50 protein-coding genes and 1 tRNA gene (2 of these 51 cut by a window edge) are annotated in these 57671 nt (G+C 44.3%); 17 read left to right on the top strand and 34 right to left on the bottom strand.

What is annotated here, in order from left to right; all coding sequences use genetic code 11:
- Positions 1-123: the 3' end of a hypothetical protein gene (locus tag KIH41_RS07875; RefSeq protein WP_213943559.1), read on the top strand. It extends 291 nt beyond the left edge of the window; 123 of the gene's 414 nt are visible here — the last part of the coding sequence; the start codon falls outside the window, past its left edge; the stop codon is at positions 121-123.
- 175 nt (positions 124-298) lie between these two features.
- Here KIH41_RS07875 and KIH41_RS07870 read toward each other — a convergent pair whose 3' ends face one another.
- A complete protein-coding gene (locus KIH41_RS07870; RefSeq protein ID WP_214162074.1) occupies positions 299-784 on the bottom strand; it encodes a hypothetical protein in 486 nt (161 codons plus the stop codon).
- A 12-nt stretch (positions 785-796) separates the two neighbouring features.
- On the bottom strand, positions 797-1951 hold the full coding sequence (locus KIH41_RS07865) for a zinc-dependent alcohol dehydrogenase (protein ID WP_213943557.1): 1155 nt from the start codon (positions 1949-1951) through the stop codon (positions 797-799).
- A gap of 292 nt (positions 1952-2243) precedes the next feature.
- Between KIH41_RS07865 and KIH41_RS07860 the strand changes: the two genes are divergently transcribed.
- The 5 genes from KIH41_RS07860 to leuS all read left to right on the top strand — a co-directional run bounded on the left by KIH41_RS07860 (position 2244) and on the right by leuS (position 9320).
- Entirely contained in the window at positions 2244-3737 is a 1494-nt protein-coding gene (locus KIH41_RS07860) for an amidase (RefSeq protein ID WP_214162073.1), read from the top strand.
- Between the two features lie 24 nt (positions 3738-3761).
- Entirely contained in the window at positions 3762-4616 is an 855-nt protein-coding gene (locus tag KIH41_RS07855) for an alpha/beta hydrolase family protein (RefSeq protein WP_214162072.1), read from the top strand.
- 60 nt (positions 4617-4676) lie between these two features.
- Entirely contained in the window at positions 4677-5249 is a 573-nt protein-coding gene (locus tag KIH41_RS07850; RefSeq protein ID WP_214162071.1) for a TlpA family protein disulfide reductase, read from the top strand.
- Positions 5250-5317: 68 nt separating this feature from the next.
- Positions 5318-6496 carry a hypothetical protein gene (locus tag KIH41_RS07845; RefSeq protein WP_214162070.1) on the top strand — a complete coding sequence of 393 codons (1179 nt, stop codon included), beginning with the start codon at positions 5318-5320 and terminating at the stop codon, positions 6494-6496.
- A 49-nt stretch (positions 6497-6545) separates the two neighbouring features.
- On the top strand, positions 6546-9320 hold the full coding sequence (gene leuS / locus KIH41_RS07840) for a leucine--tRNA ligase (protein WP_214162069.1): 2775 nt from the start codon (positions 6546-6548) through the stop codon (positions 9318-9320).
- A gap of 58 nt (positions 9321-9378) precedes the next feature.
- Here the strand turns inward: leuS and KIH41_RS07835 are convergent, their stop codons facing one another.
- Positions 9379-9573, bottom strand: coding sequence for a hypothetical protein (locus KIH41_RS07835; RefSeq protein WP_143962245.1), 195 nt, complete (start codon positions 9571-9573; stop codon positions 9379-9381).
- A gap of 198 nt (positions 9574-9771) precedes the next feature.
- Here KIH41_RS07835 and KIH41_RS07830 point away from each other — a divergent pair, with 198 nt between their 5' ends.
- Entirely contained in the window at positions 9772-10290 is a 519-nt protein-coding gene (locus KIH41_RS07830) for an FKBP-type peptidyl-prolyl cis-trans isomerase (RefSeq protein WP_214162068.1), read from the top strand.
- Positions 10291-10539: 249 nt separating this feature from the next.
- Positions 10540-11148, top strand: a complete 609-nt coding sequence (locus KIH41_RS07825; protein ID WP_213943550.1) for a Uma2 family endonuclease — start codon at positions 10540-10542, stop codon at positions 11146-11148.
- Positions 11149-11156: 8 nt separating this feature from the next.
- On the opposite strand, the gene KIH41_RS07820 is transcribed toward KIH41_RS07825, so the two are convergent.
- The 23 genes from KIH41_RS07820 to KIH41_RS07710 all read right to left on the bottom strand — a co-directional run bounded on the left by KIH41_RS07820 (position 11157) and on the right by KIH41_RS07710 (position 39372).
- Positions 11157-12125: an ABC transporter ATP-binding protein gene (locus KIH41_RS07820; RefSeq protein WP_214162067.1), complete on the bottom strand. Its 969-nt coding sequence runs from the start codon at positions 12123-12125 to the stop codon at positions 11157-11159.
- The gene (locus KIH41_RS07815) at positions 12122-12472 is read right to left on the bottom strand and encodes an MmcQ/YjbR family DNA-binding protein (RefSeq protein WP_214162066.1); all 351 of its coding nucleotides are present in this window, start codon (positions 12470-12472) and stop codon (positions 12122-12124) included. Before KIH41_RS07815 ends, KIH41_RS07820 begins: the two co-directional genes overlap by 4 nt.
- Before the next feature lie 50 nt (positions 12473-12522).
- A complete protein-coding gene (locus KIH41_RS07810) occupies positions 12523-12714 on the bottom strand; it encodes a DUF6728 family protein (RefSeq protein ID WP_213943547.1) in 192 nt (63 codons plus the stop codon).
- 26 nt (positions 12715-12740) lie between these two features.
- Positions 12741-14726, bottom strand: coding sequence for a (E)-4-hydroxy-3-methylbut-2-enyl-diphosphate synthase (ispG, locus tag KIH41_RS07805; protein WP_214162065.1), 1986 nt, complete (start codon positions 14724-14726; stop codon positions 12741-12743).
- A gap of 6 nt (positions 14727-14732) precedes the next feature.
- The gene (locus KIH41_RS07800) at positions 14733-15437 is read right to left on the bottom strand and encodes an SDR family oxidoreductase (RefSeq protein WP_214162064.1); all 705 of its coding nucleotides are present in this window, start codon (positions 15435-15437) and stop codon (positions 14733-14735) included.
- Between the two features lie 125 nt (positions 15438-15562).
- The gene (locus KIH41_RS07795) at positions 15563-19021 is read right to left on the bottom strand and encodes a hypothetical protein (RefSeq protein ID WP_214162063.1); all 3459 of its coding nucleotides are present in this window, start codon (positions 19019-19021) and stop codon (positions 15563-15565) included.
- A 20-nt stretch (positions 19022-19041) separates the two neighbouring features.
- Positions 19042-22758, bottom strand: coding sequence for a sensor histidine kinase (locus KIH41_RS07790; RefSeq protein ID WP_214162062.1), 3717 nt, complete (start codon positions 22756-22758; stop codon positions 19042-19044).
- Between the two features lie 67 nt (positions 22759-22825).
- Positions 22826-23092, bottom strand: a complete 267-nt coding sequence (locus KIH41_RS07785) for a hypothetical protein (RefSeq protein WP_246535248.1) — start codon at positions 23090-23092, stop codon at positions 22826-22828.
- Positions 23093-23141: 49 nt separating this feature from the next.
- Complete coding sequence (locus tag KIH41_RS07780) at positions 23142-23696, bottom strand: DUF420 domain-containing protein (RefSeq protein WP_214162061.1); 555 nt, start codon at positions 23694-23696, stop codon at positions 23142-23144.
- Positions 23683-24348 (bottom strand): SCO family protein, encoded by a 666-nt coding sequence (locus KIH41_RS07775; RefSeq protein WP_213943541.1) that lies wholly within the window; start codon positions 24346-24348, stop codon positions 23683-23685. Before KIH41_RS07775 ends, KIH41_RS07780 begins: the two co-directional genes overlap by 14 nt.
- A gap of 98 nt (positions 24349-24446) precedes the next feature.
- Positions 24447-24776, bottom strand: coding sequence for a cytochrome C oxidase subunit IV family protein (locus tag KIH41_RS07770; RefSeq protein ID WP_213943540.1), 330 nt, complete (start codon positions 24774-24776; stop codon positions 24447-24449).
- A gap of 20 nt (positions 24777-24796) precedes the next feature.
- The gene (locus tag KIH41_RS07765) at positions 24797-25573 is read right to left on the bottom strand and encodes a cytochrome c oxidase subunit 3 (RefSeq protein ID WP_213943539.1); all 777 of its coding nucleotides are present in this window, start codon (positions 25571-25573) and stop codon (positions 24797-24799) included.
- Positions 25574-25601: 28 nt separating this feature from the next.
- Positions 25602-26183 (bottom strand): cytochrome c oxidase subunit 3, encoded by a 582-nt coding sequence (locus KIH41_RS07760; RefSeq protein WP_213943538.1) that lies wholly within the window; start codon positions 26181-26183, stop codon positions 25602-25604.
- Positions 26183-27088, bottom strand: coding sequence for a heme o synthase (cyoE, locus tag KIH41_RS07755; RefSeq protein WP_213943537.1), 906 nt, complete (start codon positions 27086-27088; stop codon positions 26183-26185). The genes KIH41_RS07760 and cyoE overlap by 1 nt, the downstream gene beginning before the upstream one ends.
- Positions 27085-28161: a COX15/CtaA family protein gene (locus KIH41_RS07750; protein ID WP_213943536.1), complete on the bottom strand. Its 1077-nt coding sequence runs from the start codon at positions 28159-28161 to the stop codon at positions 27085-27087. Before KIH41_RS07750 ends, cyoE begins: the two co-directional genes overlap by 4 nt.
- Positions 28145-30028, bottom strand: a complete 1884-nt coding sequence (locus KIH41_RS07745) for a cytochrome c oxidase subunit I (RefSeq protein WP_213943535.1) — start codon at positions 30026-30028, stop codon at positions 28145-28147. The genes KIH41_RS07750 and KIH41_RS07745 overlap by 17 nt, the downstream gene beginning before the upstream one ends.
- 21 nt (positions 30029-30049) lie before the next feature.
- Positions 30050-31084: a cytochrome c oxidase subunit II gene (locus KIH41_RS07740; protein WP_213943534.1), complete on the bottom strand. Its 1035-nt coding sequence runs from the start codon at positions 31082-31084 to the stop codon at positions 30050-30052.
- Positions 31085-31108: 24 nt separating this feature from the next.
- Positions 31109-32395, bottom strand: a complete 1287-nt coding sequence (locus KIH41_RS07735; RefSeq protein ID WP_214162060.1) for a quinol:cytochrome C oxidoreductase — start codon at positions 32393-32395, stop codon at positions 31109-31111.
- 5 nt (positions 32396-32400) lie between these two features.
- Positions 32401-33024: a c-type cytochrome gene (locus tag KIH41_RS07730; RefSeq protein WP_214162059.1), complete on the bottom strand. Its 624-nt coding sequence runs from the start codon at positions 33022-33024 to the stop codon at positions 32401-32403.
- 15 nt (positions 33025-33039) lie between these two features.
- Positions 33040-33570 (bottom strand): DUF3341 domain-containing protein, encoded by a 531-nt coding sequence (locus KIH41_RS07725; protein ID WP_213943531.1) that lies wholly within the window; start codon positions 33568-33570, stop codon positions 33040-33042.
- A gap of 1 nt (position 33571) precedes the next feature.
- Entirely contained in the window at positions 33572-34936 is a 1365-nt protein-coding gene (gene nrfD / locus KIH41_RS07720) for an NrfD/PsrC family molybdoenzyme membrane anchor subunit (RefSeq protein WP_213943530.1), read from the bottom strand.
- A 19-nt stretch (positions 34937-34955) separates the two neighbouring features.
- Positions 34956-38021: a TAT-variant-translocated molybdopterin oxidoreductase gene (locus KIH41_RS07715; RefSeq protein WP_214162058.1), complete on the bottom strand. Its 3066-nt coding sequence runs from the start codon at positions 38019-38021 to the stop codon at positions 34956-34958.
- Between the two features lie 94 nt (positions 38022-38115).
- Positions 38116-39372, bottom strand: coding sequence for a c-type cytochrome (locus KIH41_RS07710; protein ID WP_213943527.1), 1257 nt, complete (start codon positions 39370-39372; stop codon positions 38116-38118).
- Between the two features lie 373 nt (positions 39373-39745).
- Between KIH41_RS07710 and KIH41_RS07705 the strand changes: the two genes are divergently transcribed.
- Together KIH41_RS07705 and KIH41_RS07700 are read left to right on the top strand one after the other, a co-directional pair.
- Positions 39746-39819: transfer RNA gene (locus tag KIH41_RS07705), tRNA-Cys, on the top strand.
- 97 nt (positions 39820-39916) lie between these two features.
- Entirely contained in the window at positions 39917-40672 is a 756-nt protein-coding gene (locus KIH41_RS07700) for a DUF2490 domain-containing protein (protein ID WP_213943526.1), read from the top strand.
- Positions 40673-40814: 142 nt separating this feature from the next.
- On the opposite strand, the gene rpsA is transcribed toward KIH41_RS07700, so the two are convergent.
- Positions 40815-42584: a 30S ribosomal protein S1 gene (gene rpsA, locus KIH41_RS07695; RefSeq protein ID WP_213943525.1), complete on the bottom strand. Its 1770-nt coding sequence runs from the start codon at positions 42582-42584 to the stop codon at positions 40815-40817.
- 326 nt (positions 42585-42910) lie between these two features.
- Between rpsA and KIH41_RS07690 the strand changes: the two genes are divergently transcribed.
- On the top strand, positions 42911-43357 hold the full coding sequence (locus KIH41_RS07690) for a PH domain-containing protein (RefSeq protein ID WP_213943524.1): 447 nt from the start codon (positions 42911-42913) through the stop codon (positions 43355-43357).
- Positions 43358-43446: 89 nt separating this feature from the next.
- Here the strand turns inward: KIH41_RS07690 and KIH41_RS07685 are convergent, their stop codons facing one another.
- From KIH41_RS07685 to tsaD, 5 genes are all read right to left on the bottom strand, one after another.
- Complete coding sequence (locus KIH41_RS07685) at positions 43447-44361, bottom strand: SMP-30/gluconolactonase/LRE family protein (protein ID WP_213943523.1); 915 nt, start codon at positions 44359-44361, stop codon at positions 43447-43449.
- Positions 44362-44441: 80 nt separating this feature from the next.
- Positions 44442-44951 carry an HNH endonuclease gene (locus tag KIH41_RS07680; RefSeq protein ID WP_213943522.1) on the bottom strand — a complete coding sequence of 170 codons (510 nt, stop codon included), beginning with the start codon at positions 44949-44951 and terminating at the stop codon, positions 44442-44444.
- 6 nt (positions 44952-44957) lie between these two features.
- A complete protein-coding gene (locus tag KIH41_RS07675) occupies positions 44958-45767 on the bottom strand; it encodes a C40 family peptidase (RefSeq protein WP_214162057.1) in 810 nt (269 codons plus the stop codon).
- A complete protein-coding gene (gene smpB, locus KIH41_RS07670; RefSeq protein WP_213943520.1) occupies positions 45733-46197 on the bottom strand; it encodes an SsrA-binding protein SmpB in 465 nt (154 codons plus the stop codon). Before smpB ends, KIH41_RS07675 begins: the two co-directional genes overlap by 35 nt.
- Positions 46198-46200: 3 nt before the next feature.
- Positions 46201-47211 (bottom strand): tRNA (adenosine(37)-N6)-threonylcarbamoyltransferase complex transferase subunit TsaD, encoded by a 1011-nt coding sequence (tsaD, locus tag KIH41_RS07665; RefSeq protein ID WP_213943519.1) that lies wholly within the window; start codon positions 47209-47211, stop codon positions 46201-46203.
- Positions 47212-47339: 128 nt separating this feature from the next.
- On the opposite strand from tsaD, the gene KIH41_RS07660 reads away from it, so the two are divergent.
- From KIH41_RS07660 to KIH41_RS07640, 5 genes are all read left to right on the top strand, one after another.
- Positions 47340-51866: a translocation/assembly module TamB domain-containing protein gene (locus tag KIH41_RS07660; protein WP_317194928.1), complete on the top strand. Its 4527-nt coding sequence runs from the start codon at positions 47340-47342 to the stop codon at positions 51864-51866.
- Positions 51850-52473 (top strand): CatA-like O-acetyltransferase, encoded by a 624-nt coding sequence (locus tag KIH41_RS07655; protein ID WP_214162055.1) that lies wholly within the window; start codon positions 51850-51852, stop codon positions 52471-52473. Before KIH41_RS07660 ends, KIH41_RS07655 begins: the two co-directional genes overlap by 17 nt.
- Before the next feature lie 69 nt (positions 52474-52542).
- Positions 52543-53838: a cryptochrome/photolyase family protein gene (locus KIH41_RS07650; protein WP_214162054.1), complete on the top strand. Its 1296-nt coding sequence runs from the start codon at positions 52543-52545 to the stop codon at positions 53836-53838.
- Positions 53838-54788: a Smr/MutS family protein gene (locus KIH41_RS07645; protein WP_214162053.1), complete on the top strand. Its 951-nt coding sequence runs from the start codon at positions 53838-53840 to the stop codon at positions 54786-54788. The genes KIH41_RS07650 and KIH41_RS07645 overlap by 1 nt, the downstream gene beginning before the upstream one ends.
- 3 nt (positions 54789-54791) lie before the next feature.
- A complete protein-coding gene (locus KIH41_RS07640) occupies positions 54792-55622 on the top strand; it encodes a hypothetical protein (RefSeq protein WP_213943514.1) in 831 nt (276 codons plus the stop codon).
- Here KIH41_RS07640 and KIH41_RS07635 read toward each other — a convergent pair.
- Positions 55619-56764 (bottom strand): cystathionine gamma-synthase, encoded by a 1146-nt coding sequence (locus tag KIH41_RS07635; RefSeq protein ID WP_214162052.1) that lies wholly within the window; start codon positions 56762-56764, stop codon positions 55619-55621. The genes KIH41_RS07640 and KIH41_RS07635 overlap by 4 nt on opposite strands.
- A 67-nt stretch (positions 56765-56831) precedes the next feature.
- Between KIH41_RS07635 and KIH41_RS07630 the strand changes: the two genes are divergently transcribed.
- Positions 56832-57548 carry a TVP38/TMEM64 family protein gene (locus KIH41_RS07630; protein WP_246539016.1) on the top strand — a complete coding sequence of 239 codons (717 nt, stop codon included), beginning with the start codon at positions 56832-56834 and terminating at the stop codon, positions 57546-57548.
- 46 nt (positions 57549-57594) lie between these two features.
- Here the strand turns inward: KIH41_RS07630 and KIH41_RS07625 are convergent, their stop codons facing one another.
- Positions 57595-57671: the final stretch of a mechanosensitive ion channel family protein gene (locus tag KIH41_RS07625; protein ID WP_213943512.1), read on the bottom strand. 1588 nt of this gene lie beyond the right edge of the window; the window shows 77 of its 1665 coding nt (coding positions 1589-1665); its start codon lies off the right edge, out of view; its stop codon occupies positions 57595-57597.

The following is a 57671-nucleotide window of genomic DNA, read 5'->3' as shown; positions in this document are numbered from 1 at the left end:
AGAGAGTTGATCAAAGACTGGCATGACAATCAAAAGAAATATGCTAACAAAGCTGATTTCAGCAAAAAGAACAATGTTTCTTATCAATCTTTCCTTCAGTGGGAAAAACAGTTTGGCGAATAATTAAACAAACAAACGCAAATCCCGAATCTCCTCAGATTCGGGATTTTTTTTATATCTAAAAGAGACTAAAATAAAGCCATAGCGCATAAGTCAGCTTTTTGGCTTTCAATTGGGTAAAAAAAATTGAGGCCCCCACCTAAATTGTAGATGGAAGCCTCGGGCCTGGTCAATTTTGTTATTTACTTTTCCTTATCATTACTGTCAACAGAGCTGTAACTATTGCAGCCGTTGTACCTATTTTAATAGCTAACCTTTCCGGTTTAAGCCGCCACTCAGCTTTCCAACCTTTTTCAGCAAATATGTTCGGAATGTTTCCGCTTTTTATATCCTCAACTATTCCCTCATATTCATTTACCCGATCGGCAAAAATCAAGGTAAGCCATCTGGTGTAAGTATTTTCACTCCACTGATAGGCAAATCGCCTAAGTTTTCCGCTCAATCCGCTTGGCGGCATGGATGTTCCGAAAACTGCAGATACATTTGGCCTTTCTACCGACTTCAATATTTCCATGTTGACCACCTGCTGCGGTGGCCGCTCCCAACTGTAACCTTTGTGTTCCTCATTGGTTCGATTTTTTATTGGATAAGTTGGATCATTTTCAGGATCGGCATCTACCCCCCAACCCTTGATACGTGTGTAATCTTTAATTTTATGTTCCATGACGGTTCTATTTTATCTGTTAGCGGATGGTGGAATGAGCACAGGTTTGATACAGTTGTCCAGTTTTTCGGAGAAAATATGGTATGCATCGGCAATCTCCTCCAAGGGCACCCGATGGGTTATGAGCGCTTTTGGATCTATCAGCCCATCTTGTACATGTTTGATCAATTTGGGCAGCAACCTCTTTACCGAAGCCTGGTTGGCGCGGATGGTAATACCTTTGTTCACCACATTTCCTATGGGCACCAAGTTGTCCGTAGGCCCATATACACCGACTATTGAAACAATACCACCTTTCTTTACACCGTTGATAGCCCAATGTAGTGCGGTAGCGGACCCGGCTTGGAGCAGTAATTTTCTGCCCGTGATTGTTTGCATCACATCTCCAGCCGCCTCTGCACCCACTGCATCAATACATACATCGGCCCCCATCCAGTCGGTTTCCTTTTTGATGAAAAGCACAGGGTCATCCATGGATTTAAAATTATAGACCTCGCATTGGGCGTAATTTTTCGCAAATTCCAACCGGTATTCTATATGGTCGATGACAATCACTCTTCCCGCTCCGAAGAGCCATGAGCACTTTGCCGCCATGATGCCAATGGGCCCGGCACCGAAAATCACTACGGTATCGCCTTTTTGGATCCCTCCCATTTCGGCTGCCTGATAGCCGGTAGGCACCACATCGGTCAACAATACGGCATCATCCGGATCCATTCCTTCGGGAATTACCGTGGGCCCCACGTTGGCATAGGGAACGCGGACATATTCTGCCTGCCCGCCATCATATCCCCCTGCTGTATGAGAATACCCGAAAATACCCCCCACAGCCGTGGCCTGGGAGTTGGCTTCATGGCAATTGCCAAAAAGGCCTTGCTTGCAGAAAGCACATTTGCCGCAGGCGATATTGAAAGGCACCAGCACATTGTCCCCCACTTTCACGTTGGTAACATCACTGCCGATTTCCTCCACCACGCCTACAAACTCATGGCCGAACGTAGAGCCTACTCTTGTATCAGGCACCAGTCCATTATAAAGGTGCAAATCAGAGCCGCAGATGCATGATCTCGTCACTCGGACAATGGCGTCTTCGGGATGTAGGATTGTAGGCTCCGGTTTTTTGTCTACTCGGACCCTTTTGGGGCCCCTATAATTCATTGCTAACATGGCGGTTGGTTTTGTGGTTGTGAAAAATTGAAAATCCTTCCCTATTTGAAAGGCAAGTCTTTAAAACTTAAAGCAAAACCATGCCACCACCTAATATTTATGGAATTGCCGACTTCCTGTATAAATTTATTAATCAGTCATTTGCAGTTCCACAACTGCCACATTTACAAGACTTAGCATATGGATAACTGAATTGATTTTTTAACCTTGCCAAATTATCTATTTCATATTTCTTTATTGCGATTCGATAAAATAGCTTTAGCTTAGCATACATAATTTAATTATCGCCCTTATGATGTATTCATTTATTTTTAAATCAGCCACTGAATTGGCAAGCCTCATTCGTGAACAAAAAGCTAGTAGTGAGGAAATTGTCAAAGAACACCTGGATTATATAAAATCCACCAATAATAAATTTAACGCCCTCATCAGTATTTTTGAGGAAGAGGCGCTGGAAACAGCCAGAAGCCGCGATGTTGAGGCGAAAAATGGACAGTTTTTGGGTCCACTCCATGGCGTGCCAGTTACGATTAAGGAGCAGTTTTGGATTAAAGGAAAAAGCAGCACGGCAAACTTCAAAATGCTGAAGGATTTCGTGGGCCCTGAAGACGCGGTGGTTGTGCAGCGGATCAAGGCCAGCGGGGCCGTGATCTTGGGCCAGACTAATGTGCCTCAAAATCTGTTGGATTTTCAGGTCTGGGGAGATCTTTACCCTGAAGGGAAAAACCCCTACAACCTTGTCCACACGCCTGGAGGCAGTACAGGTGGCGGTGCTGCGGCCTTAGCAGCAGGATTTACCCCCTTGGAATTGGGCACCGACTTTGGAGGTTCGGTGAGGATCCCGGCAAGTTTCTGTGGGCTTTATGGTCTGAAACCTACAGATAAAACCGTTCCCCTGCACGGCAACCTTCCCCTCCCCAAAGATGCCAACACCTTCCTGATCCATATGGCACAGGCGGGGCCGTTAGCCAGAAACTTGGACGACGTGGAAACGCTTTGGAAGATCATCAAAGGACCTCATGAAAGCGACCGCAACATCCCCTTGATCGATTGGAAAAAGCCGGTGGATAAACCGCTTTCTGAATACAAAATAGCCTGGACGGACTCCTGGCCAGGCTATGAAACCAGCAATGAGGTTTCATCCAAGCTCAAAGACCTGATCGGCAAATTGGAAAAAGAAGGCACCCAAACCCACAATCAGCCCCCAGTAGGCAACCTGCATGAAGACAGCCTGAGGCTCTTTATGAGCTTGTTTCCTTATGTGATCAGTAACGGGACCCCCTGGTTTGTAAGGGCCATAATCAAATTCCAACTCAAAAAAGGACTGCTCAAAGGAAGTCCGAGATATTGGGATGTTCTGAAAAAAGCCTTCAAGCTAAATATCAACCATTACGCCGAAGTGATGCTTACCAAGAGCAAGCTTACCCAAAAATGGGAGGAGTATTTTAAGGAATATGAGTTTCTAATTTGCCCGGTCGCTTTTGGCCCCGCCTATGAGCGTTGCAAACTTGGGAGCAAATTGAAATATGAAGGCAAGGAGCTGAATTATCTGGATTATGTATTCCCGTATTTGGCCTGTTTCAATGCCTCTGGAAACCCTTCTGTTACTATTCCATTGGGACTTAGCAAGGAAGGCCTGCCCGTGGGAGTCCAAATTGTAGGCCCTCACTGGAGCGAGCCGCAACTTTTGGAATTTGCAAAAAAAGTGGCTTCCCTGACTGAAGGATTCATCCAGCCAACAGGGCTGTTCGAAACAGAAACAATTGCGGATGAAATGAGTGTTTAAGGATTGAACACTTGAGATGATTTTATGCAATCCATTGATATTAAGGCCACAGATGGTTTCCTGATCAAAGCCTGCTGGTACTCCCCCACCACCCCAAATGAGCGGGTGGTGGTTATTTCCGCTGCCACGGGGGTAAGGCAGGAATTTTACGGTCCTTTTGCCTCACACTTGGCCGATCTGGGATATACGGTATATACTTACGATTACAGGGGAATAGGGAAAAGCTCTCCTAAAAACCTTAAGGGCTTTGACGCTACCATGAGAGATTGGGCGTCCAAAGATTTCAAGGGCGTCACTGAATATATCCACTCCCATCACCCCACTTTTAGCAAATTTATGGTTGGGCATAGTGTCGGAGGGATTTTTATGGGATTGAGTGATGCATATCAAGGCTATGACGGTTTTATCACCGTGGCGGCACAGCACGGCTATTGGAAGCATTTTGACTTTCACTACAAGCCCTTGGTTTTATCGCTCTTTCATGTGATTCTCCCGACTTTCAACAAACTTTATGGCTATTTCCCCTCCCATTATGTCAATCTTGGAGAACCCCTGCCTTATGGGGTAGCCAAGGACTGGCGGATATTAATCACGCATCCCAATTCCATCATGGAACTGGCGGCCATGTCAGAAAACCATTACGCCGACATCAGCCAACCTTTCCTTTCCATCAGCATTGATGATGACCTAATGGCTCCCAAAAAGGCTGTGGACCGCTTTGCAAAATCGATTATAAGAAATGCATCAGTAAAACGCGTCCATGTTAACCCCAAAGATCATGATTCAAAATCCATTGGGCACATCAACTTTTTCCGGAAAAAATTCAGCGACAGCTTGTGGAAAATCCCCATTGAGTGGCTGGAAAGTTTCCCTAAGTGACCTGGGTCACCTTTAAGCCAAGAAATTTCCTCTAAATTTGAGTTTAGGAAATAGAATAAAATGGATTGGAAGAAAGAGATCAAAAGCTGGGGGATTATTCTCATCGTATTTGCAGCACTTTATTTTACTGGTTTGATTACCCCTATTGTGGGGGGACTCCAGTCTATGATGTTATCCACTGGGTTGATTAAACCGAAAGTATTGCTGGAGAATAAAGAAAATGAACCTTTTGACTTCAGTGGCAGGCTTACCGATATGGAGGGCAACGTGGTGAATTTACAGGATTTCGAAGGCAAAACCATATTTATCAACCTTTGGGCTACCTGGTGCCCGCCGTGCAGGGCGGAAATGCCACATATTGCTGAACTTTACAAAAAAGTAAGTCATCGCGAGGACATTGAGTTTTTGATGATTGCCTTGGATGATGATTTCCAAAAGAGCAAAAATTTAATTGAGAAGAAAACTTGGAGCTTTCCTGTTTACCATGCCAGCCATGGCTTAAATGGGGCACTTCAAAGCCAATCCATCCCCACCACCCTGGTGGTGAGCCCGGCTGGAGAAATTGTCTTCTACCAGGAAGGCATGAGCAATTTTAACACTAGGGAGTTTGAAGAGTTTTTGCTAGGCCTTTAAGGCTTACTTACAGCAAAGCTTTTTGATTCATAACTAATTTTTATTTATTTTTAACAAACCTATTAGTTATGAAAAACCTATTACTTATCCCTTTCTGCATTGCTTTCTTGGCCTGTGGAAATAAAAATGAAGTAGAAAGTGAAGCGACTTCCTTCACATTGGAAAGAGTCGATTCTTTCCAGGTCGATTATCTCACACATGTGAGAATCCTTGATTATAGCCCAGAGGAGGATATATTTTTGGCCTTTTCAGAAGGAGATGATAATTTTATCGAACTGGATCCAAATGGAAAAATCCTCAAAACCGTGAATAGAAAAGGAGAAGGACCCGACACCTTTGGCGCCCGCAATCCTGTAGCACTGAGCTTTGGCCCACATGGAGAACGAATGGTCCAAACCTCTTTTCAATTGATCAGCTACGACCAGGATTACCAGCAAACCCATAAAAGCGGCATCAGGAATATGTTGCCGGTTAGGGCAAATGTTCCTTTGGGCAAAAATCAATTTTTCAACTTGGATGGGGACTACCATTACCTAGTAGGCCCTTCTACTTATTTATCAAACCACGCGCTTATCCATGATGAAGAAGGAAGAGATACACTTCAAAACTTCCTGGTGCTGAATTTTGAAACTGGAGCATTACAAAGCGCAGTTCCCTATGGACCGGAAGGTGTATACAAAGAAACCGACCATATCTATTACAATCTTATGGGAAAATCATATTTTATCCAAGATGATGAATTATTTGTGGCCCAAAACCTGGGAAGTTCAATCCAGGTATATGATCTGAAAAATGACTTTAAACTTTCCCGCCAAATTCCGATTTCCCATAAAAACTGGAAAAAAGCCACTCCAATACCTCTAGGCAGCAATAGTGATATGGATAAAGTAAATGCCATCTTCCACACTTCTGGCCGAAATAAATCCCTATACCCCATAAATGAGAATACCTTCTTGCTGAGTTATTATACGGGCATAGCTCAAAGTAAATATGAAACCTTTCGATCGGAAGGCATTTCTTTTATGCCCAAGAATCTTCGGGATGAAAACAAACTGCTGATTTTTAGAGACGGCAGGCAACTTGAAGGGGAAATCGATCTCCCTTCAGGCACCATGCTATTCTCCTTACCCGGTGACCGTCTTTTGGTACTCGATGAGACCAATGAAGATGTAGAAGAAGAATTTACAAAATACAGCATTTATCAGTTAAAAGAAGGTAACGCCACTTCCTCCCAATCCTTCCAATAATTTGTTTAATTTTGCAACTTATTCCAAAATCGAAAACATCCGCTTATAAATGGCTGAATATAATTTTCAAGAGATCGAGAAAAAGTGGCAGGCATACTGGGAGCAAAACCAGGTTTTCAATGCCCAACCAGACACTTCCAAACCAAAGTTTTATTCCCTTGACATGTTTCCCTACCCTTCCGGGGCAGGGCTGCACGTGGGACACCCACTTGGATACATAGCTTCTGACATAGTTACCCGATTCAAAAGAGCGAAGGGCTTTAACGTTCTCCACCCGATGGGGTACGATTCTTTTGGACTTCCCGCGGAACAGTATGCCATCCAGACTGGCCAGCATCCTGCTCTCACGACCGAGGAAAATATTTCACGCTACACCCAGCAGTTGAAAAACATCGGGTTTGCGTTTGATTGGTCAAAAGAGGTAAGGACTTCCGATCCCAGTTATTACAAGTGGACCCAGTGGATTTTCATGCAGATCTTCAACTCCTACTATGATCATAAGGAGAGAAAGGCCAAAAGCATCCAGTCTTTGATCCAAAAGTTCAAAGAAGAGGGAAACCTGAATGTAGATGCAGCCTGTGATGAGGACACCCCATTTTTTACTGCCCATGAGTGGAATGAATTTACGGAAAAGCAACAACAGGAAATGCTGCTCAAATACCGCCTGACATTTTTGGCTGAAACCACCGTAAACTGGTGCCCGGCTTTGGGAACTGTTTTGTCCAATGATGAGGTAAAGGATGGGTATTCGGAAAGAGGCGGCCACCCAGTAGAGCGGAAAAAAATGATGCAGTGGAGCATGAGGATCACTGCTTATGCGGAAAGATTGCTTCAGGACCTGGAAACTGTGGACTGGGCAGAGCCAATCAAAGAAATGCAGCGTAACTGGATAGGCAAATCCATTGGTGCTGAAATGACCTTTAGAGTAGTAGGCAAGGCTGAAAAAATTAAAGTTTTCACCACCAGGATTGACACCATTTATGGAGTCACCTATTTGGCCCTAGCTCCGGAAAGCGAACTTGTGGATGCTTTGACTACAGAGGAGCACAGGAAAGAAGTGGATGAGTACGTGGCTGTGGCTAAAAACCGCTCAGAAAGAGACCGAATGACCGATGTAAAGCATATCACCGGTGTTTTCACGGGCTCTTATGGCGTCAACCCCTTCAACGGGGAAGAGCTGCCCATCTGGGTTGCGGATTATGTACTGGCCGGGTATGGCACCGGGGCCGTCATGGCCGTCCCTGCGCATGATGACAGGGACTATGCATTTGCGAAGCATTTTGGCTTGGAAATCCGTCAGGTAGTGGAAGGCAGCATGGAAGATGGGGCTTTTTCTGCCAAAGATGGAAATATCATCAACTCTGACTTTTTAAACGGCCTTTCTGTCAAGGAAGCCATGAAAAAAGGCATAGAGCACCTCGAGGACAAAAAGCTAGGTAAGGCCAAAATCCAGTACAGAATGCGTGATGCGATTTTTACCCGCCAGCGGTACTGGGGCGAGCCCTTGCCAGTTTATTTCAAGGATGGCCTTCCTTACCTGATTGATGAAAAAGACCTGCCTTTGGTTTTGCCGGAGGTGGATAAATATTTGCCAACTGAGGACGGTGAACCGCCTTTGGGACGTGCTGCGGACTGGACCTACAAGACTTCTGAAGGGGAGTTTCCATTGGAAAAAAGCACGATGCCTGGCTGGGCGGGTTCTAGCTGGTATTTCTTCCGATACATGGATCCAAAAAACGAAAATGCTTTTGCCGATAAGGACAAGCTTGATTACTGGGGCAATGTGGATTTATATATTGGCGGAGCCGAGCATGCCACGGGACACCTGCTCTACAGCCGCTTCTGGACCAAATTCCTCTATGACTTGGGATTGGTAAATGTGAAAGAACCTTTCCAAAAAATGATCAACCAAGGCATGATCCAAGGAAGATCAAATTTTGTCTACAGGGTGAAAGGCACCAATAAATTTGTAAGCTACGGACTGAAGGATGAATACGATACCTCCGCCATGCATGTGGATGTCAATATTGTATACAATGATCAATTGAATCTGGATAAATTTAAGGCTTGGAGACCAGACCTGAAGGATGCCGAGTTCATTTTGGAAGATGGCAAATACATCTGCGGGTCAGAGGTGGAAAAAATGTCCAAGTCTAAATACAATGTGGTCAACCCTGACGATATTATTTCAAGATATGGTGCTGACACCTTGAGGCTTTATGAAATGTTCTTAGGGCCATTGGAGCAGTTTAAGCCATGGAATACAAACGGCATTGACGGGGTCTTCAAGTTCTTGAGGAAACTTTGGAATCTCTATCATGACAATAATGGAAATTTGGCCATTTCGGACGAAAAGGCCAGCCCAGAAGAATTGAAGTCTCTTCATAAAACGATTAAAAAGGCTGAGGAGGACATGAAAAATTATTCATTCAATACTTCCGTATCCAGCTTTATGATCTGCGTGAATGAGCTCACAGCTTTGAAATGCAACAAAAGGGAGATCTTGGAACCGTTGGCCATTGTGGTAGCGCCATATGCCCCGCATATCGCTGAAGAGCTTTGGTCTAGGTTGGGTCATACCACTTCAGTGGTAGAAGCTGGATATCCTGAATTTAAGGAAGAGCACCTGGTGGAAAACAGCCATGAATATCCTGTTTCCATCAATGGCAAAATGAGAACCAAGCTCGCCTTACCATTGAGTTTGAATAAGGCTGAAATTGAGGAAGCAGCCATGCAAAACGAGGTGGTGCAAAAATGGCTAGAGGGCAACCAGCCCAAAAAGGTCATAGTGGTGCCTGGTAAAATTATTAACGTGGTGGTTTAAACTTTAAAACCTGCCAGGATCTCTCAAAATAAAGGAATCCTGGCAGGTTTATATTTCCCTAAAAAAACTCAAAGAAAGGGCCTTGATCATTGATCTTGTCAGTGGTTCTTTCACTTCTTTTGATCCGTCCTTCCTTCATCCACGTACTGAAATCGGTATTCACTTCTTGCTCGGATCTTTTGGACCGAATTGAGTAATCCTTGGCCGAAAAGACCTCTCCTTTTTTGTAATATTTATCCAAATCGTAAGGCATAACTTAAAGGTTGTTTAGGGTTGTACAAATGAAAACAGGATCCCCACTTTATTTATTAGGGATCAATATTATTAAACAGCCAAAGAAATGAATTGTTATACCGAACGAATGGGCCCAATTTGAAGTTAATCTTTATACACCTTATACTAAAATCAATAAAAACTGGAGGCCGATCTACCCTCCCTTAAACCAACCTATATGAAAATCACAGAAAAAACCATCGTAGGCCTTACTTATGAACTTAAAGTCACCAAAGAGGGAGAGGAATCTGCTCCTTTCAGTGTGGAAGTAAGAGATGAGGAGGATCCTTTTTATTTCATCTTCGGCCTTAGCGGTCTTCCAGAGAAGTTTGAGACCTTATTGGAAAACAAGCAACAGGGCGATTCCTTTCAGTTTACCTTGAAGGCTGAAGAGGCATATGGCCAAGCTGATGACGAGATGATCATGTCCATTCCGAAAAACCAGTTTTCTGCCCAAAACGGTTTCACTCCGGAAATGCTCGAAGAAGGCAATTTCCTTCCCTTGGCGGATGAGGAAGGCAATTCCATGCAGGCTAAAGTTGTAAAGGATCTTGGAGAGGAAGTTTTGTTGGACTTCAACCATCCTCTGGTAGGATTTGACCTACATTTTGTGGGGGAAGTTCAAGAGGTAAGAGAAGCCACTGACGAGGAGATTTCCCATGGGCATGTTCATGGCGAACATGGACACCAGCATTGATAAGTACGAAAATTCTCGTTATTCTGATACCCCATCCGAAGAGCAAAGCCCGGAGGGAGGGTCACGAGAGGAAGAACAATTAAATAACAAAAGAACCTTTCAATTGCTCCTCGGAGCGTCATGTCCTGCGATGTACTTAGTACCTGGTACTTAGTACCCATTTGCAAATATGAAGATAAAAAGCCAAGACCTCGTTTGTGTCTTGGCTTTTTTAGTTGAAAATCAGGGCAATAAATAGTAAATTGAATAATGGAAAAAGAGGAAATCAAGGATCAGGCCGGAGAGCCATTTACCGAATATAGAAGGTACACCTATGCGGATTATTTAAGTTGGCAATATGATGAAATGGTGGAGCTTATTAAAGGCAGGTTGTTTCGAAATGCTGCGGCACCAAGAAGAGTTCATCAGGAAATTTCAGGAAAAGTATTCAACAAACTTTTTACTTTTCTTGAAAGCCTCCCATGCAAGGCATATGCTGCCCCATTTGATGTTCGGCTTCCGGTTAAATCAAAAAAACATGAGGACATTGACACCGTAGTGCAACCGGACATCTGTGTAGTGTGCGACCCAGATAAATTGGATGAATTGGGCTGTGTGGGCGCTCCAGATTTAATCATCGAGATCCTTTCCCCCGGTAACAATAAAAAAGAGCTTAAGTACAAATATGAAGTTTACGAAGAGGCCGGGGTAAAAGAATATTGGATCATTCAACCCGCTGAGCAAACTCTCTTGACCTATACATTAATCAACGGTAAATATGTACCGTCCAGGCTTCAGACCACAGGGGACTTGGTGGAATGCAGGTCTCTGCCTGGATTTTATTTGGATTTGGAATATGTTTTTCGTGACCTGGATTAACGTTAAAGTTATTGGGGAGAAAAAGAAATAATGTTTTCTTCTTGAAATGAAAGTCCGATGTAGTCACCTTTTTGATACAACCTATTTTGGTCCTCGACTTTCCAAATCACATCCGAATCTTTCAGCCGAACCGTCAGCTGGGTATAATGAATCAAATACTGGGCTGAGATAATTTCCGCCTCAAGCCTACCATCCACCTTTTCAATTTTCACATCTGAGGGCCTTATAAAAGCCTCACCATTGCCTGGTATGGGATTGAGGTGGCTGAAAAGCTGGGCTGTGTATAGGTTTTTGGGCTTCCTGAAGATATCCCTAGGAGCACCTTTCTGCACCAATTCCCCATCTTTCAGGATGAAAAGTTTTTTACTCATCAAAAGGGCATCATCCAGGTCATGCGTCACAAAGATCACCGTCATGTCGGAATCCTCAAAAATATGCCTCAACTCTTCGATCAGCTCCCTTTTCTGAATGGTATCCAAGCTGCTGAAGGGCTCATCCAGCAGCAGTACCTCCGGCTCAATACTCAGTGCCCTGCCAATGGCTACCTTCTGCTGCTGCCCTCCGGAAAGCTGTTTGGGCAATTTATGTCTAAAGGCATGGAGATTCAACATTTGTAGAATTTCCTCAACCCTTTCCCGCCGGTAATCTTTGTCATAAAGCAAAAGTGGCCTACCTATATTTTCCTCCACCGTGGAGTTGAGGTAAAGTTTGTATTGTTGGTGGATAAGTTTGATTTCATCATAGCCTGCCACCAGCTTTTCCGCAGGGTTTAAGATTTTCTCATCCTCCAGATACACCCTACCCTCATCCTGGATTTCCAGCCCTGCGATAATCCTTAGCAAAGTACTTTTGCCGGACCCACTTTCACCCAAAACCGACACCACCTCCCCTTTTTTGAGGGCAAACCCTACCTGCCTTAAGGCAATATTCTTCTCGTCATATTGCTTGGATATGTTGTCTATTTTGAGGTAACTCATTTGGATATTTCTGCTTGGGTCTTTTTGGGAAGGCTTTTGAGCACTAGAAAGTAGGAATGATCGGTAAGCTCGACAAACAGCTTTTGAGGGACAGATCCATCACATGACACGGTATTCCAGTGTTTTTTGTTCATATGATATCCGGGTACTATTCCGGAATGCATTTCGCGCAACTCCACAGCCCACTCGGGATCACACTTATGGTTTACACTTTCGAATGATGATATGTCGGTTATGGCAAAAATCTTACCCCCGACTCGGAAGCAAAGGGTATCCTCATCAAACGGGGTGTCCTCGGTCACTCCAGGCAAGCTGAGACAGTAATCCCTAAAAAACTCGATATGCATATAAATAAAGGAAAAAGCAGGGAGAGCATCCCTGCCTTATAATATTTTAACTACATTAATCGCTTAATGATCCAAAATATCACCGCAAAGAGAAACACAAGAATGGATATTTTATTAATTCCATGCATCATCCTGAGGTTGAAATTGGACTTTTGGTTGGGATCAGGTTTTCTGAATACTCTGAAGAAGTAATTCCCAACTTCACCAAGCTGAAAGAACTCCTGGATTCTATTTTTAGCCATAATTACCGATGTCTTCTATTTACCTATTAACCCAAGCGCTCTGTTTCAGGTTCAATCCACTGTCCATCTTTTCTGATAATGTTGATTAGCTCATCTACCGCTTTTTCTGAAGGGACTGATCTTTTCATGACCTCCTTGCCTTTATACAAGGTAATCTTGCCCTTTCCGGATCCAACATACCCATAATCGGCATCAGCCATTTCACCCGGCCCGTTGACTATACAGCCCATAATACCGATTTTCACCCCTTTCAGGTGATCTGTGCGCTTTCTGATCATGGCAGTGGTCTCTTGCAAGTCAAATAGGGTACGTCCGCAGGAAGGGCAACTGATGTATTCAGTTTTGGACATCCTCGTCCTAGCAGCCTGCAATACTCCAAAGCTGACCGAATTATGCAATTTGACCTGAGAAAGACTTTCTTCACGGGATCTTCCACCTACTTCGCTCATTCCCATCATCACACCATCACCAAGCCCGTCAATTAGCAAGCCCCCAAAATCAGTGGCGGCATATAGCATCGTTTGGTCACTATCCAGGCCTTGGTAATCGGTTCTGAAAATCACCGGCAATTGAAGGTTTTGCTCGATAATGTTTACCATAGCTCTTCTCAGTGCAGGCATTTGGTGCCTATTCTGGGTGAAAAGGATCAATACGATATTCGTGTTTCCAGCTAAATCCTGTGCTAACGTCGCCGTTTCTTTATCTTCAATTAGTAGGAAATTAAGAGAAGGATGAAGCTTTTCGGCGGCTTTAAACTCCTGAAGGGAGTAAACTGGAAATTTATTAGAATCCTGGCTATTCCAATTACTGAAATGCTGGATTTCTTTTAAGCCATTGGGAAGCATAAATGGAATTGGATTCTTGTATGTAAATACAAAATCAGCCCCCTGGTCATTCATTTTCCACTTATCCAGCTCAGGCAGATAAAAATGTCCAATGTTTTTCAGATCCTTAATGGTCACTTCTGAAAAGGAAGACAGGTCCGCCAAAACCCTTGGCACATTGCTTCCTCCGATATTAAAAACCTCCTTGGTCACTCTCCGAGTGTATTCAAATGGGTTTATTGGATATCCCTCAATATCAGAAATGGCTTCATGCTCAGCTCTGTCTTGGTAGCGGTCTATCAATGCCTCCGCTACAGGCGCTTCAAATTCAGGATCCTCTGTAAGAGATACCCTAACCGTATCTCCAAGGCCATCTTCCAAAAGCGTCCCAATGCCCACGGCCGACTTCACCCTGCCATCTTCACCATCACCTGCCTCAGTCACTCCAAGGTGCAATGGATAGGGTTTGAACCCGCCTTCTTCCAGCTTTTGCACCAAAAGTCTATAAGCTTGAACCATCACCTGCGTATTGGAGGATTTCATGGAAATTACAATGTTGTAAAATCCTTCATCCTCACAGATTCTCAAAAATTCCAAGGCCGACTCCACCATACCGAGGGGAGTATCCCCATAACGGCTCATTATCCTATCCGACAAAGACCCGTGATTGGTCCCGATACGCATGGCCGTACCATGCTCTTTGCAGATCCGCACCAAAGGTAAAAAACGCTCCCTGATACGGTCTAGCTCTTCTTGGTAGCTTTCGTCTGTGTACTCAAGAACCTCAAATTTCTTTTTATCTGCGTAATTTCCCGGGTTGATACGGACTTTTTCCACAATCTTGGCAGCTATCTCGGCGGCATTGGGAGTAAAGTGAATATCCGCTACCAAAGGAACGTGATACCCTCTCTTGGCTAGTCCATCCTTAATGTTCTTTAGATTTTCGGCCTCCTTCATACTAGGGGCCGTGATGCGGATCAGTTCGCAGCCACTTTCCACCATGCGGATACACTGCTCTATTGAACCCTCTGTATCCATGGTATCCACAGTAGTCATAGACTGCACCACGATTGGATTATCCCCTCCTATCATCACATCTCCTACACTTACGGGGATTGTTTTTCTTCTTGAATAAGAAGTAAGGCTGTTGCAGTACCTTATTTTTTCAATTAAATTCTTCGTATCCATCTTATCTTAAATGTCGCCCAATTGAGGCCTGATCACTATTTCTTCTACTACTGACTGCGGGGAAAGGTTGTAGGCTGACCACACGGCCTCTGCTACATCAGAAGCTTTCATAAATCGCTCTTCCGGAATGTCAACACCCTCCCAGCTTGCCGTGAGGGTGGCTCCCGGCATCACAGAAGTCACCTTGATGCCGTATTCCATCAACTCTTGTCTTAAACACTTGGTAAAACCCAATAGTGCCCACTTTGAAATGGCATAAGTTCCTCCATTGGCATAGGCAGTCAACCCGGCAATGGACCCCATACTGAAAATATGCCCACTTTTTCGCTCCATCATTTCCTGGGTAAACGCCCTGGTTAAATGATACACTGAAAAAAGATTGGTATGCATCATCAACTCAAAATTGCCCTCCGGCTCGTTGTGAATGGACCCAGGCAGAAAAACACCGGCGTTGTTCACCAGCACATCCGGGATGGTTTGGCTTTTTACCCAGTCAGCAAATCTGGCCACTTCCTCCATATTTGAAAAATTGGCTTGCTGATACCTTAACTTAATGCCCGAAAACGTCCCTTCAACCTCCTCCTTAAGCTGCTGAAGCTCGGATTCGTTTCTAGAACAGGTGTAAATATCAAAACCCGCTTCTGCAAATTTAAAAATAATGGCTCTGCCAATGCCTTTGGTACCACCGGTCACCAGTATGCTTTTGGACATTTTGTTGTTGTTTTAACTGTTAGTGTACTAACTATTTGCAGAAGGCAAAGTTATCATTTTTTTGGGAATAAGATCATCCTGATCATGGAGAAAGAAAAAATGACTTAATCTACCCATCCACACTTTTAAAACAACGCCGACACCTGCATTCTTCCCACATGGATAATCCGCCCCAATCCCTCAGAATTTCTGCCTTCATACACCATGTTCAGCTGCAGCCCCTCCCCGATCTTTTGCAGCCAATTGAGATTCCAGATAAAGTTGTTGCCGGGAGTCAGGGCTTGTAGCATTTCATACCCTACGGGCGAGTTTGCCTCCCCATTATAATTGATAAAAGTATAATTGAAATTGGCATTTAGGGTTGTTTTGATGGCCCTTGCAAATCTTACATCCAGCCCCATCTGATGCAGGGAGGCCACCTCCTCAAACTCGATATTTTCGAGATTTCTTTTCCCTGTAAAGGTATAATTGGCAGTCGTACGGAATACCGAAGAGGGCTGAAAGGCCAATTCCGGCCCATACCCATGCTGGGCAATCGTGTAATTGCGGTTATCCAAAAAGTCCGAGGCAGCGGCCCTTTGCCCCCTGTTGGCCATCATCCGCAAATTGACAAGCGAACTCAACTGATAACGTGAATTCAGCCTCAGATCCTGCTGTATCATATCCTCAAATCCCCCAGACAACAATTGCTTAAACTGGCTATTGAACAAGGAAAGGTCAAATCCATATTTGGTCACCGCACGGTTAAAAAACACAGATGACCGGATGGATTGACGGATACTCACCAGGTCTTCATCAGCGATGCCATTGGCCAGGGGAATTACACGGCTGCGGAAATCATTGGCCGTCACTTTCTTGTCCACATTCCAACTTGTGTTATTCGAAAATCTGGAAAGAAACTTCTTGGCCCCAGCGGTTTTTCTCCATGCATCAGGAAATTTGGCGTTTAACCGGTAATTAAAAATTGTGTTATAGGCCTGAATATACTCATCTGTGGGCACAAAGATTTTCACAAAGTTTTTCTCCTCTGGATTGATGGCTATATAAAATTCATTCAATTGTTGAATTCCATCCCCATTATCGTCCCGCCAGGTATGGGTCCCTTCGCCAGGGGGTACTGGCACAAATACAAACTCCCTTCTCAGTTCCCTACCGTTGCCTATCGCATAGCTCAGTTCATTTCGCAGGTTGTGGGCAAAGGCACTACCCAAATAATCCAATCGGCCCATGATAGTGGTTTCCATTGGCAAGTCCCGACTCACATATTCCATCTGCCTATAAGTGAAGGTCCCCTTTAGGTCATGTACCCCAAATTTTCGCTGCAATCCATACTGGGTAGTAAAAGCTTTTGTCTCAGGCAACATTTCTCCCTGAATCGGAAAATAGTCCTCCCTCCAAGAAGCGTCGGCAAAAAAAGAATAGGGCAAAGTGTCATTGCTGCGAATGAAAAACTTATGCTCTTCAAAATTCATGGCTGTGGATACCACGCTGTCACTTTCAATTGCCGAAACCGCATTTTTGTCCACATGGTAACTATAACCCGGAACGAAGATTTTGCTTCTATAGGAAACATCCCCCCGGTACCGGATCCAGTCGGATTGAAACTGCCTGATCTGGCTGTTGAGGTTGAAAAATTCATTCCTCAAAAACACTCTGTTCCCAATCTGCTGATTGAATTGGGCCAAATGCTGGTATCCATTTAGCACCTCACCACGGTTTCGGAGGTTAACCCTATACGATAATAGATTATCCGCATCCTTCACCACCTCAGCCTGAGCAGAAAACAGTTTTTCGGAAGCGGCAAACATCAAATCTTCTTGTTGCAAACTCCAATCCCTGTCAAATTCAATATACCTGACCCTGTCTATAAATGAAAAGTTTACCGAATTGTATTCTACTTCCGCCTGCCCCTTGAACGAATAATCAGGGAGTAACCCCAGCCTTCTATTTTGAGACCTTAGCCCAGACTTAAAGGCATACCCTTTATTCTCATTGTTATCAATTTCCGAAAACAGGTTTTGATCATTGGTAGAAAGGGCAACCTCTGAATAGAATTGCTCATACAAACCCAATTTCACCACGGTACCGGCAGTAACCATTTCCTTTTTGCTTGGGGCAGGCAGCGGCGCTTGAATGGAATAATCCCCCTGCCTCACCCCATTGATCGGCTCCACAAATTCATAAACTACCCCATTGGCCAATTGCTGGCGCCTCACGTAATCCCCATTGCCCCTGCCAACCTGCAGAAAGCTGGGAATAAATCGTGCTTCTTCCGCAGCGGTGCTATAGACATAGATTACCTCCCCATTTTCTCTCATTCGGCGTTCATACATCACTCTGTTTGGATCAAAGGCAGTGCTGTCTACCCTTGGGATTACGGCTTGGTCAATGTTGTTGCCGACAGAGGAAAGCAATTGCTTATCCTGATCTGAAAATTCAAAAAACAAGGGGCGGTTTCGGTTATCCTCCTCTTTGTAATAGTTGAGGTAGAACATCACATGTTTGTTTTCCTGAGTATGGTTGGCTGACAAAATGGAGCGCTGAAAATTCCGCTCCGCATATTCAAAATCTATCCTTATCCGGGAGTATTGCGTGATGAGGACATTGGTGGTAAAAGTTATTTCTCCTTGGTTGTAATCAATCACATAATCGTAGTTGAAACCTCGTTTCAATTGCCTTCCATCCAAAAAAACCTTTTCAGAATTGGCCATGATGATGACAAAGCGTTCATTTTGGGGTCCTCGAATCCTATAAGGGCCAAGCACACCCTCCAAGATGGGGATTTCGCTTGAGGCAAATTTCCCTTTTGCAATGGAAGCAGCTACCTGGGTGGATGCTTTCCAATTTTCGCCCACGTCATAGCCGGTTGTAAACTGTAACCCTTGCACGTTCTTGTAATACCTCAAAAAATCTGAGGGCCTGTTCTGCAGCATCACATCTCCAGCTGAAAGGCTCATTTTATCATTATACAACTCAATCAACACATTGTCGAAATCCTGTAGCTGCTGGGTATTGCCTTCGGGCTGGAAGGGCACATTTTGGTCGGTAATGCTGGCCCTGACATACAGATTGTCGGCAAGCTGGCCGTCCATCTGAAGATTGAGGGCACTGTTTACAAATACGTTTTGCGTGTTGCCAAATGAAATACCACGGGTAAGGTTTCCTGACTTTTGAAGGTTGGACGTTGGGAAAATCTCCTCTCGGAAGTCAAACACCTCGGAGGCCTTTATCCTATTGTCTTTAAATAAGGCAGCTGAATCATAATGTTCAGCCAGTGTCCTATGGGCAAATTTTTTCCCCAAATCAAAGGGAAGGGTTTGATAGCAGACCTGCAAGGAGTCTAGGCCACGAAGAGATTCAACCTTAAGAATCCCCGTAGTTAGATTATAAGAATGGGCAAATTGGGCGGAATCGGCATGTTGAAAAGCGATACTTTCGGGCACCACCGTGAGGGAGTCCAAACGCACCCCTATCAGCAGGTCGTCTTTACCCAACCAACGGCAGGAATTGTCCTGAGCTGTCGCCGAAAAAACTACCAAAAGCAGAAGCGCACACCCTTTAAAAAAATGCCTTGCCCAAATCATATTACTACACTAACTCACCGCTAATGTAGTAATTTCATGGATATTTTAGGGAATGATAGGTAAAAAGAAGTTCCTTCTCCCAATTTTGTTTCAAACCAAATTTTTCCACCTGCTGTCTCCACTCCTCTTCGGGCGATGGCCAGGCCGAGTCCAGAGCCCTCTGATTTGGTACTGAAGTTAGGAACAAATATTTTATCCTTGAGCTCTTCGGGTATTCCTTTACCATTATCCCTGATTTCCAGCTTCACATAGCTGTTTTTGGAAGTCAAGTGCACAAAGATTTCTGGCACCCTATCATCTGGTACGGCTTGCATACCATTTATGATCAGGTTGGAAATAATACGGCTGAAGAGTTTTTCATCCCCAATAATGGATATGATCTTTTCAACGGTGTCATCCTGGAAGCAGACCTTGCCTTTCTCATTATTTTTGAATAACTCCACCGCCTCGTGAACCACAAACTTAAAGTCGATCGGCTCACTCTGAGGCAAAGGCATTTTGGCAAATGTACTGAAGGAAGTAGCAATATCGCTCAAAGTATCTACCTGAAGGATCAAACTTTCCACAGGCCGCACGATCTGGGCTGTATCTTCTATCTGTCCTGCAGCTTGCAGCCTTAGCATATGCTGAAGCGTTAGCTTCATCGGAGTTAGCGGATTTTTAATCTCATGCGCCACTTGCTTGGCCATTTCTCTCCAAGCGGATTCTTTTTCCGTGCTTGCCAGGATCTTCTTACTGGATTCCAGCTTGTATAGCATGTTGTTATATTCATTGACCAACAAGCCAATCTCATCCTTACCGGGCCAGTACATAGGCTCGTTACTTTCCAAATTTGTCGCCTTCAATTTTTCCGTCAACAAACGGAATGGAAAGATCAACTGCTTGGACACGAAGAATGACACCACGAGGAATATAACGAAAATGACTACAAAAATATTCAAGATGTTACTGAACACATCAGCAATCACCATGTTCAATTCACTCTCCGATTCAAAGAACGGTATGGAGATAATACCCAGAATCCTTTGCCTTTCATTGTCCCTTAACGCCAAATAAACGGTCTTATAATTCAGATTCCCCACCTGTTCATCCAAGATGAGGCGGTTATTCTGGGTTTCCAAAATCTCCCCTACTGCCAATGGGTGCAGGTAGTCGGTCAATACTTTTTTCTCGAAAATGCTGGGCTGGTTGGTTGCCATCAATCGCCCATTGGGCATGTAGACATTTATATCTGTCCCAGTTGTTCCAGCAAGTCGATGCACTTCTTCCAGGAATTGCTCCCTATCCATCGCCCCTTTGGTTTGCTCCTCCAGGTAAGAGGCCAGGTTATTGCGGATGATGGTCGCCTTGTTGAAGTATTGACGGTGCAGGTCATCCGTATAGCTATTGGTCAAAAGCCCAATCGAAATGATACTGATGATCAACATCGGGAAGAAGAAGGCAAAGTTGATGTAAAACTGCAACTGGGTGGTATAGTTGAATTGCAGACGGCCAAAACCCTGGAACAAGGAGTACACCAAGATACAGATCAGCGTAAAAAGCAAATAGGCAACAAAGAACAGCGACACATCGGCCAGTACATAATTGGACGGGTATATAGGTGAGGTCACAATTATGGTCTTGGTGGGCCCTTTTACCCCAAAATGATGGTGGTTGTTTTTATACACTCCAGTGGTGTACAGAGCCGGATTTTCAATCAAGTTCTCGTTCTCGGGATTTCTGTAATTATAGATCCCCACACTCATTTTGAAAATCCCGTCCTCAAAGACCGCATAATCATACTTTTCCGCATAGAGATTGTTGGCATATTCCCGGTCAAGCAGTAGTTTGGGGAATACACTCGAGGGCTGTACACTCTTCTGAACCAGTTCCAGCAAGATGGTCCCCAAAAACTGGTCATCACTGTAAAGGCTGACAAAAGAATAAAACCTGTTGCTGCCCGTTTCTGCCGTATTTCTGATAAAGTACAGATTCCTAAACGGTGTGGCATAATCACTCTTCATATGCTGGAAGCGGTAATCCTCCAAGGTTTCCTCCGTTTCCCTTTGGGAAATCAGTTCGCCGCGGGTGTTGAATATTTTGACCGTGAGATCATATTGGTCGAAATAATTGCTCATGAACACCCGACGAATCTTTTGCTCTATGGGATCTTTAGACTGCAGAGGATCGCTCATCCTGGATTTGATGAAGTAATCCTCCTCAATGTTATTCATGGCCTCAGAAAGCAGGAATTCAGCCATGATGTCGTTTTCAACCATCAGCTGGTTGGCATATTTGATCTTGGACTGTATTTCCTTTTTACGATTATCTTGGTATGCTCCCGCTCCGGTAATGATGGCACCTATAAGGCATCCATAGAAAAAGGTCAGGAATGTATTGAAATCCAGTTTGAAAACATTTTTGTGAAGCTCAAAGGTGATGATGGACACCAATAATATGACATGGGCCAGGTAAACCACCAGAAGCGTCAGGTTATCGTACCCTAAGTAAGCCACAATTGGTACAGAAAATATCATCAGATGCGTGAGTACAGACCTTCGGCTGGTTTTGTTTTTATACAATACCATCGTAATCGCTATCAGGGTAAAAAGCAAGTATGCCGCACCACCCAAAAAGATGATGAACAGGCTAATGCCCTGAAAATAGGTAAAGGTTGGCACGGTAAGTATGTTGAGCTCCCATTGGGAATTATTCACAATATTGGTGAATAACCTAAAAAACAGCATCAACAAGATAGTGGACAATAAGAAGCTCACATAGTGGAAAAACCACTCTTTATACTGCCGCTTGAATTTGAAAAACTGGACAAGATAGACCTTCCGGCTCAGCATGGCAATCATCAGGAAGAGCAATATGGCCCCTGTCAGCACATTCAGCAACAAGTCTCCCAAGCTGGGGTTAATCAGGGAAGAGGCATATTTAGATGGGTTGAAAAGTTGCGTATCAAAGTATTCCTGGGGGAAATGAAAGAATATCATTATCGCCCGGATACTGATCAAAATAATAGCTGAATAGATGATAGCCAGGCTTTGTTTCCCTTTTTTCCATAAAGTCCTCACAAAATCACTCCCTAGAATGATCACCAAGCCCATAATAGAAAAGAAAAATACCAGAACTACTGTTCCCGTCTGATAGCTCACATGCTGGTAGCCGGTTCTGAAAAGTATGGAGTAATAATACTCACCATTATCCTTATAGAGATCCTGATAGCCCTCTTTTGGAGTTGAGGAAAGAATAAACCGGTCATTCCCGAAGACATCAGGGTTTTCACCTTTGTCCAGGTATTCATTATTGATATCTATTTTATCATATAGTGTGTATACCTGCACCATCCAAAACAATTGCCCGAGACGGTTGATTTTTCTGAGCTTAATAAAATAAATGCCTTTTTGATTTTCGTATAGCTGATATTTTCGTGTCAGGTCCAACCCATCAAACTCAGGGATCATGGTGATAGAAGACCAATAGAGGAGCCCTCCGTTTACAGTAAATAAGTAAAAGGGGTGTTTTGTGGGAATATTAAGTGTCCTGAAAGAAACCTGCTTATCAGGACGGTTATTCATCAACAGGGTAATATAGTCATCGTCGAATTCGTCAACCACCTTATTCATTTGGGCGTTGACGAAAGCGGCCTGCTCCTCGTCTGTCTTGTCCGTAGTAGTAAAAAAATTTACTCCCAGTAATACAGCCAGGGAGGCGATGGCTATAAATAAGATTAAACGTCTTTTCTTTAGCATATTTTCGCTAAAAGTAAAAAAGCAAAGTTGATTTTCAAACTTTGCTTTTCAATTTTATCTAGGAATGTTAAAATTTCGAGGTTTGTAGCTTCCTCTTTTTTGAATTTTTATACCAAAAATACCCAATAACCATTGCCAATATATAGGGGGCGGCAAACAGGTACATGATCCCATAATTCAGGCCAGCGCCCACTGAAGTCTCCCCTGAGCTCACGTTGTTTTCTACCGTGGCCCTACACATGGCACACTGGGCAAAGGCAATGTTGGCTTTTGCCACCAAGAGAAAGATGACGCCTGTAAGTATGGATATTTTTTTTGTGATTTTTGCTAACATGGCAACTTTTGGTCAATCAGTATCAAAACGCTGAAATTCTAAAATTAGTTTATCCCCCGTAGTACGGGCTGATCATCAGATACACCACCACCCCGCTAATAGTGACATACAGCCAGATGGGATAGGCGTACCTCACCACCTTCTTATGTCTCACGTATTTGCCGGCCATACCGAAATAGTAAGCCAGCAAAATCGGGAAAAGGGCAATCGCCGCCAAAAGGATATGGGTAATCAATATTACATAATATATTGTCCTAATCACACCCTCTCCGCCAAACGTGGTACTGGGGGCACTAGCGTGGTAGACTACATAAGACACCAGGAACACCGCACCCAATCCAAAGGCTGTGGTCATGGAAGCTTTGTGGGCTGGAATATTGTTTTGCCTGATGAAATATAAGCCCACCAGCAACGCCACTGTAGCAGCACTGTTGATCACCGCATTGAGGTGAGGAAGAAAATAGACCCAGTCCTGGGCCAGATCCAGCTTGGCCGGCATGAACAACAGGATGGCTACCACGATGGGAACCGCTATAGATATGGCAACAATCCAGCCGTACACTTTCTTTTCCCCGGCTGGAGATGTAATATTATTTGCTTCCATTTAATAAAATCTTGGTTTCTAAAATCAATTCATCCACTTGCTCTCGTGTGGTACCGCTGTAGTACCCGCGGATCCTGCCTTCCCCATCTATCAGCACAAACTTATCGCTGTGAACAAAGTCATCAGGCTCGCCCATCCCATCAATGGTGGGCAAGATAAAACCACACTTTGCCAGATCATACACTTGGTCTTTATCGCCGTGAAGAAAATGCCATTTGCCTGGTTTTGCCAAATGCCTCTCTGCATATTCAGCCAAAACCTCAGGCTGATCATACTCAGGGTCAATGCTGATGGAATAGATTTGGACATCATCATTATCTCTAAAAGCATCCTGCACCCTTTCCATTTCATTGCTCATCGCAGGACATATGCTGGGACAGCTGGTGAAAAAGAAATCCACGATGGTAACCTTATCCTTCATATCCTCTCTGCCTATGGCTTCTCCCAAGTGCGAAGTAAAGGTGAATTCTGGAATGTAATGCTGCTCATCAGAAACTGGGCACTCTGCATAAGCATTATCTACCCCATTTTCATAATATACTGGGATTTCATAGTTGTTGGTACCAAAGGTCCTGAGAAATACGATGATCAACACCGGTATCATCAGGATGCACATTAATACCATGAATTGTAAGACGCGAACTGGTTTCATTTTAATCCTGCACTTCTATTGTTTACTCTTTAACAAAAAAGAAGGTTGAAGATTCCCCTCCAACCTAACTTTTGTAAATCTCTATAGCAAATGGACGCTTACCATCTTAGCAAGAAGATGTCAGTTCCTTCTCTCAAAAGAGCGATCACCAACCAGATCAAAAAGATCAGTGGCAACATGATTGACCAAACCAAAACTTTAGCTTCATCCCTAAGGTGCATAAACTCCATCATGATATAACCGGCTTTCACCAAAGTAAGGCCGATGAAAATAGAATAAAGCAATATGCCTCTTTCCATGTTGAAGGCAAAAACGTATTCAATCAAAGTTACGATCAATAGGATGGCCGCAATCTTCCAGATTTTTTTGATCTTCTCCGCATTACGTGGAGCTACTTCCAAAGTGCTTTTGTTATCTTGAATATCCATAGTCTTCTAAAATTTTAAGGTTAGATAAGGTAAAAGAAGGTAAATACGAATACCCATACCAAATCAACAAAGTGCCAATACAATCCAATTTTTTCTACCATTTCATAATGGCCTCTTCTTTCGTATACCCCTACAGCAGCCTGATAAAAGGCAAGGAACAACAAGAAAACACCAATGGTCACGTGGAATCCGTGGAATCCGGTGATGAAGAAAAACAGTTGGGCAAAAGCTGCCGGGCCATATTCGTTCACACTTAGGTTTGCTCCATAAACGGTTTCGGTGATCATATTACCAAAGTTACCGATGAAAGTGATGGTGGCTCCACCGTCAGTTCCATGGATGAAGTGACCCCACTCCCAAGCCTGACAGCCAAGGAAGGTAACACCACCTACAATTGTCCAAAGCAACCACTTGGTAACATCTTTCCTGTCATTTCTATGTCCAGCTTCCACTGCCAATACCATAGTCACGGAACTCATGATAAGGATAAAGGTCATCAAACCAACAAACACCAACGGGGCGTGGATGCCGTGTACAAATGGAATAGCGTCAAACACCATTTCCGGTACTGGCCAATATTCATTTGATCCTACGAAGGAATCAGCTGGTCCCGCATAGGGAGGGTAACTTACCCTGATTGCTCCATAAGCTACCAAGAATGCAGCAAAAGTAAAAATATCAGAAAGCAGGAAAAACCACATCATCAGTTTCCCGTAACTTGCTTTAAGTGGCTCGTTTCCACCACCCCAAATTCCTCTCTTGGAACTCAAATTAATCGATGTTGTCGCTGTAGACATAAATTTTAAAATTAACTAAAATTATATTTTAATGATTCAATAACAAGAACATGAACAAGTAAATCCATAGGCCTCCAAGAAAATGCCAATAAGTGGCGCACATCTCCATTCGTGTCATGCTTTTGGAGTGGATTTTATATTTAAAGGACGAAATTAACACAATAATCAGAAATATCACACCACTAATCAAGTGTAATGCATGCAGACCTGTAAAAACATACAGAAATGATCCGGCAGGATTTCCGACAAAGTAGACATCCCTATCCACAAGTGCCACCCAGCTATACCATTGGCCGACCAAAAACGCCACTCCGAGAATGGAGGTCAACACCATCCCAAGTTTAAGAATTTTCATATCGTCCCTTTGAGCAGCAGTGTATGCCCAATGCATGGTGCCACTACTCAATACAATGATCGCTGAAGTCCAATAAAACACAGATGGCAGGTTAAACTCCAACCAATTTCCTTCTGCCTGACGCACTATATAAGCACTAGTCAATGCAGCAAACACCATCACAGTACTCACGATGAACAACCACAATGCAAACTTTTTGGGATGCATGGATATGGGTTGTTCAGCCCCCTCAATATATTCTAATCTCTCTTCCATTATGGTATTTTATCAAGCATATAAGCAATCTGAACTATCGGCAGATAAAGAAAAGAACCAAACATGATCTTTAGGGCCGACTTTCTAGAACAATCCTTCATCAGAGAAAAGGTTTGCGCCAAAAACAAAGCGCCGCAGATAGTGGCTACAATTCCGGAATTTAAACCCGTCAAGCCAAAGTAGGTAGGCAACAAGCCCAATGGCAACAAGAACAGGGTGTAAATCATAATCTGAATAGCTGTGTTCAAATCCTTTTTCCCTCCACTAGGCAACAATTTGAATCCGGCCTTTTTATAGTCCTCATCACTTACCCAAGCAATCGCCCAAAAGTGGGGAAACTGCCAGATAAACTGAATTCCGAAAAGAATCATGGCTTCATAACCTATCGTCCCGGTAGCAGCAGTCCAGCCCAACAGTGGTGGCATAGCTCCAGGCAGGGCTCCCACGAATACGGCTATCGGTCCGACTCTTTTCAAAGGAGTATAAACCAACACGTATAAAATCATGCTAAGCACACCCAAGCCGGTGGTCAATGGGTTGGTATAAACCCAAAGAATGCAAATGCCCAAGATGCCAATAATGCTGGAAAACCAGATGGCTTCCTGCAAGGAAATGCTATTGAGGGGAAGTGGTCTATTTTGGGTTCTTTTCATCAGCTTGTCATAATCCCTTTCGAGGATTTCGTTGAAGGCACCGGAGGCACCGCTGATTAGGAATCCTCCCAAGACCAACGCAAAGAAGGCGGACCAGGAGAAAATTGAACCTTTATCGCCTAGGAAGAACCCAAAGCCGGCAGAAAATGTGACTACTGCCGATAGTCTGAATTTGATTAGATCGTAATAAGCCTTGCTTCTAGATGTAATTAAATCTAAAAGCAGGTTTTCACTAAGATTTACTGTTCTCATGAATTAACGCTTTCTACTATTTTCTTTTGATCATTTAATAAGAGAAGAATCACAAACTGCAGCCCCACTATCAAGGAGCCTAGCAACAAATGGAAAGGCTGCAAAAATGCAGGTATTCCAAAATATGCCAATCCCACACCTGTGATAATCACGAATAGAATGAGCAAAATTAATATTTGGGACCATTTAAAGATACTTGCAGACCTTACAGAATACTTGTAAACCTTATAAATGAATACCAAATGAATTCCCAACAACACCAGAGAAAAGGACCGATGGATCAGGAAATTGATTCCTAGGTGTTCAACCCACTCAGATCTGAACAGGTTCCCAAACCTAAAGGCTATAGCATCTATTTCCTCCCTCACCTGCGTACCCAATACGATTTGGATAATCATCAGGATAAAGCCAACCCCAAGCAGGTAAAACAGCCTGTTGGGCTTTTCGGTCTTAAACACTATCGGATAAGCCAGTCGGTAAGCCCTGTAATGTATATACAGCAGCAAACAGACAATCACCAAGGCCAATACCATGTGAAGTGAAATCATCCACTCCAACAGATTAGTCGACACCACTATCGAACCTATCCAGCCTTGGAAGATAACCAGAAGCAAGTTGGCAAAGGATAGTATCGGCAAGGCCTTATCCGTGCCCCATAGCGGAAGAGAATATAGGAAGGTGGCAATTACCAATAATCCAATTATTGCCCCAATCAACCTGTTTACATATTCGATCCAGGTTTTGGTAGCATTAAATTCTTCCTCGATAAGGATTGATTTGTCATTTTTAATCTCTTCGGCTTTTCTATCAAAGCCTAATGAGGTAAGCATGGCGACAAATCTTTCGTTTTTGTCAAGCCGCTTTTGAAGGTAGATGTCCTGATAATTTTTTGGGAGCTGATCCACACTTGTGGGTGGAACCCAGCTCCCAAAACATTTCGGCCAATCGGGGCAGCCCATACCGGATCCGGTACTTCTGACAACCCCTCCTACCAATATTAGGAAATAAACAGCTATCACAGATATCAGGGATATCTTGCGAAAGCTGCTTATCTTTTTATTTGTTTGATTCATTAGCTACCAACACTTGGCCTTCTTCTGCCATGATTTGCTTCTCAAGCTTCACTAGCTCCTCCTCGTGAGGAAGGTTAGACTCAGGAGTGGCAGACAATGGAACAGTCTGAGGAATGAAGTCCGCTGCAGAGCCTGGCTTAGAGTAATCGTATGGCCATCTGTAAACAGAAGGGATCTCACCTGGCCAGTTACCGTGACCTGGGTTGATTGGCGTAGTCCACTCAAGCGTATTGGATCTCCAAGGATTGTGAGGTGCTTTTCTTCCCTTGTACATGCTGTAGAAGAAGTTGAACAAGAAGATGAACTGAGCAGCAAATGTTACAATAGCTGCTATGGACACAAACATGTTCAAGTCAGTATACATGTTGGCGAAGTCGAAGTTAGTCCAAGAGTAATATCTTCTAGGGAAACCTGCGATACCGATGTAGTGCATTGGGAAGAATACCATGTAAACTCCGATGAAAGTCAACCAGAAGTGGATGTAACCCAATTTGCTGTCCATCATTCTACCAAACATCTTAGGGAACCAGTGGTAAACACCCGCCATAAGACCGAAGAAAGATGCAGAACCCATTACCAAGTGGAAGTGAGCTACTACGAAGTAAGTATCGTGAAGTTGGATATCAATAGCGGAGTTACCAAGGAAAATACCTGTCAAACCACCAGAGATAAAGAAGGATACTAGACCGATTGAGAAAAGCATCGCAGGAGTAAAGATCAAGTTTCCTCTCCAAAGCGTAGTAAGGTAGTTAAATACCTTTACTGCCGATGGTACCGCAATGATCAAGGTCAAGAACATGAATACAGATCCAAGGAAAGGATTCATACCTGACACGAACATGTGGTGAGCCCATACTACGAAAGATAGGATGGTGATACCCAACATGGAAATAATCATGGCTTTGTAACCGAAGATTGGTTTTCTGGAGTTGGTAGCAATTACCTCAGAAGTGATACCCAATGCTGGAAGCAATACGATATAAACCTCAGGGTGACCAAGGAACCAGAATAAGTGTTGGTAAAGAACCGGGCTACCACCTGTGTGAGGAAGCGCCTCACCACCGATGTAGATATCAGCCAGGTAGAATGAAGTACCGAAACTTCTATCAAATACTAGCAATAAAGCAGCTGCAAACAATACTGGGAAAGAAAGCAAGCCGATAACTGCAGTAAGGAAGAATGACCAGATTGTCAAAGGAAGTCTGGCAAAAGTCATCCCCTTTGTTCTCATGTTGATGATAGTAGTGATATAGTTGATACCACCCAATAGCGTCGAGGCAATAAAGAATACCATTGCGATCAACCAAAGGGTCATACCCATACCAGAACCTGGGATAGCCTGCTCAAGAGCTGACAAAGGCGGGTAAACTACCCAACCACCACCGGCGGGACCTTTCTCCAAGAAAAGAGAAGCAAACATGATCAAACCAGATACAAAGAAGAACCAGTAAGAAAGCATGTTCATGAAGCCTGACGCCATATCACGGGCACCAATCTGCAATGGAATCAAGAAATTGGAGAAAGTACCACTAAGACCTGCGGTCAATACGAAGAATACCATGATGGTACCGTGCATCGTCACAAGAGCTAAGTAGAAATTTTGATCCAATTCACCAGTTTCAGTAATCCATCCACCTAGGATAGGTCTAAGGAAAGACATATCCATTTCGGGGAAGCCTAGCTGAAGTCTAAACAAGATAGAAAGGAAACCTCCAATTAAAGCCCAAAAGATACCGGTCACCAAAAATTGCTTCCCGATCATCTTATGGTCAGTACTAAAGATATACTTCGTTATGAAGTTATCATGGTGATCGTCATGAACTTCATGAGCGTGGTCACCGTGAGTTGCTGTATTAACTACTGCCATAATATCTATATATTATCTTAATTACTTATTTTCTTCAATCATGATTTCAGCTACCTTCTTCTTATCTGCAGGAAGGTTAGCCACTAAATCAGGATTCTGAACGATAAAAGGCTTCTGCTCAGCTAGCCATTGTTGGTACTCTTCAGGAGTAACCACCTCGATGACTCTTCTCATGGAGAAGTGACCGCTACCGCAAACCTCTGTACAGGCAATTTCATATTCGAATTCTGGATTGCCAGTCTCCTCTCTCATCTCAGCAGTAGTTTTGGTAGGTGTAAACCAGAATCTGGTTGGCATACCTGGTACCGCATCCATTTTAAGTCTCATATGAGGGGCAAACACGGAGTGCAATACATCTCGGGCACGGATTCTAAAAAGAACCGGTTCGCCTTTAGGGATTACCACTCTGTTTGATTCAAAATCATCCAGTGCGTTTTCGTCTGTGAAGTCTACACCTCTGGAATTAGTCGCATTAGTCAACCTGAAGTCATGTCTACCGAGTTGGTTATCCTGACCCGCATATCTGATATCCCAGGCAAACTGGTAACCCAATAATTCAATAACGTGGGCGTTTTCAGGTGCTGGTGAAGTGATATCCTTCCAGGCTCTCCATCCAGAGATAACCAAAACAGTTAGGACCAATGCTGGAACAAGTGTCCAGATAATTTCCAATTTGTTGTTATCAGGATAATAAGCTGCTCTTTTGTTCTCCTCATACTGGTACTTATAAGGAAACCAGAATAGCAAGATGTGGGTAAGAATGAAGATAAAGCCAGTAACCGCCATGGTGATCCAGAAAAGGTTATCTGTGATCTGACCGTGCTCGGAGGCTATCGGCAATTGATAGTTGTCAAATTCCTTGACAGAATACCAAGCCATAAGTATGAAAGAAAGTATCAGGAATACCATGAACATGGCTGCGTTCACCTTGTTGCTTCCTGAGGCAATTTTCTTTTCTGAGCCTTTCATCACAGACACCAAAGTCTGCACCCTGTACACCATCCAGATGACGGAGACTAACAATAAAAGGCCAAGTACTATAAGAAATCCGTACATAATTTTACTTTTTTCGGATAAAATTTAAATATGATGATGATAACTTTCCTCCAACATCGGGTTGTTTTTGGCAACTAGGTTATGCTTAGCAAGACCAGTCAACACCACGAAAGTCATTGCAGCTCCAAACACTAGGAACATACCTATTTCCATGAATCCAACACCACCATTATGTCCCAGAGTTCCAGGCTGAACCATCATAAAGTGATCAATCCAATGACCTACAATAATTAGAGTACAAACTACTTTCAAGAAGATAGAATGACGCTTGGAATCTCTTGTCATCAATACAAAGAACGGAAGCACAAAGTTGAAAATCAAATTGGCAAACAACCAAGGGCTATAGATATCACTTTCCAATCTCTCTACAAAGTACACTGCTTCTTCAGGAATATTGGCATAATAGATCAACAAGAACTGAGAGAACCAAAGGTAAGTCCAGAAGATAGAGAAGGCGAAGACGAATTTACCCATGTCATGGATATGGTTTTCGTTCACCATGGTCAAGTAGCCTCTTTCTCTAAGGAAGATGGCTATCAAGGTCATTGCCGAAAGTCCAGCTACAAACCAAGAAGAGAATACATACCATCCGAATAGTGTAGAGAACCAGTGAGTATCAATTGACATAACCCAGTCCCAAGCACTGATAGAGGAAGTTACCGCAAATACTACCAAGAAGATAGCAGACCATTTTCTGATGGCAAACCAGTTGTGTCCAGTTGACTTCAAATCCTCACCATAGCTCAATGTCCTAAGCTTGTTGAAGAAGAACAACCAAAGACCAAGGAAAGCAACCATTCTTACCACATAGAAGATTGGGAAAGAACCTTTTTCCATCGGCCAGTAGAAGTATGCTCCTTTTCCATCTATGATCTTGTCATAATGAGGATCATTGATATCGAACAAGTAAGCGTGAGTCCAGTGGAAGATGTCGTGATTTACCACGAAGAAAGAAACTATCATAAGCACGGCACCGATTGGCAACCAGTAGCCTAATGAAAGCATAATTCTCAACAAACCTGCTGACCAACCTGCCTGAGCGGCATATTGAATAGCAAAGAAGAACACCCCAATAATGGCAATACCTACAAAGTAAACATTGTTGATCCAAAGGTTGGCAAACAGCCTCTGCGTCCAGTGGAAAGCATGACCGGCGTCATCGCCATGGCCATGGTCTCCGCCCATAGCGGCGAAGATGATACCCAAGATTAAAAGTACAGCTCCGATTCCACCCACGATGAAGATTGCCTTCTTGGTGGCGGCTGTAAAATCAAATCTCTGATCTAGATTATAGTTAGTTTGATGCGCCATTATTATTAGTTCTGAATTTCTTGTTTAACATAGTGAACAATCTTCCATCTTCTGTCGATAGAAATCTGAGAACCGTGAGGAAGCATTCTTCCTTTACCATGTGTAATTACATGGAAAATGTGTCCTTCAGACAGCTCTAGGTATGCACCTCCCTTAAGGTTGGCAACACCACCGACTACCTCGCCGGCAAGTCCGTCTCCTTCACCACCTGGACCGTGACAAGTAGAGCAATACTGCGTGTAAAGCTGTCTACCTTCAGCAATTACCTGATCGGTTGGCTCAAGGGGGTTGGTGATGTCATTAGATGCTTCGATATCATCGACACCCAATCTATATGGCAAAAACCCATCTTTGTTTCTCGGAACGGTATTAGGAGCAGGCTCCCTCATGTTCATTCCGTGTGGGTTGTTAGGGTTACTGTTATGGAATTCCCCTATTTCATCTTCTCTGTTTGACAACCAGTTTCCCTGATCTGTATCCCTGATTTGGGTCAATGGTTCATAGGCTACCGAGTGATACATCTGGGGAGCATATTCTGTCCCTGGATGGTCACCTGAGGCACTACATGAGGCTAACCCGTAGGATACCCCCATTACAGCTAATAAATATATTGATTTAGTAAATTTCATATCTACAAGGATTACCTATTCAAAACTTTTGTTATTCACCTCTGTAGCGCCAGAAGCTTTCAGTACTTCCACAATTCTCTCACGCTCAAGGTGCGAATTGTTTACCAGGTCGATAGCCATGACATGCTTGTCATCGGTACTTCTGATATCAAATATTCTAGGCTGGCCCCAAGGCTTTAGGTTGCTGCTCACCATGAATACCCCCACCATACCGAATGCCGCCAAAAGAACGGTCAATTCGAAAGTAACTGGGATAAAGTCAGGAAAAGCTGCGTGATCCTTACCACCGATGATCATTGGCCAGTCAAATTTCATCATATAAAACTGCATGGTCAAGGCCAATGTGGTACCCAACAATCCGAAAAGAAACGCGGCAATAGGCAATCTACTTCTTCTGTACCCTAGGTTATGTTCCAATCCGTGCACCGGATAAGGCGAGTAAACCTCATGGATCTTTACGCCATTCTGTCTTATCTGGGTCACTGCGTTCAACAACACATCCTCATCATCATAAATACCGAGGACAAAATTTTTATCTCTTTCCATTTTATCTTTTTACTTTTTCTGATGAAGACTTTAATACTGATTTCACCTCAGCCATGTTGATTACCGGGAAGAATTTGGCAAACAACAAGAACAATGTGAAAAACAACCCGAAGGTGAACAAATATACTCCGACGTCTGCTAAAGTCGGGTAGAACATTACCCAAGAAGAAGGCAAGAAATCTCTGTGAAGGGAGGTTACGATGATCACAAATCTCTCAAACCACATCCCGATGTTTACTACTAGAGAAAGGATGAAAGTTGCAACGATTGATGTTCTGATTTTCTTGAACCAGAATAGCTGTGGAGAAATCACGTTACAAGTCATCATTGACCAGTATGCCCACCAGTAAGGTCCAAACATACGGTTAACGAATGCGTACTGCTCTGCTTCCACTCCTGAATACCAAGCGATGAAGAACTCAGTGATATAGGCGATACCTACGATGGAACCTGTGATGATGATTACAATATTCATCAATTCGATGTGCACGATGGTGATGTAATCCTCAAGTTTAAACACCTTTCTGGTGATAATCATCAGGGTCAATACCATGGCAAAACCTGAGAAGATCGCACCCGCCACAAAGTATGGTGGGAAGATCGTGGTGTGCCATCCTGGAATTACCGAAGTGGCAAAGTCAAAGGATACAATGGTGTGTACTGAAAGTACAAGAGGAGTAGCAAGACCGGCAAGGATCAAAGATACGGCTTCGTATCTCATCCAAGTCTTGGCAGCGCCATCCCAACCAAAGCTCAACGCTCCGTAAATGGTTTTTCTGATCCCTGTCGCTCTATCTCTAATGGTAGCGAAATCTGGGATCAAACCGATGTACCAGAATACCAAGGATACAGAGAAGTAAGTAGAGATCGCAAATACATCCCACAGTAGAGGTGAATTAAAATTCACCCAAAGAGAACCGAATGTATTTGGTAAAGGAAGGGCCCAATATGCACCCAACCAAGGTCTACCCATGTGAATAATCGGGAACATGGCCGCACAAATAACGGCAAAGATGGTCATCGCCTCAGCAGCACGGTTAATGGAGGTTCTCCATTTCTGTCTGAAAAGCAACAAAACCGCTGAAATCAAGGTACCAGCGTGACCGATACCTACCCACCATACGAAGTTGGTGATATCCCAGGCCCAGCCTACGGTTTTATTTAATCCCCACATACCGATACCTTCCCAAAGGGTAGCTACCAGTGCAATGCTTCCTAATAAAAGTGCTCCAAGTGAAACGGCCATTCCAAGTAGCCAGCCAACAGTCGGCTTGCCTTCCACTTGTCGGGACACGTCACTGGTGACGTCTTTGTAAGTTTTACCGCCCGTAACTAACGGTTCGCGCACGGATGAAGTAACCTGCATATCTTATAAAATTATTTATTTACGCTTCGTTTTTGTCCTTGTTTCTGATCTTGGTGAAGTACCATACGTTAGGGCTCACGTTGATTTCCTCCAACACGTGGTAGGCTCTCTCTTCGTTCACCTCTTTAATCGCCTCGATAGATTCCTCTATCTTCAGTACTTGAGACACCTTGCTGTTCGGATCGTTCATGTCACCAAACACTAGAGCATCTGTAGGACAAGCCACGGCACATGCCACGTTGATCTCACCGTCTTCAATCTTCCTGTTTTCACGCTTGGCAGAAAGCTTACCGGCTTGGATTCTCTGCACACACATGGTACATTTCTCCATCACACCTCTAGCTCTTACGGTCACGTCTGGGTTAAGCACCATCTTACCAAGGTCAGAGTTTTGAGCCACGTTCACAGCTGCAAAATCTTTGTTGTCGTGATACTTGAACCAGTTGAATCTTCTTACCTTATAAGGACAGTTGTTGGCACAATATCTTGTACCTATACATCTGTTGTAAGTCATTTGGTTAAGCCCTTCAGAAGAGTGCGTGGTAGCAACAACTGGACATACAGTCTCACAAGGAGCGTTGTTACAGTGCTGACACATCATCGGCTGGAATACAACCTCAGGGTTGGCAGCAGCTACTTCCAAATCTTTGTAAGATTCTGCACCGGCCTCAGAGCTGTAGTATCTGTCGATACGGATCCAAGCCATCTCTCTTCTGTTCAACACTTCCTGCTTACCTACCACTGCCACGTTGTTTTCAACCTGACAAGCTACGGTACATGCCCCACAACCGATACAAGAATTCATATCGATAGCAAGACCCCAGTGGTGTTGGCTGTATTTGTGGCCTTTCCAAAGTGAAATCTTCGACGGCTTCACAAATTCTCCTTCAGCATAAATTTCAGGCTTGTATCTACCTGCTGAAGCGTCTTCTCTATATTCTCCAAGTGTAGCTTCCTGTACCACAAACTGGCGACCCATGTAGGTATTGGCAGTCTGTGTTTGAGCCAACTTGTAACTGTCATTTACTAATTCCAAAGTAACACCTTCAGTAATTTCGAAGTTGTTGTAACCTCTGGATACATCTACCAATTCGTAGGCGTTAACCCCTACTCCATCAGCAACTCTACCAGCTTTAGTTCTACCGTAACCTACGGCCAAACCTACAGTACCTACTGCCTGACCTGGCTGAACTACTACTGGAAGCGTGTAAGACTTGTTACCCACCGTGATGCGACCCATCTTGGTGTTGCCTTCACTCATTTTGAAGTTGTTCTCCGCAGCCCAGTTTTGGGATACAGTAAGGTAGTTATCCCAAGTCACTTTAGTGATAGGATCAGGCATTTCTTGCAACCATGGGTTGTTGGAGTGGGTACCGTTACCGATACCTACTTTTTGGTAGATTACCAATTCAACATTCGCATTGTCAGCAGTATAAGTTCTTCCGATTTCAGAAGCAGCACCGCTTACGTTGCCAGTTCCTGCACCAGATTCAGCACCTGCAGCTTCAGAGGTAAACACCCCGTTGTACAAAGCTCTGTCCCAGAACTCTTGGAAATTGGCAACTTCGCTCTGTCCAGAGAAAAGTCCGTTGCTCCAGCTCTCCTGAAGGTAATCGTAATAAGATGTATTATTTCCAGACCAAGCTAGGAAGGACTCCTGCGCCTGTCTTGTGTTAAATAGCGGAGTAATGGTTGGTTGAGACAAGCTGTACTCACCAGCCTTAGGGTTGAAGTCATTCCAAGACTCCAAATAGTGGTGATCAGGAGCAACGATCTGAACCAAGGAAGCTGTTTCGTTCAGGGTCTCGTTAGTAGAGATGGATACTCTAGCTTTCTCGATACCTTCAGCGATTTCAGCACCCCTTGCGTGATCGTATACAGGGTTACAGTTGAAGAAAACAACTCCTCCTACTCTACCTGCAGCAAGATCAGTTACAAACTGGTTCATCTGCTCGTCATTACCTTTTCTGAAGTAAGCAGGCTTAGAGAAGTCAACAGTTTCTCCAGTGTTACCCAAAAGGTCGTTGATGGCGTTGATCACTACCTGAACGTTAGGGTCATTTGAACCCGAAACTACGATGGAGCGGCCTCTGTTTGCCCATAGTTCGTCAGCAGCTTTCTCCAGGTGAGGGATTTCAACCGCAGCGGCATTCACTGCAGCAGCTCCGCCTCTTCTGGCCAAAAGGTTGTATAATGCCAAAACAGCTAACCCGTTTTGAGAAGCTTTGATTGGTGTTCTGTAGTCAGCGTTCGCACCAGTAAGAGACATGTTAGACTCAAACTGGAAGTGACGTGACATGTTAGGGTTTTCTTTGGAGATCTTTCTGCCTTTGCTGTACTGCTTGGCAAATTCGATTGGAGAAATCCAGGTACCCAAGAAATCCGCACCGAAGCTGACAATCACATCAGCTCTGTCGAATCGGTAGCTAGGCAATGCCCCGCCTGCTTTGATGATCCCGTAATTAGATACTGGATCGTATGTAACCACTTCAGCACCGAAGGAACCTGCCAATTCTTGCAAAGCACTTTCAGTGGAAGGAGAAATCAATGTATTGGTAACAATGCGAACATTTCCGGCATTTCTCAAGCGAGAAACAACCTCAGAGTCAACAGTAGGCCAGTCAGCCTGCTGTCCGTCCACCATAGGGCCGGTCAAACGCTGCTTATCATATAGTGAAAGTACAGAAGCCTCCACAATAGCACTCACACCACCTTGGGTGATAGAAGAAAGTTTGTTTCCTTCGATTTTGATCGGTCTACCCTCTCTAGTCTTTACAACTATAGAAGCATAATCACCACCAGAAGCAAAAGTAGATGCGTAGTAATTAGGCACTGATGGGTTGATGTCCACCGGCTTGTTTACGTAAGGGATAGCTTTTCTGACAGGAGCCTCACAAGCAGCCAAAGAAGCTGCCGCCAAGCTGAATCCCATCACTTTAAGGAAATCTCTTCTGGAAGAGCCACCTTCAGAAGCACCGTTTACAGGAAGCTCCTCAGGAAATTCTCTTTCCGCTTTTTTTACAAACTCAGGATCGTTGGTCAATTGCTCGAATCCGTTCCAGTATGTTTTTTTATTTTCTTTCATGAGAATATTATCTACTTTTCATTTTTCCCAAAGTCTGGCCGGGATTGTGGGCCGGACTCTTGCAAAGAAAAGATGTCTGTTCTTAAAGATTAAATTAATAGTGACACTTAGCACATTCCAAACCTCCGATATCCTTCACTCTCAAGGATTCTTTGGTATCTGAATGCAACTGAACCAACTTGTCGTAATACTCGTTGCCAGCAGTGACGATTTCAGTCTGTCTGTGGCAGTCGATACACCAACCCATGGTTAGGGAGCTGTGCTGATACACCACTTCCATTTCTTCGATTGGTCCGTGACAAGTCTGGCATTCGATGCCACCTACTTTTACGTGCTGGGAGTGATCAAAATAAGCCAGGTCAGGAAGGTTGTGAACCCTTACCCACTCAATTGGCTGATCGTTTTCGATTGCCGCATAGATTTTGGCAATCTCTGGCGACATTCCGTCCTGTCCACCTACATTCTGTATGTGCGTGTGACAGTTCATACAAATGTTGGCAGAAGGAATATTGGCAGATCTTCCTATCTCAACGCCAGTGTGGCAGTATTGACAAGGAATCTCATATTGTCCAGCATGCAGTTCGTGAGAGTAAGCGATAGGCTGCTTAGGAGCATACCCCTGCTGAACCCCCACATTATATAATCCGTCCAAGGCAGTTTTCACCACGAAGGCCAAAATCAAAGTAGTGAAGATCAAAATGAACGCATCACTCTTGAAAATAGCTTTCCAGTCAGTTTTTTGTGAAATAAACTCTCTATCGTCTTCCTCGAGTGGCTGCTTCTCCAAATACTTGGAAAGAACAGATACGATCAGACCTAAAACTACCAAGATTAGCAACAATACCAAAACCAACACCCCAAGGATGATTGTCAGGTATTCGCTTGGCACACCACCTGTGGCCACCGCGCCATCGGCACCTTCACCCCCCGCTGCTGCACTTGTATCGGCAGTATCACCGTACTCCACATAAGCCAAAAGGTTCATCAAGTCATCATCGCTCAAGAACGTATGAGACGGCATCACCGTGTTGTTATATTCTTTAAATAGCGCTACAGCAGTCTGATCGCCTGACTGGATCAAGGCCTGAGAGTTTAAAATGAATTGCTTGGTCCAATCCAAGTCTCTTCTTTCGGTTACACCTCTCAGGGCCGGACCTACACTTTTCGAATCAAGCCTGTGACAGGCTTTACAGTTCGCATTAAACAAGGATCTACCCGCTGTAATAGCCTCGTCGCTGTCCGGCACACTTGGATCAGCAGCGAACGCTTGTACCCCCACAAAAAGGAAAAATACCAACGCCAGATTACTTAATCTTAACGGAACACTTAATAATGAGCGTTTGATTGACATATTTATTACTCTTTAATCAGTTTATTTCACGGTTTTCAATAATCCCCACAAATGTACTATCGAACTTCTTATTTTCAAACTCATACAAAATCAGGCCTTATCAACCCACCCAAGGCCATACTTATATTTAATCAGTTGATTTTTAGTTACTTAACAGTTGTTTACATTTTAACAAACTTATTTAGAACATTTATAAATAACTTTATTTTCATAAATGGCCGAACTCGGAATCCATACGAGTGAAAATTTTTATTTTTCCTAACATTGATGACAAATATTCCGCAATCAAAAGCTGTATAAAAGCTGAGAAATTTCCCCGCTAAACTTTGCACAGAAAGAGAATATCTTTACATTTGCATTCCAATTACGAAATGGTCGCGTGGCCGAGTGGCTAGGCAGAGGTCTGCAAAACCTTGTACAGCGGTTCGAATCCGCTCGCGACCTCCAAGTAGGCAGCATAGATCCTATGCTGCTTTTTTTATTCCCTCTCGGCCCAGTTTGATTGGACTGATTTTTGAGCCTATTTTGGGTAAATTTTTCACCTATGATGGCAGTGACAAGGGCAAGCCTCTTCTTTTTTTTGTTTATACCTCTATTCTCCTTCGGCCAAGAAGAGCTTAGGGAAACCAATGAACTGGAGCAAGGAGGACTCTACTGGATCCGATATTATTTAGAGTGGGAGCTTTCTGATAAGCTGCAATTGGATGTGGAAGCTGAAAACAGGAGGTTTTTCAGCCCTTCAAGGCAATACCAATTTATCACCCGTGGCACACTTTATTACCTGCAATCCGAGGCTTGGAATTTTGGTATTGGCATGGCTTACTCGCAGATGCACAGCCTCTGGACCCCTCTTGTAGAACCAGAAATCCGACCACATCAGGAAACGAATTACACCCATGAGGCTGGAAGATGGAACTTCAACCATCGGCTCAGAATTGAACAGCGATTTAGAGGTGATACCACAAGGACTTTTGTATCACCCGAGGAAGTAGAAGAGGAACTGGAATCTACTTATTCCTTTAATATGAGGTATAGGTATGAGTTCACTACCGATTTTGATATTATCGACAAAGGCAGAAAAAAGGGTCATTTACATGCCCAGGGATTTGCGGCCATCATGGTGAGAACTGACGAAGATGACATATTCGATACTTTTAGGTATTACGGAGGTCTCCGGTACTATTTAACAGACAATTTAAGGCTAGAACTTGGCTACCTGAGGCATTTGGAGAAAGAGCATACCTACGACTTCCAATACAGCTATAGTACGCTGAGATTCACTGTAAGACATAAGCTTTGAGAGAAGCCGGAACTTAGGGGAAAGGGGAATTGAAAATGAAGGGAAAATAATGAATGATGGACGCTGAATGATGAATAATCTAGTAATAAAAAAAGCCTCCCTTTTGCAAGGGAGGCTTCATATTTTTGATAGGGATCAAGAATTACTTCTTATCTCCACCGTCCATTTTCTCTTTCAAAGCAGAAAGTGCATCCAAATCACCTAGGGTAGACTTTTCTTGCGGCTGCTCTGTAGCTTTCTTCTTAGGAGATGCTGCTTTCTTAGCTTTTGGAGCTTCAACTGCTGCCTCTTTAAAAGTTGCTGTATGAGAAAGAACAATTCTTTTGTCATCTTTAGAGAATTCAGTTACTTTGAAGTCTTCAGAGTCACCAACTTCTACTTGAGAACCGTCTTCTTTTTCCAAGTTTTTGATGGTAGCAAAGCCCTCAAGTCCGTAAGGAAGCTCAAGTACTGCACCTTTGTCATTCTTAGAGTTAACAGTACACTTGTGAACAGAACCTACTGGAAACACATTCTCGAAAGTATCCCATGGGTTTTCTTCCAACTGCTTATGGCCAAGGGCCAATCTTCTGTTGTCAACATCAAGCTCAAGAACTACAACTTCAAGCTCATCTCCTACTTTAACGTACTCAGATGGGTGCTTGATTTTCTTAGTCCAAGAAAGATCAGATACGTGTACAAGACCGTCGATACCTTCCTCTAGCTCAAGGAATAGACCGAAGTTAGTCAAGTTTCTTACCACACCTTTGTGCTTAGTGCCCACTGCATACTTAGTAGACATGTCACCTTTAGTCCAAGGATCTTCAGTAAGCTGCTTGATACCAAGAGACATTTTTCTGTCGTCTTTGTCCAAAGTCAACACTACCGCATCGATCTCGTCACCAACTTTCACGAAGTCAGCTGGGTTTCTCAAGTGCTGAGACCAGCTCATTTCAGATACGTGGATCAAACCTTCAACGCCTGGAGCCAACTCAAGGAATGCACCATAGTCAGCAACGTTAACGATTTTACCTCTAACCTTAGAACCGATTTCAAGCTCAGCAGAAAGTGAATCCCAAGGATGAGCAGTAAGCTGCTTCATACCCAAAGAAATTCTCTTCTTATCATCATCGAAGTCAAGAACCACGATCTGAACTTTGTCATCAAGGTTAAGAACTTCTTCCGGATGATTGATTCTGCCCCAAGAAATATCTGTAATGTGAAGTAGACCATCTACACCACCAAGATCGATGAATACACCGAAGTTGGTCATGTTTTTGATCACACCTTCCAATACTTGACCTTTCTCAAGGTTGTTAAGGATTTCAGCTTTTTGCTTCTCAAGGTCTTTTTCGATCAAGACTTTATGAGAAACTACTACGTTATCGTTAGCGTGGTTGATTTTAACCACTTTCACTTCCATTTTCTTACCTACATAGACATCAAAGTCTCTGATAGGCTTCACGTCGATCTGAGAACCTGGCAAGAAAGCCTCCACACCGTAGATATCCACGATAAGACCACCTTTGGTTCTTCTCTTCACAAGACCTTCGATTACATTGTCAAACTCCAATGCATCTTCGATATCCTGCCAAGCACGTACCATTTTGGCTTTCTTTCTAGAAAGGACCAATTGGCCAAGAGCGTTCTCTTGCTCTTCGATGAAAAGTTCCACCTCATCACCGATTTTAAGATCAGGTAGATCTCTAAATTCAGTTCTAGGCACCAATCCGTCAGATTTGAAACCAATGTTGATGATCACGTCCTTATCGTTGATACCTACTACAGTACCTTTGATAACTTCTTTCTCAGTGATCTCATTCAAGGTGTTGTCGTAAAGCTTCTCCATTTCGGCTCTCTCAGCCTTAGTGTAGCCTTCGCCAAAACCTTTGGTCTCAAACTTTTCCCAGTTAAAATCTTCTTTATTAGACATATTATTTAATGACTCTGACTTTCAACAGCCCTAGAGTCCTCAGGCTGAGGTTTTTAGTTAGTTGTTTTCCCGCCAAAACGGACCCGTTCACCCGAACGGATTGCAAAGGTACAAATAATAACAGGAACGAGTCAAAGATATCGAAAGAAATTATCCTGTAACCCCCACTCCATCAGTAACTCTAGCAGGCTTATGCTGAGAGTTTTAATTGTCCGAAATAATTTCCCCGATCAAAAAGTTTCAAATTAATCATGCAATTCAGCCCATAATAATTAACTTAATCTTCCGTAAATATTTTTTCAATACGATATCCCTATTCAAAAAAAATGGAATTTAAAACAGACCGTCAAAATTGGCTTGCCATTACCTGGATCACCTTGCCCCTCCTCATGTATGGGGCTTCTTTGTGGAATTATGAAGGATTGATTGCCAAACCTTATTTGTTTTTCGCATGGATTCATTTAGCCTTGCCACTTTGGATTTACTTTGACAATTCTTATAAAATTGAAGATGGCTATCTATTCTACAGATTCGGATACAACAAAGGCAAGATCCCCATCACATCCATCCGGGAAATTCGAAAAGGGAAATTCATAAGGCAGGGCCAGAAAACCGCCGGTCTGGCCCCCACGGGATTATCCATCCATTATTATAAATACGATGAAATATACGTAAGCCCCAAAGACCAAAAAGCTTTCATCCATGCCCTCACCCAACTCAACCCCGAGATCAGCATATCCGACAACCATCATTCCCTCAAAACCACCAGCTAATACTAACAAAACAAATAAAGGAGGCCATCCAGCCTCCTTTATTTGTTTATACTCAAATTCTAAACACAACTTTCTCACACCTCTCACTTTCAATGCGTCCCTCTAACCTTCATCTCCAAAGTATAAACAGATCCCATGGCAGTAATGAATAGGGTTTTCCTCTCCGGCCCCCCAAACACAATGTTTGTGGTCAGTTCCTCCGGGATCGGGATTCTGCCGACCTGCTCTCCTTTACGGTTCACAATCGTTACCCCCTCTTTGCCAGTAAGGTAAAGGTTCCCACGGTTGTCCAAAGTCATGCCGTCTGAACCTTTTTCCGTAAACAGCTGCCTGTTGATCAGGTAACCGTCTTCCTCGATATCATATACATAGGTTTTATCGTCCCCGATATCGGCCACGTATAGCTTTTTACCATCTTGGGATCCGATAATTCCGTTGGGCTTGACCAAGTTTTCATCAACACGGATAAATTGGGCATGATCAGGGGCCAAATAATACAGATGCTCCCCATCTTGCTGCATCCCTGGGTCTCTTTCCCAATAATCCCGCTTATACAAGGGATCCGTCATATAGATACCGCCATTAGGACCTACCCATACATCGTTGGGGCCGTTGAGCCTTTTGCCTCTGAAACTCTCAATCAATACTTTCTTTTCACCTTTTGGGGTAATGGACCAAAGCTGGTTTTTCTCATCAGCGCAGGCTATCAACACATCCCTTCTATTGTCATAAAACAAGCCATTTGAACGGCCCGCATCTTCCATGAACACGGTAATTTCACCTGTATTGAATGCCCATTTATGGATTTTGTTGTTTGGCTGGTCGGTGAAGTAAACGTGCCCTTCCCTGTTGACAGCTGGACCTTCGGTAAATTCAAAACCTTCCCCGGCCTTTTCCAGCTTGGCACCTTTGGCTGCCAGTGATTTTTTACCTTCAATCTGTGCCTTTCCTTCCAGAGCACACGCCAAGGAAAGCAGGCATATTAAGCCTAAAGTCTTTTTCATACTCATAATCATAAAATAAAGTGGGTCCCCAAAGGTGGTGACCTTAGGGATGGAGGCTCGAAGATAATAAAAATAACTACTTAGCCCATTTCTTTCACGCCCAAAAAGGGCATCCATTCCTCTGCATTCTTTTCAGCGTATTCGGCAAGGAACATTTTCAGGGTGGGTTTGAATGGGGGATGCTTGAGGCTAAAGCCAACCTGCTCCACTGATCGGTCACCCTTTTGGGTGTTGCACCGGTGGCAAGCCGTAACCAGGTTCTTCCATTCGGTCTTGCCGCCTTTAGACCGGGGAATCACGTGATCGATAGTCAGGTGCTTGCCGGAACCGCAGTATTGGCAGGCATTTCTATCCCTGCGAAAAAGATTGTGGCGGCTAAGCATCACGCCTCTATAAGGAACGTTTTTATACTCCCGCAAGCGGATAACAGCAGGATAAACAAATGTACGGTCTACCGTACGGATGGATAGATAGGAATAGGTGGCCAAAGGAGAGGCCTTGTCGAGAATGGTAAGCACTATTGCCTTTTGGACTGTGACAATGGCCACTGGGGTATGATCCAAATTCAACACTAGCACTTTCTTCTCCATGACACTTCAAATTAATTTCCTGACTTCATGAACGTTAGGAAAGCCTGAAATGTTTTTTTGACCAGATTTAGGCGCAAAACTTATCTTGTCTATCCTCACCTTTCCTTTCATATGAATGATTTGTTCATCACCAAGATATAACCCCATATGCTCGGGGAGCAGCATTTCGTTGTAGAAAATCAGCAAGTCTCCAGGCTGTGCCGCACTTGCCTCCACTTTCTGGCCAAAGACCAACAGCTGACTCAAAAACTTGGGGACTTTGTATCCTGCAATCTTATACACCAGCTGGACAAAACTACCCGCTCCAAGCCCGAAAAAGCTCCTTCCACCCGAAAGAAAAGGGGTATTGACAAAAAGCTGTGCAATCTCCATCAGTTCATCCCTGTCCGCTTTTTGGGAACGCGGCCTGGAACTGCCGCTAAACTGTAAGGACTGGCTGAGGTCAAAAAGTTCGTTTTGGGCAACATGCAGATGACTACCCGGCAACAGGTATATCTTTTGGTTTTTGAAGGTGATATGGGAAACAGGTGAAGTGGTGAGTTGGTAATCAGAATCGTTGAATGCATCAAACTCCTCTTGCGCGATGGCATGATGCTGTGCCGTCACCAGCCATCCTTGACTTTTGTCCTGATGGCTTTCTATGCGCAGATACCGCTTGCTTGGATCTGCCTCCAGCACCCTGTAGGTTTCACCAAAAAGCAATTGGGTCACCAACCCGGCACCCGGGCGTGGTTCTTGATATACGGTGGCCAGTGAAAGGCGGCAAACACCGTAACCTTCATCAATAGGCCATTCTGTCGAGGTCTCTTTTTGCATCCTTGTTTTTGATATCCTGACGTTTGTCGTGTATTTTTTTACCCCTTCCCAGAGCAATTTCAATTTTGGCCAAGCCTTTATCATTGATGAAAAGCCTCACAGGGATGATTGTCAATCCTTTTTCCTGAAACTTGCTCTCCAGCTTATCCAACTCTCTTTTGTTGAGCAGCAATTTTCTTTCCCTTACCGGGTCATGATTATAGGAAGCCGCAAAGGAATAAGGAGCGATGTGCATCTGGCGGATAAAAAGCTCACCGTTTCTAAAAAAACAAAACGCCTCGGTCAGGGAAGCTTTGCCTTCCCTCAGGGATTTGATTTCAGTTCCTTTCAAAACGATGCCGGCCACATATTTATCTATGAATTCAAATTCAAAACTGGCCTTTTTGTTTTTGATGTTGATTATTTTCTGGAGTTTACTGGTTTTGGCCATAGGTTAGTTTCCGATTTTCATTTTGGCCAAAGGACTGGTGTCCAGGCCGCAAAAAGAATTGCTTAAAAATTTATAATGGGCAGCCATGGCAATCATAGCCGCATTGTCAGTACAGTACTCGAACTTAGGAATATAAACTTTCCAATTCAAATCCGCTGCCAATCTATTCAACTCCTCACGCAGTCCAGAGTTTGCGCTTACTCCACCGGCAATGGCAATGTTTTTCACCCTATGCAGCTTAGCGGCCTTCTTGAGTTTCTGGGTCAGCATCTTGATCAGCGTATATTGTACCGAGGCGCAGATGTCAGCGGTATTTTCCTCAATAAATTGCGGGTTCTCTTTTATCTTATCCCGAAGGAAGTATAGAACGGCAGTTTTTATCCCACTAAAGGAATAATTTAATTCTGGCATATCGGACACTGGAAAGGCAAAGGCTTTGGGGTTGCCTTCCTTGGCGTATTTGTCGATCAGCGGACCTCCAGGATAGGGCAAGCCCATCAGTTTGGCGGTTTTGTCAAATGCTTCCCCTACTGCATCATCCAGGGTTTCCCCGATCACTTCCATTTCCAGGTGGTCTTTCACCAGCACCAGCTGGGTATGCCCCCCGCTTACTGTAAGGCAGATGAATGGGAAATCAGGTTTGGGATCATCTATGAAGTGGGCCAAAATATGCGCCTCCATATGGTTGACCTCGATAAGAGGAATGCCTAGGGAATAGGCAAAAGATTTAGCAAAAGAAACCCCTACCATCAGGGACCCCATCAGGCCTGGCCCCCTCGTGAAAGCCACCGCCGACAGGTCCTTTTTGTCAATTCCCGAGGTTTCAATCGCCTCATGGATCACCGGCACGAGGTGTTGTTGGTGGGCCCGGGATGCCAGTTCAGGCACCACTCCCCCATATTTTTCGTGCACAGATTGCGTGGCCACAATATTATTAAGTATTTTGCCATCAGAAATCACCGATGCAGACGTTTCATCACAGGAAGACTCGATAGCCAGAATATTAATTTTCATCTCATTCATTGGAAAAGAACCCGAAAGTTACGCAAATTTTAGCGAAAGCACTCATGGTGCTTTTGCGGGTAGCTTTATTTCTTGTTCTGACCCTCGCACTCGTCGCCGCTCTGCTCCAGATCCCCTCTGTGCAGACGCGCCTCACTAAAGTCCTTACCAACTACATCACCGAAAACACAGGGTTTAGAACCAGTATTTCCAAGGTAAACATCAGGTGGTGGGATGCGGTCAGCCTTTCCGATGTGGTGGTATATGACCATAACGACAGCCTGATGGCCAACCTGGAAGAGGTCTACATTGACTTTTCCCTCCAAGGCCTGCTCAACAGCGACAACCCCTCTATCGATGAAGTGCAGCTCAACCATGGTCAAGTTAGACTACTGACCCATCCAGAGGAAGACGACATCAATATCACGGTCTTTGTGGCAAGGATTAATGCCTTGCTGAGCCCAACGGTTTCCAAGCAGGAAAAAAGGCCTGTTAAATTTTCCATCACCGAGCTATCCCTAAAAAACACCTCGCTGGATATTCTGGATTACACCCTACCCGTATTCGAGACCGGTTTTGATTACGGAAAGCTTCGATTCCGAAACCTGGTGGCAAGAGGAGAGGATTTCTTTGCCAAGTCGGACACGATTGCCGTTTCGGTGGAAAGCCTGCGTGGCGTGGAGTCCACATCAGGACTGGAAGTCCAGCAGCTGCAAACCGACTTTTTATATTCCAACACGGGAATGGTCTTCGACAATTTGTATTTGCGAAGCAATGAAACTATTGTCAGAAACTACCTTGAATTTTCATACGATGAAGTCAGGGATCTGAGTGATTTCAACAATTCCGTCAATATCAGGGCGCAGCTGAGCGAGGCTGTGTTGGACATCAAAGACCTCAAATATTTTGCGGAGCAGATTCCCGATTTTGACGACAAGATTTACCTTAGTGGGGAAATCACCGGGCAGATCAGTGACTTGGCCTCAGAGCAGCTCCTGATCCGGTTTGGGGAAAGGAGTGCCATGTTCGGTAAGTTTGACATCGAGGGCCTCCCCAATGTGGAGGAAACTTTTTTCAGGCTTTCCTTGATGAACTCTACTTTGACCAGCGCTGATTTGGCCCCTTACCTATCCGATGAAGCCAGGAGGCAAGTCAATAAATTTAGGGATATCCGATTTGATGGGGATTTTACGGGGTATTTTGAAAACTTCACCGCAAGCGGGAATTTCCGTACAGGCATCGGCAATATGAATGGGCGGCTCAATTACCGAAGAGCGCGAAACGTCCCCACCTATAGCGGGTCTGTAGAGCTTCAAAATTTGAATATCGGTCTAATTTTGGACCAGCCGGAGCTTTTTCAAAGGGTGACCATGAAAGGCCAATTGAAAGGAACTGGCCTGACGGCCGAGTCGGCCATCCTATCCCTTGATGCGGACATTAACTCTATAGGCATCAACAAATACAATTATGCCAACATCCGCACCAATGCCACTTACGGAAAGGACCTTTTCAGCGGGAAACTCAACATTCGTGATCCTAACCTAAAAATGCAGCTGGCAGGAAAAATGGACCTGCGCTCCAATAAGGACAGCGTCCGATTGGAAGCAAAGATTGATACGGCTTTTCTCCAAAACCTCAACCTGATTAAGGAGGACATTTTCATAAGCGGCAATTTCAACCTGGACACCAAGGGAGTGGAGATAGACGATATAGAAGGGGCGGCAAGATTTGAGGACATGCTTTTCAGTTATGAAGGCAGGGATTTACATGTAGACCAATTCATCTTCCAGTCCCTTTTCACTCCGGAGGGACGTGTAATTGCTCTCAACTCCGATTTGTTGACGGCTGGGATTTCGGGGAATTACAAGCTGGAGGAATTGGGAAAAGACCTGACGACTTTGGGACAGGAATATTTTGCACTGATCACCAGCCAACCCGAGAAAGCTCCGGTCATTACTGAAAACGACCTGATGGGTTCCTACAACTTTGATATTAATATCAACCTCATCGACCCCAACCCTCTGATTTATCTGTTGGATCCTTCGCTTTCCATTTCTGATAACACGGTTATCGAAGGGGCTTTTTATCAGACACCGGAAAACACTATTCTAAACCTGTTTTCGGATATTGACACGGTTTACTATAAAGGGCACTACTTCCTGGACAACAACCTTGATTTCAACACCTCCAAATTGCGGGGAGATTCGGATGTATTGGCTTCGTTTTATATCAACAGTAAGCAGCAGCAACTTTCTTCCGGCATCACTTTCAATGATTTCTCCCTGGAGGCACTTTGGGATCAGGCAGCCATAGACCTTAATATTAATTTTGCTCAGGAAGAAACTGACAGCTATGCCCGCATCCGAAGCCACATAGAGGTTGGCCCGGATGAGATAGACATGGTGTTTGAGCCATCTGAATTAAAAGTCTTGGATAGGTTTTGGGAAATCGAACCCGACAACCAATTGGTCTATACACTTGGCAACCTTGAAATCATCAACCTCAAACTGGTGGAAAACGGGCAGTTCCTGGCCTTGAATGGCAAGATTTCGAAAGAACCTGAAGACGTGCTGAGTTTGGAGATGCATCAAGTTGACATGAGCCTGCTCAACACCTGGGACATCAAGGAATTTGAGGGTACTGCCAACGGCCTCTTTGCCATTTCCAACATCCTGGAAAACCCTGTGGTAATGGGTAACCTGAATGTGGATGAGTTTCACATAAACAATTTCCTTATTGGCAACCTGGATGCCACCACATATTTTGATAATGACAATGACAGGATCCACTTAGACCTGACCAATACCAGGCTGGGCAAGAAAATAATTGCCATTGAAGGCTATTTGGGCACAAAAGAAGACCAGCTTGATCTTGTGGCTAAATTTGAGGAGGCCAACCTTTCCATAGCCGAGCCTTTTCTTTCCGATTACATTACCAATCTGGGGGGCACCCTGACCGGTGAACTGGATATCCGAGGCCGAATGTACAATCCAGAAATCACCGGGTCGGGCAGATTAACCGCCGGCAACTTAAGGGTAAATTACCTGAACACTACCTACACCGTGGACGGGAGGGTGAATTTCACACCAAATGAAATCAGCTTTAGGGGCCTGGAGCTCACCGATACCCGGGGCAATAAGGCCAATATGCGGGGAGGTATCAGTCATGACAGGTTCAGCAACTTTATCTTGGACATCAGTTCAGACCTCAACAATTTCCAGGTCCTCAATACTACCATCCGCGATAACGACCTTTTCTATGGAACGGCCTATGCCTCTGGAAAGCTGGAAATCTTTGGCGCAGCCAACAACCTCGACATCAATGCCCAGGCAACCAGCCAGCCCAATACCAGAATTTACATCCCCATAGGATCCAGCGACGGCCAGTTTAAGGAGGATTTTATCAACATCATCAACGTGCGGGACACCACCCGTCAGGTCGCTACCTTGGACCAAGTGGAAAAGCTGGCGCTACAGAACGTAAGGATGAATTTTAATCTCGACATCACACCTGACGCTTATGCGGAAATCATCATTGACCCCCGCACCGGGGAATCCATTCAGGGTCGTGGACGTGGAAACCTGAATTTGGGGATCGATACACAGGGGAATTTCACCATGAGCGGTATCTATGAAATCGTGGATGCGAGGTACAATTTCTCCCTGTATAACATCATCAACAAGGAATTCACCATCGAGCCTGGGGGCAGGATCTCTTGGTTTGGTGACCCGTATGAAGGTATTTTGAACATAAAGGCCATCTATGAGGAGAACGTTTCGCTGATGAGCCTTCAACCCGCCCAAACTACCGCCAGCACGGACATGATGGATTCCCAGCTGAGAAGGCGCTTCCCAGTAAAGGTAATCATGGGGCTACAGGGACCCTTGCTGTCACCTGACATCAATTTCGACTTTGACTTCAGCGGCTTTCCCGAAGGGGAAATCCAAACCTATATCTCTGCTTTCAGAAACAGAATATCCAATGATGAGCAGGAGAAAAACAGGCAGGTTTTCTCCCTGATCATGTTGAGAAGGTTTTCTCCCGAGGGGCAGTTCAGCGGCGCTGGAATCGGCTTCAGCAACCTCAGCCAGCTAGTATCCTCCCAACTCAATGCCCTAGTGGCCCAAGTGGATCAGAACTTGGAAATAGACTTTGACCTGGCAACCCTTGACCAAACTGCCTTGGAATCCTTCCAGCTTAGAGTGGCCTACACCTTTTTGGATGGACGCCTTAGGGTAATGCGGGACGGGGGCTTTACCGATCTTCAGGGCAACACCGATCTCAACACCATCGCCGGAGACTGGCAGGCCGAATACCTGCTGACCGAAGATGGCCGATACAGACTCCGGGTTTATAACCGCAACAACTTCAACAATGCCTTTACCTCGCTGAACCTATCGGCCAATGTGATTACCTACGGGGTATCCATTTCCCAAACCCTTTCCTTTAGCTCATTTCAGGAGTTGATTGAAAATATAGGTAAAAACCGCAGGCAGCGACTACTTATCAATGATATTGATGACTTCTTGAGGTATGACTTTGAAGAGGGCTTGTTGGTGCCCAATGAAGAGGTGGAACCAGTCCCCATCCGGGTGATTGAAGGCCTCTTGGATCTAAAATCTGAAGAAGAGGAAGAAACCCCTATTAGAAATGAAGAAGAAAATTGACCTATCCTCCTGGAACAGAAAGGACCATTTCAACTTTTTCAAGGAGTTTGAGGAGCCGTTTCATGGAGTTTGTGTGAAGATCAACTGTGAAAAGGCTTACCAAAAGGCAAAATTCCAACAGGTGAGCTTTTACTATTACTATCTTTACAGGGTCTTGAAAGCCATCAACCTGACACCGGCTTTGAGGCTGAGGATTTTGGATGGGGAACCTTGGGAGTTTGAAAAAATCCACGTTTCCCCTACCGTGGCAAGAGCGGACGGTAGTTTTGGCTTCAGTTTTATGGAGTTTAGCGAGCATGAAGACCATTTCCGGCAAAACGCAATAGAAGCGACTAAGGTCACCCAGAGTACCAGTGAATTATTCACTTTTCCTTTTCGCGAGGATGTGATCCACTTTTCGGCCTTACCTTGGCTGGACTTCACTTCATTGTCACATTCAAGAAAGTATTCGATTGCCGACAGTTGCCCAAAGGTTTCCATCGGAAAAATGACCATAGGCCTGGAAGGACGGAGTTTTCCTCTATCGATTCATGTGCACCATGCCTTGGCTGACGGAAGGGACGTGGGCTTATTTGTGCAAAATTTCCAACAGCTCATGGAGGAATAGTGGCAAAGGTTTTAAACAAAAGCCAAGCTGGTTATTTTTAATAGGCACAACCTAACCCTAATTATTTCAATGGACCAAGTTTCTATTTATTGGATGAGGCGTGACCTTCGACTGGATGATAATAAAGCCTTATCAGAGGCTCTAAAGTCCGACCATCCGGTTTTACCCATATTTATTTTTGACAAGCATATCCTGGGCGATCTCAAGGAAGATGATGCGCGGGTGACTTTTTTATATAGAAGATTGAAAGAGCTTCAGGAGGAATTGCAAAAAGATTACGACAGCTCAATCAAGATTATTTATGACACCCCAAAGCAGGCCTTTGAATCCCTTCTGAAAGAATATGCGGTGCAGGCGGTATTTACCAACAGGGATTACGAGCCATATGCCAAGGAGCGGGACAGTATGATTAAGGAGATGCTGGAGAAAAAGGGCATTCCGTTTTATGATTTCAAGGACCAGGTAATTTTTGAAAAGGATGAAATAAAAAATGGCAGTGGGGAAGTGTATAAGGTTTTCACTCCTTACAGTAAAAACTGGTTGTCCAGGCTTTCTACAACCGAGGATGCGCTCAAAACCAATCGCCTGCAGCAAAACTTTTATCCCAAGACACCCAAATCCATTCCCAGCCTGAAGGAAATGGGCTTCAAGCCTTCTTCTACGGAATTTCCTTCGAGGAATGTCAATGAAAAACTGATCAAAGAATACGGAAAAAACAGGGATTTCCCGGCTATGGATGCCACCTCCAGATTGGGGATGCACTTGCGGTTTGGGACAATCAGCATCCGCAAATTGGTTAAAAAGGCCCAAGAGTTGGATAAAACGTTTTTAAATGAGTTAATTTGGAGAGAATTTTACATGATGATTCTGGATGCTTTTCCAGAGGTGGTGGACAAGGCCTTCAAACCCCAGTATGACAAGATAAACTGGCGCAACGACGAAAAGGAATTCAAGGCTTGGTGTGAAGGCAAAACCGGCTACCCTATGGTGGATGCGGGCATGCGGCAGATGAATGCCATCGGATACATGCATAACCGTGTCAGAATGGTCACGGCAAGCTTTTTGACCAAACACTTGCTGATAGACTGGCGCTGGGGGGAGGCCTATTTTGCAGAAAAACTTCTGGATTACGAGCTTTCCTCCAACAATGGGGGCTGGCAGTGGGCCGCCGGTTCCGGTACAGACGCCCAGCCATACTTCCGGGTTTTCAACCCCGAATCCCAGCTGGAAAAGTTTGACAAGAATCGTGAATACGTCAAAAAATGGATCCCCGAATTTGGGACCGACAAATACCCCGAACCCATTGTGGAGCACAAGTTTGCAAGGGAACGGGCATTGGAAGAATTTAAAAAAGCAGTCAAATAATGAACATAGGCGACAAAGTACGCTTGCTACACGGCAATGAACAAGGCATCATCACCAAAATCTCCTCCGGTGGACGGATAGAGATTGAAATTGAGGATGGTTTCCGCATTCCGGCCATGAAGAGCGAGGTGGTAATCATCCATTCCGCCGAAAGACAATATTTCGGAGACGGAGTGGTGGAAGAAAAGCCTACCATTGCTACCAAAAACGTGATAAAGTCAGCCGATGGCGTTTTTCTTTGCTATTTGCCCTTGAATGACAAAGACCACAGCATCTACCTCAGCAACAATGCGGGTAAAAGCTACCTCTACATGGTCTCGGAGGTCTTCGGAGACAATAGTCGCACAGTTTCGGCAGGGACTATAAACAGTGGCTCGTACGTAAAGCTGGATGAAAAAAGCATAGCCAATTTTGAAGAATGGCCAACGCTTCACCTTCAGATGATCCCCATTAATTTGAGGACCGAGAAAACACATACGCCTTTCGAAAAAAGGGTCAAATTCAAAGCCTCCGCTTTCTTTAAAAGCAAGGGAAAAGCCCCGCTTTTAGGAAAAGACGGCTATGTTTTCAACCTCACCCAAACTACCAAAGACCTTGACATCAAGGCCCTAAATGAGGATTTGAATAGCGACAAGAAAACACCCACCAAACCGCATCAATTTGAAAGACCGGCCCAGTCGGTTGATCTGCACATTGAAAAGCTCACCAAAGACCACCAGTTTATGAGCAACAGCGAAATGCTGAAATTACAGCTGGAGACGTTTGAAAAAAGCCTAGATGCGGCGATTGCCACTGGGATGGATGAGATTTCATTTGTCCATGGGATTGGCAATGGGGTTTTAAGAAAAGAGATCCACAAGGCCCTTTCCCAAATGAAGAACATCAAGTATTTTCAGGACAGTCAACAGAGCAGGTTCGGCTATGGCGCTACCCTGGTGAGAATAAAATAAGCGATGAATCCGGATAAAATCTCCCCTGTATTTCAGCTTTTCGCCCAGCAATATGATGAGGGCCATCGGCTTTTTGAGGAGCTGTGCAAGGCCATGAAAACCAAAAAAGTCATTGTGCTGGAAGAAAAACTCATCTTCATCGAGATCTATTTGCAGCTTATGGCCAAGATCCACTTTGAGGAGGAGAACCTGAAATTCAAATTGTTCAAGCCATTTTCCCATCTTTTCAAATGCCTGAAGAAAGTTCTCCATTTGAAATTGATCCGGGATGAGTTTGTCAGAAAAGGCGGAGGTGAAAATTTCAATTCGTTTAGCCAGTTTTTGGAAACAGAGAAAAAAGAGCTTTATTCGGAGGTGTTTGATCTTCTTCAGCGCTTTCCGCACAATGCCTGGGAAGAGCTTTATGATGAGGTACTCAAGCTCAGCAAAGGCTTGAAACCTTTGATGATCAATACCGCCACTACTAAAATCATCAATGAGGAGGTGGAGTATTCCCACTTCGACTCCCTTCATGAGATGGACGCCATCTCCATCAAGGACATTTACGAATCCTTGCAAACCATCATTGCGGTTGAAAACTTCCGGATTGTCTCGGGCCTCAACCCTGTTTTTACCAATCCCATCCACGATGACCTGAACAAGCTGAGCAATTTATTGCTAAAGTGGTATCAGAATCATCTTTTATTCCAGCAGCTAACCTATTTCTTTTCGGAGAAGGAAAGTATAGGAGAGAAATACAAAACCCTGCTGGACACCATCAAAAAGGACAAAAAAAAGCTGACCACCAAAGTGATCAGCCATAGTAAAGAATTGTTTACAGAACGTTTGAATTAGATTTTCTCCAAAGCGGCGGCCAAATCATCTTTTAGATCCTCGGCGTCTTCCACCCCCACGCTCAACCTGATCAGGGAGTCGGATAAGCCCACCTTTTCCCTGTCTTCCTTGGGTATACTCGCATGGGTCATGGTAGCCGGATGGCCGCATAGCGATTCCACACCTCCCAAGGATTCGGCCAGTGAAAACAAGCGGAGACTTTCCAGAATCTTGGTCGCATCTTCGATTTTATTTCCCTTGAGGGTAAATGAAATCATCCCACCAAAATCCCTCATCTGCTTTTTGGCGACTGAGTGGTTAGGGTGGTCCTCAAAGCCTGGCCAGTAGACCTTCTCCACCTTGGGGTGTGTGCGCAGATAGGCAGCAATGGTTTTCCCGTTTTGGCAATGCCTCTCCATCCGCAAATGCAGGGTTTTGATACCTCTCAACACTAAAAAGCAATCCTGGGGACCTGGCACGGCTCCACAGCTGTTTTGGATAAAGGCCAATCTTTCAGCAAGTTCATCATCATTGACGATTAATGCCCCCATTACCACATCTGAATGTCCGCCCAAATATTTTGTAGCAGAATGCATGATTAGATCAGCTCCGAGGTCAAGGGGGTTTTGTAGGTAAGGAGTTGCAAACGTATTGTCCACTCCGAGCAGGATATTGTGCTTTTTGGCAATCTTGGCAATGGCCTCCACATCAATGATGTTCATCATCGGGTTGGTAGGCGTTTCTGTCCAGATCAGTTTGGTATTTTCGTTGATATAAGGCTCAATGGAAGCCGGGTCGGCCATGGAAACAAAATGGAATTTGATGCCGTATTTGACAAAAATCTTGGTAAAAATCCTGTAGGAGCCTCCATAAAGATCATTGGTACTGATCACCTCATCACCCGGGGAGAGCAGCTTGATCACCGCATCAATAGCGCCCATACCTGAAGAAAAACAAAGTCCATGTTTGCCGTTTTCCAAGGCCGCCAAGCTCTCCTGCAAAGCCGTACGGGTGGGGTTGTGTGATCTGGAATATTCGTAACCTTGGTGGTCACCGGGAGACTTCTGCACATATGTAGAGGTCTGGTAAATGGGCGTCATGATGGCCCCTGTGGTAGGATCAGGCTTTACCCCTGCATGTATGGCTTTGGTTCCAAATTTCATGTTGAATCTAATAATTTAAAGGTGAAAAGAGGTGTGGTTTTAAAAAACACTTAGATTTGCCCCAAATATGGGTAAAAAAGATTCTATTTTCAAACGCATAAAACTTATACTCACTTCCAACCCGGTGATTATTTGGGCAATGGCCTGGGTAAGCTTTATGCCCTCAATCGGAAGCTTCTTTTTTATCAACCACCTTTACGGCAATACTGAAAAATTCCGGATGGTTGATGTACTCGATTTTAACGTGCTGTTTCCCTTCTTAATCATTTCTGCCAGTGTGATGGGACTGGCCTTGATGCCAACCACCCTGGTGGCGATCATCACTGGTTTTTTGTTTGGCTGGGAGGCTTTCCCAATTTTGGCGGTTGCCTACCTATTTGCCACAGCCATAGGTTATCTGTTGGGAAAAAGGTTGGACCATAACAGTTTGGAAATTCTTTTGGAAAAATACCCCAAGGCCCGACAGGTGATTGCTGAAAAGCAGGATCAAGTGTCCCAGCTGATCTTTTTTGTCCGCATCAGCCCCATCATCCCCTTTGCTCTTTCCAACCTCCTATTTGCGCTGCTGAGAGCTGATCTGAAAAAAGTGATCTGGGTGGGCTTTCTGGGAATGCTGCCGAGAACACTTCTGGCCTTCACCACTGGCATCATGGCCAAATCTATGCTTGAGGCCTTCAGGGAAGGCAACAACCTTTACCAAATGCTCATCTTCTTTGCCCTACTCCTGCTCAGCATTTGGGGCATCACCAAAGTAGTTCTAAACTTCGTCAAAGCTAGTAAATAACAGGCTAGGGATTTAAAAGGGGCACGGAGTTTCACAGAGCTCCTCCTCAATTCTTATTCAACTCCGTCTGGATAAACTCATTCAATTTCTGCTGATACTTGGAGTTGTCCCCTTCGTAGGTTG

Source organism: Litoribacter ruber, assembly GCF_018500185.1.
Lineage (GTDB): Bacteria > Bacteroidota > Bacteroidia > Cytophagales > Cyclobacteriaceae > Litoribacter > Litoribacter ruber.
Note: the sequence above shows the minus strand (reverse complement) of the source record. Positions and strands in the feature narration are given on the sequence as shown.

Coding starts and splice junctions, on each gene's coding strand:
- KIH41_RS07750 (WP_213943536.1), bottom strand. CDS start 28,161: ATGAATCAAACAAATAAAAAGATAAGCAGCTTTCGCAAGATATCCCTG.
- KIH41_RS07865 (WP_213943557.1), bottom strand. CDS start 1,951: ATGTTAGCAATGAATTATAGGGGCCCCAAAAGGGTCCGAGTAGACAAA.
- KIH41_RS07815 (WP_214162066.1), bottom strand. CDS start 12,472: ATGCATATCGAGTTTTTTAGGGATTACTGTCTCAGCTTGCCTGGAGTG.
- KIH41_RS07650 (WP_214162054.1), top strand. CDS start 52,543: ATGGACCAAGTTTCTATTTATTGGATGAGGCGTGACCTTCGACTGGAT.
- KIH41_RS07775 (WP_213943541.1), bottom strand. CDS start 24,348: ATGAAACCAGTTCGCGTCTTACAATTCATGGTATTAATGTGCATCCTG.
- KIH41_RS07685 (WP_213943523.1), bottom strand. CDS start 44,361: ATGAAAAAGACTTTAGGCTTAATATGCCTGCTTTCCTTGGCGTGTGCT.
- KIH41_RS07745 (WP_213943535.1), bottom strand. CDS start 30,028: ATGGCAGTAGTTAATACAGCAACTCACGGTGACCACGCTCATGAAGTT.
- KIH41_RS07730 (WP_214162059.1), bottom strand. CDS start 33,024: ATGAAATTTACTAAATCAATATATTTATTAGCTGTAATGGGGGTATCC.
- KIH41_RS07870 (WP_214162074.1), bottom strand. CDS start 784: ATGGAACATAAAATTAAAGATTACACACGTATCAAGGGTTGGGGGGTA.
- KIH41_RS07710 (WP_213943527.1), bottom strand. CDS start 39,372: ATGTCAATCAAACGCTCATTATTAAGTGTTCCGTTAAGATTAAGTAAT.
- KIH41_RS07845 (WP_214162070.1), top strand. CDS start 5,318: ATGAAAAACCTATTACTTATCCCTTTCTGCATTGCTTTCTTGGCCTGT.
- KIH41_RS07700 (WP_213943526.1), top strand. CDS start 39,917: ATGATGGCAGTGACAAGGGCAAGCCTCTTCTTTTTTTTGTTTATACCT.
- ispG (WP_214162065.1), bottom strand. CDS start 14,726: ATGGATACGAAGAATTTAATTGAAAAAATAAGGTACTGCAACAGCCTT.
- KIH41_RS07630 (WP_246539016.1), top strand. CDS start 56,832: ATGGGTAAAAAAGATTCTATTTTCAAACGCATAAAACTTATACTCACT.
- cyoE (WP_213943537.1), bottom strand. CDS start 27,088: ATGAGAACAGTAAATCTTAGTGAAAACCTGCTTTTAGATTTAATTACA.
- KIH41_RS07635 (WP_214162052.1), bottom strand. CDS start 56,764: ATGAAATTTGGAACCAAAGCCATACATGCAGGGGTAAAGCCTGATCCT.
- KIH41_RS07725 (WP_213943531.1), bottom strand. CDS start 33,570: ATGGAAAGAGATAAAAATTTTGTCCTCGGTATTTATGATGATGAGGAT.
- KIH41_RS07740 (WP_213943534.1), bottom strand. CDS start 31,084: ATGTACGGATTTCTTATAGTACTTGGCCTTTTATTGTTAGTCTCCGTC.
- KIH41_RS07810 (WP_213943547.1), bottom strand. CDS start 12,714: ATGGCTAAAAATAGAATCCAGGAGTTCTTTCAGCTTGGTGAAGTTGGG.
- KIH41_RS07655 (WP_214162055.1), top strand. CDS start 51,850: ATGAAGAAGAAAATTGACCTATCCTCCTGGAACAGAAAGGACCATTTC.
- smpB (WP_213943520.1), bottom strand. CDS start 46,197: ATGGCCAAAACCAGTAAACTCCAGAAAATAATCAACATCAAAAACAAA.
- KIH41_RS07760 (WP_213943538.1), bottom strand. CDS start 26,183: ATGGAAGAGAGATTAGAATATATTGAGGGGGCTGAACAACCCATATCC.
- KIH41_RS07855 (WP_214162072.1), top strand. CDS start 3,762: ATGCAATCCATTGATATTAAGGCCACAGATGGTTTCCTGATCAAAGCC.
- KIH41_RS07800 (WP_214162064.1), bottom strand. CDS start 15,437: ATGTCCAAAAGCATACTGGTGACCGGTGGTACCAAAGGCATTGGCAGA.
- tsaD (WP_213943519.1), bottom strand. CDS start 47,211: ATGAAAATTAATATTCTGGCTATCGAGTCTTCCTGTGATGAAACGTCT.
- nrfD (WP_213943530.1), bottom strand. CDS start 34,936: ATGCAGGTTACTTCATCCGTGCGCGAACCGTTAGTTACGGGCGGTAAA.
- KIH41_RS07690 (WP_213943524.1), top strand. CDS start 42,911: ATGGAATTTAAAACAGACCGTCAAAATTGGCTTGCCATTACCTGGATC.
- KIH41_RS07640 (WP_213943514.1), top strand. CDS start 54,792: ATGAATCCGGATAAAATCTCCCCTGTATTTCAGCTTTTCGCCCAGCAA.
- KIH41_RS07765 (WP_213943539.1), bottom strand. CDS start 25,573: ATGTCTACAGCGACAACATCGATTAATTTGAGTTCCAAGAGAGGAATT.
- KIH41_RS07835 (WP_143962245.1), bottom strand. CDS start 9,573: ATGCCTTACGATTTGGATAAATATTACAAAAAAGGAGAGGTCTTTTCG.
- KIH41_RS07770 (WP_213943540.1), bottom strand. CDS start 24,776: ATGGATATTCAAGATAACAAAAGCACTTTGGAAGTAGCTCCACGTAAT.
- KIH41_RS07645 (WP_214162053.1), top strand. CDS start 53,838: ATGAACATAGGCGACAAAGTACGCTTGCTACACGGCAATGAACAAGGC.
- KIH41_RS07795 (WP_214162063.1), bottom strand. CDS start 19,021: ATGATTTGGGCAAGGCATTTTTTTAAAGGGTGTGCGCTTCTGCTTTTG.
- KIH41_RS07780 (WP_214162061.1), bottom strand. CDS start 23,696: ATGGAAGCAAATAATATTACATCTCCAGCCGGGGAAAAGAAAGTGTAC.
- KIH41_RS07675 (WP_214162057.1), bottom strand. CDS start 45,767: ATGCAAAAAGAGACCTCGACAGAATGGCCTATTGATGAAGGTTACGGT.
- KIH41_RS07715 (WP_214162058.1), bottom strand. CDS start 38,021: ATGAAAGAAAATAAAAAAACATACTGGAACGGATTCGAGCAATTGACC.
- KIH41_RS07850 (WP_214162071.1), top strand. CDS start 4,677: ATGGATTGGAAGAAAGAGATCAAAAGCTGGGGGATTATTCTCATCGTA.
- KIH41_RS07825 (WP_213943550.1), top strand. CDS start 10,540: ATGGAAAAAGAGGAAATCAAGGATCAGGCCGGAGAGCCATTTACCGAA.
- KIH41_RS07735 (WP_214162060.1), bottom strand. CDS start 32,395: ATGGCGCATCAAACTAACTATAATCTAGATCAGAGATTTGATTTTACA.
- KIH41_RS07820 (WP_214162067.1), bottom strand. CDS start 12,125: ATGAGTTACCTCAAAATAGACAACATATCCAAGCAATATGACGAGAAG.
- KIH41_RS07785 (WP_246535248.1), bottom strand. CDS start 23,092: ATGTTAGCAAAAATCACAAAAAAAATATCCATACTTACAGGCGTCATC.
- KIH41_RS07680 (WP_213943522.1), bottom strand. CDS start 44,951: ATGGAGAAGAAAGTGCTAGTGTTGAATTTGGATCATACCCCAGTGGCC.
- leuS (WP_214162069.1), top strand. CDS start 6,546: ATGGCTGAATATAATTTTCAAGAGATCGAGAAAAAGTGGCAGGCATAC.
- KIH41_RS07790 (WP_214162062.1), bottom strand. CDS start 22,758: ATGCTAAAGAAAAGACGTTTAATCTTATTTATAGCCATCGCCTCCCTG.
- rpsA (WP_213943525.1), bottom strand. CDS start 42,584: ATGTCTAATAAAGAAGATTTTAACTGGGAAAAGTTTGAGACCAAAGGT.
- KIH41_RS07830 (WP_214162068.1), top strand. CDS start 9,772: ATGAAAATCACAGAAAAAACCATCGTAGGCCTTACTTATGAACTTAAA.
- KIH41_RS07860 (WP_214162073.1), top strand. CDS start 2,244: ATGATGTATTCATTTATTTTTAAATCAGCCACTGAATTGGCAAGCCTC.